This is a genomic window from Streptomyces sp. NPDC001599 (assembly GCF_042893535.1).
Classification (GTDB): Bacteria; Actinomycetota; Actinomycetes; order Streptomycetales; family Streptomycetaceae; genus Streptomyces.
In genome coordinates, this window is sequence record NZ_JBIAVA010000012.1 from 113,408 (window position 1) to 169,477 (window position 56,070).

Consider the following 56,070-nt stretch of genomic DNA (forward strand, 5'->3'; position numbering starts at 1 on the left):
CGTTCGTGCGGAAGAACGGGACGCCCAAGGAGAAGGACGCCGTCTCCCACGTCACCAAGGTGCAGGGCGCCGACGAGCAGAACGACATCCTCGACGCCGCCGACGTCTACACCGACTTCACCGGCGGCATCATGGGCGCCGGCACGGGCCCGGCCAAGCTCATCGCCTCCGCGTTCGCCGACTGGAAGGACAGCGAGAACGGTCTCGTCACGATCTACGATGCCGACGGCGAACTGCTCGGCAACGGCCAGTTCTGAGCGCCGGACCGCGCTCACCGTTCACTGAGAATCCCTGGGGGGATCCACCATGCGCCGTCGCGCGCGCCGCACCGCACTCACCGCTCTCCTCCTCGCCGCGGGCGCCACCGTCTGCCTGACCGGCTGCCAGTCCGGCCAGGACGGCGACAGCGCCTCCGACGGGACCGCCCGGTCCGCCGCGTCCGGCGGACCGGCGACCGCTTCGTCGTCCGCCACCGCACCCGGATCGACCGCGACGGGGGCAGAGGCCTCCGCATCGGCCTCGTCCTCGGCACCGGCCTCGGCACCGGAGGAGCCGTTCGCCGGGCTGACCGGCGCGGAGATATCCGAGCGGGCACTGAAGGCCACCACCGGGGCACGCTCACTGCGCATGACCGGCACCGTCCCCGACGACGAGAGCGGCGGCACCATAGAGATCGACCTCGCACTGAACCGGCGGGGCGACTGCGCCGGGACGATGGGCATGGACGGCCAGGGCGAGGCCGAGTTGATCAAAACCGGCGACACGCTCTACCTGAAGTACGACGAGCGGTTCCTGCGGGCCCAGAGCAAGGGCGAGCCGCAGGCCGACACCGACGCCCTCGTGTCGCTGCTGGCCGGACGGTGGACCAGCATGTCCGCGGGCGGCGCGGACGCGAAGGAGATGGCCGGGTTCTGCGACCTGGACAAGCTGCTGGAGGACGCCGGGGGCAGCGGTGACGACGCGCCGACGAAGGTGACCCGCGGCAGGGCCACCACCGTCGACGGCAAGCCCGCGTTCACCCTGTACGAGACGGACGGCTCCGAGCGCAACACGGTGTACGTCGCCACCGAGGGCAAGCCGTACCTGCTGCGCTTCGAGAGCGGGTCGAAGCAGGAGCCCGGCGCGCTGTCCTTCACCGGGTACGACGAGCCGGTGCCCGCCGCGTCCCCCTCCGGAGAGGTCCTCGATCTGGACGACCTGGGCGGGACGAGCGCCTGAGCCGCGGGGAGCCGCCCCTCACCCCCGGGCCGCGGCGACCCCGAAGCCGTCCATGTAGTCGCGGGCCCGGGCGATCAGCCCGTCGCGCACATGGAGTACCAGAAGGCCGGGGACGGTGAACCCGGTGCGCGCGGCGGGCACCGCCCCCACGACGACGTGCTCGGCGACGATCACCCCGGGACGGGCGGTCTCGTGGACCGCGACCTCCCTGACCTCCTCCACCCGGGCGGGGCTGGCGCCCCAGGCGGCCCGGTACCCGGACCGGACGGCCTCGCGCCCCTCGAAGTGCCCGGGGAAACCGGGCGCGGTGAACGGAAACTCGTGCACCGCGTCCACGGCGTACAGGTCGGCGAGGTCGTCCGCGGACTTGTCGAGCATGGCCCGGTAGTAGCGGGCCAGCACCTCGCGCGGGGTGCGAACAGCGGGGGCGTCCGAAGGCGGCATGATGACCACTCCACTCGCTCGACAGCTCGCTCAACGACTGTTGACCCAACCACCGTAGAGCCGCACACCGGCTCGGTCAACAGTTGTTGAGCGAACGGCGGTAGAGTGGACCGGTGCCCACGCCCCACCAGTCCCGCGCAGACCGCCGCCGAGCGACCGAGGCCCGCATCCTGGACGGCGCACGGGAGCTGTTCGCCGAGCGGGGTTTCGACCGCACCACGATCCGCGCCGTGGCGACCTCGGCGGGCGTCGACCCGGCCCTGGTCATGCAGTACTTCGGTTCGAAGCGCGAACTGTTCACCGCGGCCGTGCAGGCGGCGCCCGCACCGCCGCCGGCCGCCGGCCCGGACGCGCTCGTCGATCAGCTGCTGGCCACGCTCGGCCTCAAGCTCGGCGGCCTGCCCGAGGGCACGCTGGCGATGATGCGCTCCATGCTCACCGACCCGGCGGCGGCCGACCACGCCCGGGCCGCCCTCGGCCGGCAGATCGACGGCATCGGCGCCGCCCTGCCCGAGGACGCGGACCCGGAACTGCGCGCCGCGCTCGTCGTCAGCACCCTGCTGGGCGTCTCCGTCGGGCACCAGCTGCTCGGCCTGTCACCCCTCCGGGACGCCTCGGCCGACCGGATCGCGGCGCTGCTCCGCCCCGCCCTCGCGGCGCTGACGACACCGGCGGGGTAGGCGCGTCAGCCCCGTCAGGCCTGGCACTGCTTCGCCATCATCGCCCGGTCCGCCCCCGTCACCGCCAGCTCGTACTTGACCGCGACCTGGGCGAAGCGGACCGCGTACGCGCACCGGATCGCCTTGTCCGGCGGCAGCCAGGAGGCCGGCCCGGAGTCGCGCTTGGCGGAGTTGGCGCGGCCCTCGACGGGGAGCAGGTTGAGCGGGTCGTTGGCCAGCTGCTCGCGCTTGTTCTCCGGCCACCGCGAGGAACCCATCTGCCAGCTGTAGGACAGCGGCACGACGTGGTCGATCTGGACCTCGCTCGCGTCCTGCTTGCGCCAGTCGATGCGCGTCCCGGTGTACGGGTCGTCCAGCGTCATCGCGATGACCACGCAGTCCGAACCGGACTTGAAGCGCACCTCCTGGCCGTCGCGTTTGAGCAGGTCGTTGCGCGTGTCGCAGCCGTTGCGGGCGAGCGGGACGCCGTCGGCGGTGTCCATCCAGGCATAGCCGAACTCGTCCCGGTCGTACCCGGTCTTCGGGCCGCGCCCCTTGGTCCGCAGACCGTCGATCAGCTTGCGGGCGGCCGCCTGCGGGCTGTCGCCCGTGACCGGGGCGAGGCCCGGTTCGGTGCCGTCCGGGTTGTCCAGCGGGCTGACGGCGTGGCCCGCGGCGGGGGCCTCGGCGCCACTGCCCGAGGTCGGGGTGTCGTCGTCGGCCTCCAGGCCTTCACAGCCGGCCACCAGGGCCAGGGCGAGGGCCGCCCCCGCGGCCCAACCGGTACGGATCCTGCTGTGCCGCGTCATGCGCGCCCCTCCCCTTGCCGTTCGCAGCCACCACCGTAGCGAGGGAGAGGTCCGGGCCATAGGTGGCCTTAAGTGGGCGTTAGTGGGCACACGAGACATATCTGTCGTACCTTCGACAGTGAGTCACGCCTCGGAAGGAGCTCTGCATGGGCATCCTCGACAAGATGAAGAGCATGGCCGGCAAGGACAAGGACAGGTCACGGAAGATGTCCGACGCCGCCGAACGCCAGGTCAACCAGAGGACCGGCGGCAAGTACGAGAAGCAGGTCGACTCCGCGCAGCAGCAGGCCGAGGGCAAGCTCGGCTTCGGCCGCGAGCAGGGCGGCGGCCGGGAGCAGCAGTAGAAGCCGTTCCCCGTACCCGGACACGTCGAAGCCGTCCACGGAACTGTCCCCGTGGACGGCTTCCCGTGGACGGCTTCCCGTGGGCGGCTTCCCGTGGGCGGCTTCCCGTGGGCGGGCCCGGGCTTCGAGTGCTACGACCCGAGGATCGAGGTCAGGAACTCGCCCACCCAGCCGAGCAGCTCCCGTCCTACCAGCGGCTTGCCGCCCACCTTCGCGGTCTTCGGGCGCGGCACGAGCACCTGGTGCGTACCCGACTTGATGACGCTGCCGGGGTAGAGCCGCTTGAGCCTCAGCTCCTGGGACTCGCGCAACTCCACCGGTGCGAAGCGGATGTTGTTGCCCTGGAGCACCACCTCGCCGACGGCGCACGCCCGCGCGAGCATGCGCAGACCGGCGACCAGCAGCAGGTTCTCCACCGGCTCCGGCAGCTTGCCGTAGCGGTCGACGAGTTCCTCGCGTACGGCCTTGATGTCCTCCTCGCTGTTGGCGGAGGCGATGGACCGGTAGGCCTGGAGGCGCAGCCGCTCGCCGGGGGCGTAGTCGTGTGGGACGTGCGCGTCGACGGGCAGCTCGATCTTGACCTCGAGCGGCGGCTCCTCCTCCACACCGCCCTCCAGGGAGGCCCGGTAGTCGGCGACGGCCTCGCCGACCATCCGCACGTACAGGTCGAAGCCGACACCGGCGATGTGGCCCGACTGCTCGCCGCCGAGCAGATTGCCCGCGCCGCGGATCTCCAGGTCCTTCATCGCCACGTACATGCCCGCGCCCATCTCGGTGTGCTGGGCGATGGTGGCGAGCCGCTCGTGCGCGGTCTCCGTCAGCGGCTTCTCCGGCGGGTACAGGAAGTAGGCGTAACCGCGCTCGCGGCCGCGGCCGACGCGGCCGCGCAGCTGGTGGAGCTGGCTGAGGCCGAAGTTGTCGCCGCGCTCGACGATGAGGGTGTTGGCGTTGGAGATGTCGATGCCGGACTCGACGATGGTCGTGGAGACCAGCACGTCGAACTTCTTCTCCCAGAAGTCGACGACGACCTGCTCCAGGGCCTGCTCCGACATCTGGCCGTGGGCGGTGGCGATCCGCGCCTCGGGCACGATCTCGCGCAGCTTGGCCGCCGCGCGGTCGATGGACTCGACCCGGTTGTGGATGTAGAAGACCTGGCCCTCGCGGAGCAGCTCGCGGCGGATCGCGGCGCCGATCTGCTTGTGCTCGTAGGGGCCGACGAAGGTCAGCACCGGGTGCCGCTCCTCGGGCGGGGTGGTGATCGTGGACATCTCGCGGATGCCGGTGACCGCCATCTCCAGGGTGCGCGGGATGGGCGTCGCGGACATGGTGAGCACGTCGACGTTGGCGCGCAGCTTCTTCAGCTGCTCCTTGTGCTCGACGCCGAAGCGCTGCTCCTCGTCGACGATGACCAGGCCCAGGTCCTTGAACTTCGTCTCCGAGGAGAACAGACGATGGGTGCCGATGACGATGTCCACCGATCCCTCGCGCAGGCCCTCCAGGGTCGCCTTCGACTCGGTGTCGCTCTGGAAGCGCGACAGCGCCTTCACGTTCACCGGGAACTGGGCGTAGCGCTCGCCGAACGTCCCGAAGTGCTGCTGCACCAGCAGCGTGGTGGGGACGAGCACGGCGACCTGCTTGCCGTCCTGGACGGCCTTGAACGCGGCGCGGACCGCGATCTCCGTCTTGCCGTAGCCGACGTCGCCGCAGATCAGGCGGTCCATCGGGACCGTCTTCTCCATGTCGTCCTTGACCTCGGCGATGGTGGTGAGCTGGTCCGGGGTCTCCGCGTAGGGGAAGGCGTCCTCCAGCTCGCGCTGCCAGGGGGTGTCCGCGCCGAACGCGTGGCCGGGCGCGGCCATCCGCGCGCTGTACAGCTTGATCAGGTCGGCGGCGATCTCCTTGACCGCCTTCTTGGCGCGGGCCTTGGTCTTGGTCCAGTCGGCGCCGCCGAGGCGGTGCAGGGTGGGGGCCTCGCCGCCGACGTACTTGGTGATCTGCTCCAGCTGGTCGGTGGGGATGTAGAGCCGGTCGCCGGGCTGGCCGCGCTTGGCGGGGGCGTACTCCACGACCAGGTACTCGCGGGTGGCGCCCTGGACGGTGCGCTGCACCATCTCGATGTAGCGGCCGACGCCGTGCTGCTCGTGGACGATGTAGTCGCCGGTCTCCAGGGTGAGCGGGTCGATGGTCTTGCGGCGCCGGGCCGGCATCCGCGCGCCCTCGCGTCCGGCGGCCTTCTGGCCGGTCAGGTCGGTCTCGGTGAGCACGGCGAGCTTGAGGGCCGGGTCGACGAAACCGTGGTCGATCGAGCCGCAGGAGACGTGCACGACGGAGGGGCTGAGCGTGCCGAGGTCGTGGTCGAGGCGGGCGGCGATGCCCTCGCCGCCGAGGACCTCGACGGTGCGGGAGGCGGGGCCGTGGGCCTCGGTGACGTAGACCGCGCGCCAGCCGTCGGCGAGCCAGCCCTTGGTGTCGGCCAGCGCCTTGGCGGTGTCGCCGCGGTAGGTCTCGGGGGCGTGCATGCCGAGCTTGAGGGTGTCCGAGTCGCCCTCCGCGTCCAGGGCGGACGTCAGCGTCTCGTCCGCGGCGAAGGGCGAGACCGACCACCACATCATGTCCAGCTCGCGGGCCCGCTCCCGGACGTCCGCGATGGACCACAGCGAGGCCGCGTCCACGTCGATGGGCGCCTCGCCCCCGCCCGCGGTGGCCGCCCAGGACGCCTGGAGGAACTCCTGCGAGGTCGCCACCAGGTCGGCGGCCCGCGTACGCACCCGCTCGGGGTCGCAGACCAGGGACATCGAGCCCTTGGGCAGCACGTCGAGGAGCAGTTCCATGTCGTCGACGAGGACGGGCGCCAGGGACTCCATGCCCTCCACCGCGATGCCCTCGGCGATCTTCCCGAGCAGTTCGCCCAGCTCGGGGTGGTCCTCGGCGAGGACGCGGGCGCGCTCGCGCACGTCGTCGGTGAGCAGCAGCTCCCGGCAGGGCGGGGCCCACAGACCGTGCTCGGCGACCTCCAGGGAGCGCTGGTCGGCGACCTTGAAGTAACGGATCTCCTCGACGTCGTCGCCCCAGAACTCAACCCGGAGCGGGTGCTCCTCGGTCGGCGGGAAGACGTCCAGGATGCCGCCGCGCACGGCGAACTCGCCGCGCTTCTCCACCAGCTCGACGCGCGCGTACGCCGCTGCCGCGAGGGCCTGGACGATCTCTTCCAGGTCGGCGCTCTGGCCGGTGCGCAGCGCCACGGGCTCCAGGTCGCCCAGGCCCTTGACCTGCGGCTGGAGCACGGAGCGTACGGGTGCGACGACGACGGAGACCGGGCCGGTCTCCGGGTCGTCGGGGCGGGGGTGGGCCAGGCGCCGCAGGACGGCGAGACGGCGGCCGACGGTGTCGCTGCGGGGGCTGAGACGCTCGTGCGGGAGGGTCTCCCAGGAGGGGTACTCCACGATGCCCTCGGGGGGCAGCAGGGAGCGCAGGGCCGCCGCCAGGTCCTCCGCCTCGCGTCCCGTCGCCGTCACCGCCAGCACCGGGCGGCCCGTCTCGCGGGCCAGGGCGGCGATCGCGAAGGGGCGGGCCGCGGGTGGGCCGACCAGGTCGACGTGCATGCGGTTGCCGTCTGCGGCCGCCGAGATCGCTTCCGCGAGGGCGGTGTCCTTGACGACGGCGTCGAGCAGACCGTGCAGGCTCATTCGGGGTGCTTTCCGTGCGGGGGTGTACAACACGACGGGCCCGACGCGCGCTGCGGGCCGGGGTGTCTCCAGCGTACGTCGCTGCGCTCGGGTGTGTTGGGGGCTGTGGACGACGCCGGGTGCGTGGTGGGCGGCGCCGCGGTGGCCGTACCAGGGGGCTCCGCCCCCTGGACCCCCGGGCCTATGCCCACCCACCACCCGACTCGGTGGGCTGAAAGGCGAACGTCCGGGGTGACGGACCACTCGGGGGGCTGAAGACGGACGCACTGGTGAGGGGCGGCTCGGGGGGGGTGGGGAGGGTGAAAGGCGGACGCGCAGGGGGACGGACGGGCCCGGGGGCTGAAGGCGGACGCGCAGGGGGACGGACCGCTCGGGGGGCTGAAAGGCGGGCGCGCCGGTGAGGGGCGGATTGGGGGTGGGAGGTGGCAGGGCGGTTTCGGCGATGGCAAAAAGGGCCCGGTGCCTCCGCCCCTCTGGGACTTCGGCGCCGGGCCCCTCCTCCGCAACCCCCGTGTGCGGTGGCTGTCGGGACGGGTGCTACTCCGTCGCGATGGCGTTCAGGACGTTCATCCGGCCCGCCCGGAAGGCCGGAACCAGGGCGGCGAACAGGCCCACGAAGGCCGAGCCGATGAAGACCCCGATGATCGTCGGCCAGGGGATGTCCAGGACGTTCAGGCCCTCCAGGGCGAGCAGCTTCTGGGCCGTGGCGCCCCAGCCCATGCCCAGGCCGAGGCCGAGCAGTGCACCGAAGAGGGCGATGACCACGGACTCCATGCGGATCATGCGGCGCAGCTGGCGGCGGGAGAGGCCGATGGCCCGCATCAGGCCGATCTCCCTGGTCCGCTCGACCACCGACAGCGCCAGGGTGTTCACCACACCGAGGACGGCGACGATGATCGCCAGGGCGAGCAGGCCGTACACCATGTTCAGCAGCTGGCCGATCTGGTCCTTCAGCTCCTGCTTGTAGTCGGTCTGGTCGGCCACCTGGTACTGCGGGTAGGCGTCCAGCGACTTCTTCAGCGCGGCGTACGCCTGGTCGGCCTGGCCGTCCTTCGCCTTGGCGAACATGATCGTGTTCGGCGGGACGTTCTCGGCCGGCAGGTACTTCTCCATCGTCTCGATGCTGATGTACCGGGCGCCCTGGTCGATGGCCACGTCGTCGCTGGTGATCGCGGCGACCTTGAGCTTCGCGGTCTCGCCGCCCTTGAAGGCGACGGAGACGGTGTCGCCGACGTGCACGCCGTGCTTCGCGGCGTAGTCCGAGCCGACCGACATGGCGTCGGTGCCGTAGGCGGCGGAGAGCTTGCCCTCGGTCGTCGCGCGGCGCACGTCCTCGGCGTAGGTGGGGTCGGCGGCCGTGACGCCGTCGTCGTCCGTCTTGCCGTCGGGCGAGGTCAGCGTGGCGTCGAGCATCTTGTAGCGGGTGACGTGCTCCAGGCCGGGGGTGCCGGTCATGGCATTCTCGGCCTGCGGCACGATCCGCTGGTTGCCCTGGACGATGAAGTCCGCGCCGACCGTCTTGTCCAGCTCGCTGGTGGCCGAGGCGACCATGGAGGAGCCGACGACGGAGAGGCAGGCGACCAGCGCGAGGCCGATCATCAGGGCGGCGCCGGTGGCTCCGGTGCGGCGCGGGTTGCGCAGGGCGTTGCGCTCGGCCAGGCGGCCCACGGGACCGAAGGCCCGCAGCAGCACCGCGCTGATCACCCGCACCACGAACCCGGCCAGCAGCGGGCCGATGACGACGAAGCCGATGAGGGAGAGCACGATGCCCGCGCCGAGCATCATCGAACCGTCGCTCGCCTTGTCGGCGGAGGCGGCCGTGAGCAGGGCGGCGACGCCGGAGCCGGTGAGCACCAGGCCGATCAGGCCGCGTATCCAGCCCGCCTTGGCGTCGGCCGGGGTACCGGCGTCGCGCAGGGCGGCCATCGGGGAGATCTTCCCGGCCCGGCGGGCCGGCAGGTATGCGGCCAGGACGGTGACCACGACGCCGAGGATCAGGCCGGTCACGGGGGTCGCCGTCTTGATGGTGAGGTCGTCGGTGGACAGGTTCATGCCCGCCGCCGACATCAGCTTCATCAGGCCGATGGCGATGCCGACACCGGCCGCGACACCGAGGACCGAGCCGACGACGCCGAGGAGGAGCGCCTCGACCAGCACCGAGCGGTTGACCTGCCGGCGGGAGGAACCGATGGCCCGCATCAGGCCGATCTCGCGGGTGCGCTGGGCGACCAGCATGGAGAAGGTGTTGATGATCAGGAAGATGCCGACCAGGAACGCGATCCCGGCGAAGCCGAGCATGGCGTACTTGATGACGTCCATGAACTCGCCGACGTCCTCGCGTCCTTCGTCGGACGCCTCCTTGGCCGTCTGGACCTTGAAGGTGTCGCCTCCGAGGGCTCCGGAGACGTTCTTCTTCAGCTGCGCGTCGGTCACACCGGACGCCGCGGTGACGTTGAACTGGCTGAACCGGTCCGTGCCGCCGAGCAGTTCACGCTGGGCGGTGGGGGTGTCGAAGTAGACGACCGCGGCACCGGGGTTGGTGACGGTGAAGGAGGCGATGCCGACGATCCTGGCCTTGAAGTCGCCGGTCTGCGCGATGGTGCGCAGCTCGTCGCCGATCTTCAGGTCGTGCTTGTCGGCGGTGTCGGAGTCGACCATCGTCTCGGTCGGGCCGCGCGGCGCGTGGCCCGAGGTGATCTCCATGGACCGCAGGTCGTTCTTGGTCCAGTTCCCGGCGATGGTCGGGGCGCCGCTGGTGGCTCCCACGTTGTCGTTGTCGGAGTTGACGACGGTCACGTTCATCGAGGCGACCGCGCCCTCGACGGACTCCACGCCGTCGACCGAACGGAGCTTGTCCAGCGTGGCCGCCGGCAGCGACTCGGGCACCCCGTTCTGCGGGGTGTCCTCGGCCTCGGCGTCCTTCGGGGCGACCGTCACGTCGGAGGAGGTGACGGCGAAGAGCTTGTCGAAGGTGGTGTTCATCGTGTCGGTGAACACCAGGGTGCCGCACACGAACGCCACCGACAGCAGCACCGCCACCGCCGAGAGCGCCATGCGGCCCTTGTGCGCGAAGAAGTTGCGCATCGAGGTCTTCACGACGGTCATGACGTGCGCCCCCGGGCGTCGAAGTCCTTCATGCGGTCGAGCACGGCTTCCGCGGTGGGCTTGTGCATCTCGTCGACGATCCGGCCGTCGGCGAGATACAGCACCCGGTCCGCGTAGCTGGCGGCCACCGGGTCGTGGGTGACCATCACGATGGTCTGGCCCAGCTCGGTGACCGACCGGCGCAGGAAGCCGAGCACCTCGGCACCGGCGCGCGAGTCCAGGTTGCCGGTCGGCTCGTCACCGAAGATGATCTCGGGCTGGGCGGCCAGGGCCCGGGCCACCGCGACCCGCTGCTGCTGGCCGCCGGAGAGCTGGGTGGGCCGGTGCTTGAGCCGCCCCGCGAGCCCCACGGTCTCCACGACGCGGTCCAGCCACGCGCGGTCGTACTTGCGGCCGGCGATGTCCATGGGCAGCGTGATGTTCTCGATCGCGTTGAGCGTCGGGAGCAGGTTGAACGCCTGGAAGATGAAGCCGATCCGGTCCCGGCGCAGCTGCGTGAGCTTCTTGTCCTTCAGACCGGTGATCTCGGTCTCGTCGAGGTAGATCTGCCCGCCGGTGACGGTGTCCAGGCCGGCCAGGCAGTGCATCAGCGTGGACTTGCCGGACCCCGAGGGGCCCATGATCGCGGTGAACTGGCCGCGCGCGATGTCCACGTCCACATGGTCGAGGGCGACCACCCGGGTCTCGCCCGATCCATAGGCCTTCACGACCTGCCGCGCTCGCGCGGCAACGGCCGTACGCCCTCCAGTGCTCCCGTGCGTGGGAATACTTACGGCCGATGTCATGTCAAGTCTCCTATGTCGGTCATCGAGTGAGCCGGCGGTGCCCGGCGCGGCGGTCGTTCCGCCGCGCAGGTGCCTCGCTGCTGTCTCGAAGAGTCTGTCCGGAACCGGGGGCCGGCCGCGCTGGTGTTCAGCGCAGTCTTTTACTGAGGAAAACCCCACCCCCGCGGGTCCGGTTCACCGCCCCCCAGCGGCGTAAGGCCAGATTAAGGACGGCACCGGTCCCGTCTCGTCCTCCGTCGGTACGAACCCTCCCCGACCCGTAGTACGGAGGTACCCCTAGGGGCAGTCCACCCTTCGGTGGAGCGGGTCTCGGGGTCGCTCTCCACCCTGAGACGCACCGAGCGTCCACCCGGGCACATACCGACCGATCAGTTCGGCCAAAACGCAGCGTGCTCCCCAACTCACGAGTAACGTGCCTGGCTCCCGCCCCCCACCTCCTTCGGTCCACCGCTCGGACCCCAGCCGCGCAAGGAGAACCGGGATGTCCTACGACCCGTCCCCGTCATACCCGCACCGCCCACCACCACCCCCGCCCCCGTACGCCCCGAGGCGCCAAGCCCAACACGCCCAACGCGCCCAAGACGCCCGCTCAGCCCACCGCGCGCCCCGCCGCGACCCGTTGGGGCACCACAGCGACCTGCGGATCCTGCGCAGCGCCTACCGCCGGCAGCGGCGCACCGCCACGCTCGCCGCGCTCGGCTACTTCACGCTCTTCCTGCTCCTGTCCGCGTACGCGCCCGGGCTGATGACCGGCACCGCCGCCGGCGGACTGCCCACCGGGCTGCTGCTCGCCCTGGCCCAGCTCCCCGTCACCTGGCTGGCGATCGCGCTGTACGAGCACACCGCCCGGCGCCGCGTCGACCCGCTCGCGGACCGCATCCGCAAGGAGGCCGAACTGGACGCGCGGCGGGGGGCGGGGCGGTGACGGAGTTCAGCGGCAACGCCCAGACGATGTCCCTGGTCGGCTTCACCGCCGTCGCCACCGTCACGCTGCTGCTGTGCGTGATGACCGGCCCGGACCGGGACGACCTCGACGAGTTCTACACCGGGTACGGCTCCCTGTCCCCCATGCGCAACGGCCTCGCGATCGCCGGCGACTACATCTCGGCGGCGTCCGTGCTCGGCACGGGCGGCGTCGTCGCCCTCTTCGGCCACGACGGCGTCGTCCTGGCGCTGAGCACCGCGCTGTCACTGATGCTGCTGATGTTCCTGCTGGCCGAACCCCTGCGCAACGCGGGCCGGTTCACCATGGGCGACGCTCTCGCCCGCCGGATGCCGGGCCGCGCCGTCCGCATGACGGCCTGCGCCGTGACCCTCGCGGCGCTGCTGCCGCTGATGCTGGTGCAGCTCGCGGGCACCGGCCAACTGCTCGCCTTCGTCCTCGGCTTCTCGGGCGCAGCCCTTCAGACCGGCTGCATCATCGGCCTGGGCGCGCTGATGATCAGTTACGCGGCGATCGGCGGGATGAAGGGCACCGCCCTCATCCAGATCCTCAAGATCGTGATGCTGCTCGGCTCGGGCCTCGTGGTCGCCGCGCTGATCCTGCACCGCTTCGACTGGGACCCCGCCGCGCTGTTCGACGCGGCGGCGGACAACAGCGGCGTGGGGTCGGCGTTCCTGAACTCCGGCCTCCAGTTCGCGGGCGGCCCCCACCCGGACGCGGACATGATCTCCTCGCAGCTCACCGTCGTCCTCGGCGGCGCCTGCCTCCCCCACGTCACCATGCGCATGTACACCGCCTCCTCGGCCCGCCAGGTGCGCCGCTCGATGTCCTGGGCGGTGTCCGCCGTGGCGCTGTTCGTGCTGGTCGTCACGGTGATCGGCTTCGGTGCGACGGCGCTGGTGGGGCGGGCGGCCGTCGCCGGGGTCGACCCGCAGGGCAACACCGCCTACCTGCTGGGCTCGCAGGCGGCCTTCGGCGCACAGGTCTCCACCGCGGAAACGTTCCTGTTCACGACCGTCACCACGGCCGTCTTCCTCACCCTGCTCGCCTCCGTCGGCGGCATGATCCTGGCCTGCGCCAACTCCCTGGCCCACGACGTCTTCGCCGCCCGTGTGCAGGAGATGTCACCGCGCCGCGAGATGACCCTCGCCCGCGTCTCCGCCCTCGCCGTCGGCATCCCGGCCATCGCCCTGGCCACTCTCGTCCAGCACCGCAGCCTCCAGCCGCTGGTGACCCTGTCCTTCTGCCTGGGCGCCTCGGCCATCGCACCCGCCCTGGTCTACGGCCTCTTCTGGCGCCGCTACACACGCGCAGGACTGCTCTGCACCCTGATCGGGGGCTCGCTGGCCGTGCTGGTGCTGATGCCGGGCACCAACCTGGTCTCCGGCTCGCCGGTGTCCGCCTTCCCCGAGGCCGACTTCAACTGGTTCCCCTTCACCACGACGGGCCTGGTCTCCATCCCGCTGGGCTTCGCCTGCGGCTGGCTCGGCACGATGCTCTCCGGCCGGCGCAAGGCTCAGGAGCAGCGCCGGCACTACGAGGCGGTGGAGGGCTGGATCCTGGCGGGCGCGGTACGCAGGGGGGACTGACGGCACGGCAGGCGGCGGGACCGGCGGGCGGTGTGCGGGAGAGCCCGGCGCGCCGTAGGCGGGGGAGTCCGGCGCGCCGTACGCGGAGGCCTCACGGCACGGGCGTCACTCCACCTCCACCGCACGCCCCGTCAGCGCATGGAGACTGCTGCGCACGGAGGCCATGTGGGCCTGCAACTCGTCCCACCGCTCCCCGTGCTCGCGCAGCACCCGTTCCGTGTCGCGGGCGATGCGCTCACGTCGCGCCCGGGCCTCGGCGACCACCTCGGCCGCCCGGTCCCGGGCCTCCTCCTGTCGCCGTCCCGCCGCCGCCCGGGCGTCGACCAGCTCCTGCTCCGCCTCGCGCACTGCCTGCTCCGCGCGCGCCACCAGCTCCGCGTGGTGGGCGTCCAGAGCCCGCGCGCGCTCCTCCTCGGTCCGCTCCGCCGCGGCCCACCGCTCGGCCAGTTCCCTGCTCTGCTCGGCGGCCGTCCCACTGGTGCGCCTGCGCATCTCGCGCAGCGCGGACAACGCCTCCGCGCGCCCCTCCTTCACCTCGCGCCGCGCTCCGATCCGCGCCTCGTCCGCCTCCGCGCGCGCCGCGAGCAACAGGTGCCGGGCCCGTTCGTCGGCCTCGGCCCGTACGGCGTCGGCGTGCGCCCGGGCCGCCTCCCGCACGCCGTCCGCGTACGCCCGCGCCTCCGCCATCAGCCCCTGCGCGGCACCGCGCGCCCGCTCGCGCACCGCCGCGGCCTCCTCCTCGCCGAGCCGGAACAGCTCCCGCGCACGCTCCCCCAGCACCCCGTAGTCCTGCGAGGTGAGCTGCGCGACCACCTCCTCCAGGTCTCCCAGGTCCTCTTCCATCTCCCTGGCCAGCACGGTGAGCCGGGCGGCCCGCTCCCAGGCCGCGTCGCGCTCCTCGGAGAGGGCCGCGGCACACGCCTCGACCTGCTCCGGACGGTAACCGCGCTCACGCCCGCGTACGGTCACGAAACCGTGGGGAGACGCCGATGCACCGCTCATGCCCATCACCCCTCAATCACCCTGTGCGTCCCGCTGGTGGTGAACCTGCCGCATCACATGGACCTGACCGACTTTATGGACCAGACGTAAGCCCACATAATCCGACACACCGCACACAAACGGGCGGGGCCCGGTCGACTCACAGGTCGACCGGGCCCCGCCCGTCGGGTACGTCAGCGGCGCGGACGCCTCACAGCAGCCCGTCCCACATCTGCTCGAGCAGCACGGACCACCAGCTCTCCGGCGAACCGAGCGCCGCCGGGTCCAGCGCGGCCAACTGCGCCTGGAAGTCCACCGTCCAGCGGCCCGCCTGCTCCTGGTTCAGACCGAACCTGAGCCGCCACATCCGGCCCAGCAGCGCCAGGCAGCGCGCGAACTCCGGCAGCCCCGTGTTCACGAACTGCGGCGGCACGGGCGCACCGCCCGGACCGGCCTCCACCGGCACCGCCACGATGGCCGCCGTGCCGTACTGCACACAGATCGCCCGGCCGAAGTCGCTGCCCACGACGAGGTACGACCCCGCGTCCGAGGCCGGCTGCACACCGCGCTCGGCCGCCAGCTCCGCCAGCGTCGGCACCGGCCGCCCCGGCTGGGCCTGCGCCCAGAAGAACGGCCCCATGTCCATCGGCAGCCCCGCGGCCACCAGCGTGTGCGCCACGACCGGCGGCACACCCTGCCGGGACACCGCGGCCTGCTCGAACCGGAAGACCCCCGGGCCGAACGCGCCGGCCAGCTCCTGCCCGACGGCCTCCGGCGGAACCGGCGGCGCGGGCTGCACCTGCGGCAGCGGAGCGCGCACCGGCGCCGGACGCGCCGGCCCGTCGGCCACCTGGTGCAGCTCGCCCTGGTGCGCCAGCAGTTGCTGCATGCCCTGCTGCCGGCTCGCGTGGTCCAGGCCGTACGGCGCAATCGAGGTGATCCGCGCCTGCGGCCACTGCTCCCGGATCATCCGCGCGCAGTACGCGCCCGGCAGCTCGCACGACTCCAGCTCGGTGTGCAGCTCGAGGACCTGGTCCGGCGGCACGTTCATGGAGCGCAGCTCGTGGAACATCTGCCACTCCGGGTGCGGCGTACCCGGCGCGGAACGCCGGATCAGCTGCTGCTCGGAGCCGTCCTGGGCGCGGTAGCGCAGCACGGCCTGGTAGCCGGGCCCGACGGTCGGCTGACCGGTGGGCTGCGGCGGATAGCCGTACGCCGGCGGTTGACCCGGCACGGGCTGCCCGGGCGGCGGCGGTACGGCACCGGGCAGGGGCGGTACGGCACCGGGCGGGGGCGGTACGGCACCGGGCGGGGGCGGCGGCGCGCCGATGCCGCCGGGACCGCCCAGGGAAGGCGCGGCCAGCACGGTCTGCGCGTGGTGCACGGCACCACCCGCGCCCCCCGCGGAACCCTGCGCGCCGGGCGCACCGGGAGCGGCCGGGGGAGGCGGTGGCGCACCGGGACCCGAAGGCACGCCCGGCGCACCCGGAGCACCGGGCGCCCCTGGAGCGGCGGGGGCACCGGGAGGCCCGGGCGGGCCAGGGGGATTGGGCGGACCGGGGGGACCGGGAGGCTGAGGGGCACCGCCGCCCGTCCGGCCCGGGTCGGCCAGCATCGTGGCGGCGTGGTGCATCCCGCCCGGCGGCGTCCCACCCGGCGCGTTCGGCGCGCTCGGCGGAGGCGGGGTCCCCGGAGCGCTCGGCGGCGGCGTCGCACCCGGCGCGGGCGGTGTGCCCGGAACGCTGGGCGGAGGCGGCGTGCCCGGGCCGCCCGGGCCCTCGGGACCGAGCGACGACACCAGCTGCGTCGGCACATAACCGCCCGCCGGAGCACCCGGCGCGGGCGGCCCCGACGGCCCCGACGCGCTCCCCGGTCGCGCGCCCGGCACACCCGGGGCGCTCGGCGGAGGCGGCGTGGACGAGCCACCGCCACGGCGCGGCGGAGGCGTCGCCTTGCTGGTCGCGGCGTCGGCGATGTCCCCGGCGTCCGGCGCGAGCGGCCGGGGCGGCGTGGCGGGCGCCCCGGGACCGGCGGGCGGCTGGGCCGGGGGCGGAGTCGGGGCCGCGGGCGGAGTCGGGGCCGCGGGCGGCGGTGCACCCGCCCCGGCGGGTGCGCCCGGCGCGTCCGGGTCGCCGATCGCCGGCGAGAGCGCCGTCGGCGGAAGCCGGCTGCCGCCCGACATCAGCGCCGTCTTGGCCTCCGGCGTCGTCGAGGGCGGCGGCGTGTCGTCGTCGACACCGCTCAACGGCGGCGCGAACACGGTCTGCGGCAGCGGTACGGAACGGTCCTCACCGGCGTCCGCGTTGGTGTCCGTCCCGGCCCAGGGCGTCGCCCCGGCGGGCGCACCCGGCACACCGGGCGCATACGGCGCATTCGGGGCACCAGAGGCGCCCGCGCCGGAGCCACCGGCGGACGAACCGGAGCCCGCCGCCGGCCACCCCGCACCACTCCCGGACGAACCCTCCGCGGGCGACGGCCCCGACGCCGCGGGAGCCGAAGGCACCCCGGCCTGCGTCTGCGGAAGCGCACCACCGGAGCCACCCGCGCCTGCGGTGTCACCGACCTCGCCGTCGCCCCGGCGGCGATCCGGAATGCCGATCCGGTCCGCCGCCTCCTGCAACCACTCCGGCGGACTCAGCAAGAAGGACGTCTGATTCAGGTCCACCCGCGCCGCGGGCGCCGCGGCCGGCGCCTGCGCCTCCTCGGGACGGCCGTACTCCTCCTCGTACCGGCGGATCACCTCGCCCACCGGAAGCGACGGCCACAGCGTCGCCTCGCCGCTGTCCCGGGCGATCACCAGCCGCTGCGCGCCCCCGTCCGAACGGGGACCGTCCGCACGGTCCTCGGCCCACACCACGAACCCGAGGTCGAACTCACGCACCCGCACCTCCCGGTGCTGGTACGCCGGCAGCTCGCCGTTGACCCACTCCTCCGCGCGCTCCTGCGCCTGCGCGAACGTCACCATCGTCAGCTCACTCCCCCACCGAAGACGCCGAGGACGCCGAGGACGCCGCCGTCACGGGCACCGCACGCGCGAAACCGCCGTCCACCATCAGGTTCGCCACCGTCTCCAACTCCGGCGGGGAACCCGCCAGCCGCGACAGGAACGCGTCGAAGTCCTCACCACAGGGCAGCAGCAGCCGCTCCACACGATCCGCCGGCGGCCACGACGGGTCCACGTCCCGCACGTCGTCGTAGGCGCAGAACCACACCGAACCGATCCGCTCGCCCTTCACCTTCACCGCGAGCAGACCGCCCTGGACGAACGCGACGCCCAGGTAGTCCTTCGTCAGATGGTCCCGCAGACACTTGTTCACATAGACCAGGTCGTTGACCGCCGCCTCCTCACGCACCGTGAAGAACGGCTGGTCCACCAGCAGCCCCAGCTCCGCGTCGAGCGCCGTACCCACCGGCGCACAGCCGCCCGCCGCCTTCAGGAACGACCGGTATGCGCCCGGCAGCCGGTACCCGAGGTCCTCCTCGACGCCCTGCACCTGCTGCTCCGTGACGGCCACACCCGACTTCGGCAGACCGAAGTGCACGGGACGCGTCTCCTGCAACGGCCGCGTGCCGCGCTTGCCCTGGTCCACCACGGCCGTCGAGATCCCGCCGTGGTGCCGCAGCAGCGCCTTCACCTCGACCGGAACCAGCTCCATGCGCCGCGAACCGGCCACGTGGTGCCACGTCCAGCCGTGCGGCGTCGCCACCGCGGGCACCGTGTCCCACAGCTCGTGCCCCGAGGCCGACAGGGCCGCGTTCGCCGACACGTAGTCCGTGAGCCGCAACTCGTCGACCCCGAACCCCTCCGGCGGGTCCGCGATCTCCGCGACCGCACGGGCGTACGGCGAGAACTCGGGGTAACCACCCGCGTCCACCCGTACCCCTCTCGGGTGACGGGCCGCCCGCACCGGATCCGGGAAATGCACGACCTGCCCGGCATAGGCCGCGTTCGGCGGCGCGGCTGCTTGCCCGAGCCGACCTGTCGTCATGGCGGTTGCCCCCTGCGGCGTCTGTCTGCTGCCAGATCCGTCTGATCTGCCTGCACTGTCTGGATTCCCCGCGTGCGAGCGCGGTGCCGACAGCCTATGCGGTACGGCGAGAGGGGTCACCGGCACCGGACCCCGCACCCGACACGCGGGACCCCCACTTCCGTGACCAGCCGTCACCCTCCCGTGACACACCGCCCATACCCGGGCGTGTCACCCCGCCCCAGCTTCCGCAGCAGCCCCGGGATTTGGCACTCTGTGACCTTCGGGGGGATGCTCAGGAGGGGAAGACGATCATGAGTGCGACACAGACGGGACCCGACACCGGGCGGTCCGACGACCCCCGCGGCGGCGACCCACGCATCGGCTGGAGCAGCACCGACACCCTCCAGACCCCCACCCTCCGGCACCGCCGCGACGGCATACTCCCGACCGTCGCCGCCGCCCTCTCCGTACGCGGCACCACCCTCACCGGCACCGCGACCCGCGCCGACACACCGCCCGCACTGCACCACCTCGTGCAGGACTTCCTCGACACCCTCACCAGCGGCCAACGAGACCGTTACACCGGCCGCTGCGCCGAGACGATCCTCATCTCACGGCACCTGGCCACCGCCGACGCCGCCCGCAGCAAACGCGCCGCACGAAAACCCATGACCAACGGCGAAGCCCGCAAGGCCCTCAAACACGCCAAGCTCACCACCCGCCGCATCCGCGAGGACGGCGACCCCCTCCACGGCGCCTTCGCCGCACCGTGCCGCGCCTGCACCGCCCTCAGCGCACACTTCGGCGTCCGCGTCGTCGACCCCGCCACGGAGAAGGACTGACAGAGCAGACCGAGCCGAACCAGCCGACCGAAACGAACCAAGGGCCGATGCAAGCCGACCGCACCTCCACCACCCGCTTCCCCGTCCCCGTCGACGCCGCACTGCGCGACGCCGGCTGGCAGCCGGGACGCTGGGACATCAAGCAGGCCGAGATCTGGGCCGACACCCTGCGCGAACACACCTCACCCGCGGGACACCGCCACACCGTCTTCCCCGCCGCCGTGGAGGCCTGGGCCGAATTCGGCGGCCTGCACATCGCCCCCACCGGACCCGGCCGCCAGATCGCCCCCGCCACCCTGCACCTGGACCCCCTGCACGGCCTCCACATGGCCCGCACCCTCGGCGACCTCGGCCGCGCCCTCGACACCCAGACCTGCCCGCTCGGCACCGAGACCGACAGCCAGGCCCTCGTCGCCATCGACGCCGAAGGCCGCGTCTACGCCCTGGACCACACCGGCGACTGGTACCTCGGCCCCGACATCGACTCCGCCCTCGCCACCCTCGTCGCCGGCACCCAGCCCGCCCGCCTCACCACAACCGGCTGACGCAGCGGCGCGCACGGGACGGCTACGACGCCGGAATCACCGCCGACACCCGGAAACCCCCGGCGTCGGTCGGCCCCGACACGAACACGCCCCCCAGCGCGGCGACCCGCTCCTTCATCCCCACCAGCCCATTGCCCCCCGACGGCAACCGCGCCGACGACGCCGCCGAGGCCTCCGGCGGCGGCTCGTTCTCCACCTGCATCGCGATCTCCGACACCCGGTGCGCCAGCCGCACATGCGTCTTGGCACCCGCCGCATGCTTGTGCACGTTCGTCAGCGCCTCCTGCACCACCCGGAACGCCGTCGACTCCACCTCCGCCGCATACGAACGCTCCGCCCCCTCCACCGACAGATTCACGACCATCCCGGCCGCCTCCGACTGCCCGATCAACTCGTCCAGCTCCGACAGGCACGGCCCGTCCGACGACTCCCCGTCCTCCGCCGCCCGCGAAGCCGCAGCAGCCGCAGCCACCCCGACCGCCGCCAACGGCACCGACGCCCGCTCGGCCCGTGCACCGTCCCCGCCACTGCGCAGCACCCCGAGCATCTCCCGCAACTCCGTCAGCGCCTGGCGCCCCATGTCCCCCACCAGGGCCGCGTTCTTCACCGCCTTCTCCGGGTCCTTCCGGGCGACCGCCTGGAGCGCGGCGGCATGCACCACCATCAGACTCACCCGGTGCGCGACCACGTCGTGCATCTCCCGCGCGATCCGCGTCCGCTCCTCGCCGCGCGCCCACTCCGCGCGCTCCTCGGCCCGCTCGGCGAGCAACTGCAACTCGCGCTCCAGGCTGTCCGCCCGCTCCCGCAGACTCTCCATCAGCCGGCGCCGCTGCCCGACGTACAGACCGAGCAGCAACGGCGGCGCGGTCATCCCGAGCGACGTCGCGATCGACGCGAACGGAAGGAACCAGTCCCCCAGCTCCAGACCGTCCCGCGCCATGTCCTGCCCCAGCCGCACGAACGTGACGACCAGCGTGCCCAGGAACGTCATCCCGGCCAGGGCCCCGATGATCCGCCGCGGCAACTCCGAGGCCGCCAGCGTGTACAGGCCGACGACCCCCATCAGGAAGCCCATCTCGGCCGGCGTGACGGCGAGGGCCACCAGCACCACCGCGATCGGCCACTTCCGCCGCACCACCAGCACCGAACCGGCCAGCAGCCCGAAAACAACGCCCATCGCCGCCGGAATCCCGGCATCCCGCGCGAACGGAACCCCCTCCGCCGCGCACTCCAGCGCGGACACGGCACCGAGGCTCACATCGAGCACCGCACCGCGCCGCCTGTCCCACCACCAAGGCCCACCCCGGGCCGGTACGTGGTCTTCCCCCGTCGTGGTCATGCCTCCAGCCTACGGGCGCCGACCGCCCCTTTTCCGGTGACTTTCGACAAACGATACGACGCGATATCCCTCGAACTGGTGAACTCCACGCCGTTCACCTCCGGAGGCGAGGATTCCGGCCGGACGGTATGCCCATGGCACATTCACAGAACAAGTACGCGGACTTCGAAGGACTGCGGGAGCGGGCGGTCGCGCTGCGACGCGAGGGGCTCAGCCGACGACAGATCCGCGACCGACTGCACGTCGACAACAACGACATCCTCAACCGCCTCCTGGAGGGCGAGCCGCCGCCGGAGTGGACGAAGCGCCCGAACGCGAAGGACGACGTGAGGGAGCGAGCACGAGAGCTACGGCTCCAGGGATGGACGTACGACCAGATCCAGGTGGAGCTGGGGTGCAGCAAGAGCTCGATCTCGCTCTGGGTACGGGACCTACCGAAGCCGGAACGACGGGAGCCGTCCGAGCAGGCGAAGCTCGCGGCACGGAAGCGGTGGGAACACGAGCTCGCAATCCGCGATGAGGAGCGCAAGCAGACCAAGGACTCAGCCGCTCAGGAGATCGGCAACCTGGCCCCTCGCGAGCTATTCGTGGCCGGGGTCGCCCTTTACTGGGCAGAAGGCTCGAAGGACAAGCCGTACGACCGACGAGAGAACGTCCTCTTCGTCAACAGTGACCCTGGCGTGATCAAGGTCTACCTTGCTTGGCTGGATCTCTTGGGAGTGGAGCGAGAGCGACTGGCGTACCGAGTCATGATCCACATGACGGCAGACGTCGAGGCAGCGAAACGGTACTGGGCCGACGTCGTCGGCGTGGACGTCTCCAGGCTTCAGAAGACGACGATCAAGAAACACAACCCGAAAACCGTCCGCAAGAACGTCGGCGACGACTATCGCGGCTGCTTCGTCATCCGTGTCTCGCAGGGTGCCGATCTCTACCGACGTATCGAAGGCTGGTGGACTGGCATGGTGGCCGGGATCACGACGTCATCCACCTCAGGTATGGTCTGACGCAGCCATCCGCCATGGGGTAACTGGTAGCCCGCGGGCCTTTGAAGCCCTGTAGTGCTGGTTCGAATCCAGCTGGCGGAGCTGCTTGGTTCGGGCCCTGACTCCACAGTCAGGGCCCGCACTCATGTCCCCCACAAACGGCCCCGGTATCCTGCGGATGTCCCCACCTCCTCAACAGCCGAAGGGCATCCCGTGAGCGCCATTCGCCCGGCAGCCGTCGTCGTTCTCGCAGCGGGTGAGGGCACCCGTATGAAGTCGGCCACACCCAAGGTCCTGCACGAGCTGTGCGGCCGGTCCCTCGTGGGGCACGTGCTCGCCGCCGCCGGTGAGCTGGACCCCGAGAACCTGGTCGCCGTCGTGGGGCACGCCCGCGAGAAGGTCACCGCGCACCTCGCCGAGGTCGCCCCCGACGTACGCACCGCCGTCCAGGAGCAGCAGAACGGCACCGGGCACGCCGTGCGGATGGGGCTGGAGGCGCTGGGCGGTGCCGTGGACGGGACCGTGGTGGTGGTCTGCGGGGACACTCCGCTGCTGACCGGCGAGACGCTCCAGGCGCTCGCCGCCACGCACACCTCCGACGGGAACGCCGTCACGGTGCTGACCGCCGAGGTGCCGGACGCGACGGGGTACGGGCGGATCGTGCGGGACGGTGCCTCGGGTGCCGTCACGGCGATCGTGGAGCACAAGGACGCCTCGGAGTCGCAGCGGGCGATCCGGGAGATCAACTCCGGTGTCTTCGCCTTCGACGGGCAGTTGCTCGCGGACGCGCTGGGCAAGGTGCGGACGGACAACAGCCAGGGCGAGGAGTACCTCACGGACGTGCTCGGGATCCTGCGCGAGGCGGGGCACCGGGTCGGCGCGTCGGTGGCGGGTGACCACCGGGAGATCGCGGGGATCAACAACCGTGTGCAGTTGGCCGAGGCGCGCCGGATCCTGAACGACCGGCTGTTGACCGGGGCGATGCTGGCCGGCGTGACGGTGGTGGATCCGGCGACGACGTGGGTGGACGTGACGGTGACGTTCGAGCAGGACGTGGTCCTTCACCCGGGTACGCAGTTGCACGGTGCGACGCATCTGGCCGAGGGCTGCGAGGTGGGGCCGAACACGCGGCTCACGGACACGCGGGTGGAGGCGGGGGCGCGGGTGGACAACACGGTGGCCAACGGTGCCCATGTGGGGCCGCAGGCGTCCGTGGGTCCGTACGCGTATCTGCGGCCGGGAACCCGGCTCGGGCTGAAGTCGAAGATCGGTACGTTCGTGGAGGCGAAGAACTCGTCGATCGGTGAGGGGACGAAGGTCCCGCACCTCTCGTACATGGGTGACGCTACGGTCGGCGACTTCACGAACATCGGTGCCGCGAGTGTGTTCGTGAACTACGACGGTCAGGACAAGCACCACACGACGATCGGCTCGCACTGCCGTACGGGTTCGGACAACATGTTTGTGGCTCCTGTCACGGTCGGGGACGGTGCCTACACCGCCGCCGGCTCGGTGATCACGAAGGACGTGCCGCCCGGTTCGCTGGCCGTGGCCCGTGGCCAGCAGCGGAATATCGAGGGTTGGGTGGCCCGGAAGCGTCCGGGGAGCGCGGCGGCGAAGGCGGCCGAGGCGGTGTCCCGCGAGGCGGGCGGAGAAGACTGACCGGAAACCGGCGCGTCGAACACGGCGTACCGTGATAAGTGCACATCCGCACCCCACCAGCTGAGACGCCCCCGCGGCCAGTCGGGAGAGCGCCCATGAGCTCAGCTGCGAACCTCTGAGGAGAAAGTGCTGTGACCGGGATCAAGACGACCGGCGAGAAGAAGATGATGTTCTTCTCCGGCCGCGCACACCCCGAGCTTGCCGAGGAGGTCGCCGAGCAGTTGGGTGTCGGGGTCGTCCCGACGAAGGCCTTCGACTTCGCCAATGGTGAGATCTATGTGCGGTATCAGGAGTCGGCGCGCGGTGCGGACTGTTTCCTGATCCAGAGCCACACGGCTCCGATCAACAAGTGGGTCATGGAGCAGTTGATCATGATCGACGCGTTGAAGCGCGCGTCGGCCCGCTCCATCACCGTCATCGTGCCGTTCTACGGTTACGCGCGGCAGGACAAGAAGCACCGTGGACGTGAACCGATCTCGGCGCGTCTGATCGCGGATCTGATGAAGACCGCGGGTGCGGACCGGATCCTGGCGGTGGACCTGCACACGGACCAGATCCAGGGCTTCTTCGACGGTCCGGTGGACCACCTGTTCGCGCTGCCGCTGCTGGCGGACTACGTGGGCGCGAAGGTGGACCGTTCGAAGCTGACGGTGGTCTCGCCGGACGCGGGCCGGGTGCGGGTGGCGGACCGTTGGTGCGACCGGCTGGGCGCGCCGCTGGCGATCGTGCACAAGCGGCGTGACAAGGACGTGGCGAACCAGGTCACGGTGCACGAGGTCGTGGGTGACGTGAAGGGGCGCATCTGCGTTCTGGTCGACGACATGATCGACACGGGTGGCACGATCTGTGCGGCGGCGGACGCGCTGTTCGCGCATGGTGCGGAGGACGTCATCGTGACGGCGACGCACGGTGTGCTGTCGGGTCCGGCGGCGGACCGGCTGAAGAACTCGAAGGTGAGCGAGTTCGTGTTCACGAACACGCTGCCGTCGGCGAGCGAGCTGGAGCTGGACAAGATCACGGTGCTGTCGATCGCGCCGACGATCGCGCGTGCGGTGCGTGAGGTGTTCGAGGACGGTTCGGTGACGAGCCTGTTCGACGAGCAGTGAGCGTTGTGCAGTAACCGTTCTGCAGGCTCCGGTACCGCCTGTTGATCGTTTTGGGTACGGCCTTCCTCTCCGAGTAGACTGCTGAAGTTGCTCGGCGAGGGAGGCCGTATCCGTGTTCGCGGGTGTGGTGCTCCGTTATCGACGCGCTCTTCGTAGCAGGCCGTTCGTGGCCGGGTGACCACGTCCGTTCCTGATTTACACGAGGAGTGATCATGTCCGAGGTGAAGCTCACCGCCGAGACGCGTACCGAGTTCGGCAAGGGTGCCGCGCGTCGTATCCGCCGTGACAACAAGGTTCCCGGTGTTCTGTACGGCCACGGTTCGGACCCGCTGCACCTGACCCTTCCGGGTCACGAGCTGCTGCTGGCCCTGCGTACGTCGAACGTGCTCATCGCGCTGGACATCGACGGCAAGTCCAACGAGCTGGCGATCCCGAAGTCGGTCCAGCGTGACCCGATCAAGGGCTTCCTGGAGCACGTCGACCTGCAGCTGGTGAAGCGCGGCGAGACCGTGTCGGTGGAGATCCCGGTGCAGGCCGAGGGCGAGCTGGCCCCGGGCGGGTTCCTGCTGGAGTACGTCCTGGACGCGCTGCCGGTCGAGGCCGAGGCCACGCACATCCCGCAGCAGGTCACCGTGTCGGTGGCGGGTCTGGAGGCCGGTGCCTCGATCCACGCCAAGGACATCGCGCTGCCGTCCGGCGTGAAGCTGGACGTGGACGGCGACACCGTGGTGCTGCAGGTCCTGTCCGCGCAGGCGGAGGAGGCCCCGGCCGAGGGCGAGGGCGAGGGCGAGGCGGCCGCGGAGGCCTGATCCTCCCCGACGGTCATCGTGTGGTCGGCCGCTGTTCCCGTGCGGGGCAGCGGCCGACGCGTATGTGTGGTCGGGTACGGACGGTACGAGGGACACGAAGGAGACATGGACGTGACGACGGACGCGGGCGCTCCGTGGCTGGTGGCCGGCCTCGGCAATCCGGGCCCCGAGTACGCCTCGAACCGGCACAACGTCGGTTTCATGGTGGCGGACCTGCTGGCGGAGCGGATCGGGGCGCGGTTCAAGCGGCACGGCAAGGCGCAGGCGCAGGTGGTCGAGGGGCGGATCGGTCCGCCGGGGCCCGCCAACCGGCGGGTGATCCTGGCGAAGCCGATGTCGTTCATGAACGTGTCGGGCGGTCCGGTGACGGCGCTGCGGGACTTCTACAAGGTCCCGGTCGGCAACATCGTGGCGGTGCACGACGAGTTGGACATCGACTACGGCGTGCTGCGGCTGAAGCTGGGCGGCGGGGACAACGGTCACAACGGCCTGAAGTCGATCACGAAGTCGCTGGGGTCGGACTACCACCGGGTGCGGTTCGGGATCGGGCGGCCGCCGGGGCGGATGCCGGTGGCGGATTTCGTGCTGCGGGACTTCTCGTCGACGGAGCGCAAGGAGCTGGACTACTTCGTCGACCGGGCGGCCGACGCGGTGGAGGCCCTGGTGATCGAGGGGCTCGAGCGGGCGCAGAGCGCGTACAACTCCTGACTTGTCCGGTGATGGTGCGCGGGCGAGTTGACCGAGCGCACAGATATGGCCAATGATCCCGGCCATGCCTGCCTCAGCCGCCGCCGCTCGTCCCCGTCAGGCCTCCTCCGTCTCCTCCGTGCTGCTGCGGTTCGGCCGGGTCGCGTCGATGGGGACGGTCACGGCGTTGATCCTGATCGCGGGGGTGTGGGCGTCGTGGGGTACGGCGCAGCACGTGCTGCTGACCAAGGGACGGGAGCAGGGCACGGTCGAGGTGACGCGGTGCGGCGGGGGCTCGTGCAGTGGGCCGTACTCGCCGGTGTCGGCGGGGTCGCAGGCGCGGGAGCGGGTCGTCCTGGAGGACTCGGTCGCGGTGGCGAAGGGGCGGACGTACAGCGTGGTGTTGAAGCCCGGCAGTGGCGACGCGGTGCGGTCGGGGCCGGCGGGGGTGTTGTACGCGTGGGTGCCGTTGGGCGGTGCGCTGCTGTTGGCGTCGGTGGTGGTGGCGGGCGGCCTGCGGCGGACGCGGGCGGGATGGGTGATGGCCGGGGCGGGCGTGGCCCTGCTTACGGCGGCGTTCGTGGCGGTGTGAGGCGGGTGCGCGTACGGACGTGACGGTGCCCCCGTGCTCTGGGTGAGCGCGGGGGCACCGTCGTGTGTACGGGGTGCGGGTCAGCCGGTGTTGCGCAGGCCCGCTGCCACGCCGTTGACCGTGAGGAGGAGGGCTCGGGCGAGGAGCGGGTCGGGGTCGGCGCCCGCGGCGGCGGCCTCGCGCTGGCGGCCGAGGAGGGCGACCTGGAGGTAGGAGATGGGGTCGAGGTAGGCGTCGCGGATGGTGAAGGTCTGCTTGAGGACCGGGTCGGCGTCCAGCAGTTCGCTCTCGCCGGTGACGCGCAGGACCTCGGCGACGGTGAGTTCGTGCTCGGCCTTGATGGTGTCGAAGACGTGCTTGAGCTCGTCCGGGACGAGGGTGTCGACGTAGTGCTGGGCGATGCGCAGGTCGGTCTTGGCGAGGGTCATCTCGACGTTGGAGATGAAGTTGCGGAAGAAGTGCCACTGCTGGTGCATCTCGTCCAGGACGGTGTCCAGGCCCGCCTCGCGCAGCGCCTTGAGGCCGGAGCCGACGCCGTACCAGCCGGGGACGATCTGCCGGGACTGGGTCCAGCCGAACACCCACGGGATGGCGCGCAGTCCGTCGAGCGAGACGCCCGAGCCGGGGCGTCGGGAGGGCCGTGAGCCCAGGTGCAGGTCGGCGAGCTGGTCGACCGGCGTGGAGGCCAGGAAGTAGGTCGGCAGGTCGGGGTCCTCGACGAGGTGCCGGTAGGCGGTGTGGGCGGCGTCGGAGACGACGTCCATCGCGGCGTCCCAGCGGGCCAGGGCCTCGTCGGACTGGCGGGGTGCGGTGTGCAGGGCGGAGGCCTGGAGGGTGGCCGCGACGGTCAGCTCCAGGTTCTCCCGGGCGAGGGCCGGGATGAGGTACTTGTCGGAGATGACCTCGCCCTGCTCGGTGACCTTGATCTCGCCCTCCAGGGTGCCCCAGGGCTGGGCGAGGATCGCGTCGTGGGTGGGGCCGCCGCCGCGGCCGACGGTGCCGCCGCGGCCGTGGAAGAGGCGCAGCCGTACGCCGTAGCGGTGGGCGACGTCGCGCAGCCGGCGCTGGGCGCGGTGGATCTCCCACTGGCTGGTGGTGATGCCGCCGAACTTGGAGGAGTCGGAGTAGCCGAGCATGACCTCCTGGACGTCGCCGCGCAGGGCTACCAGACGCCGGTAGGAGGGGTCGGCGAGCAGGTCCTCCAGGATGGTGTCGGCGGCCTTCAGCTCGTCGGTGGTCTCCAGGAGCGGCACGATGCCGATCTTCGCCCAGCCCGCGTGCAGGTCGATCAGTCCGGCCTCGCGGGCCAGCACCGCCGCGGCGAAGACGTCGTCGGCGCCCTGGCACATGGAGATGATGTAGGACTCGATGACCTCGGGGCCGAAGACCTCCAGGGCACGCCGGACGGTCTGGAAGACGCCGAGGGTCTTCTCGCCGGGCGCGTCGACCGGGGCCGGGCTCGGGGCCAGGGGCCTGCGGGAGCGCAGCTCCTTGGCGAGGAGCTTGGCGCGGTACTCGCGGGGCATGTCGGCGTAGCGCCAGGACTCCTCGCCGAGCCGGTCGAAGAGCTGGCCGAGGGCGTGGTGGTGGGCGTCGGCGTGCTCGCGGACGTCCATGGTGGCGAGCTGGAGGCCGAAGGCGGCCAGGGTGCGGATGGTGCGGGCGAGGCGCCCGTCGGCGAAGAGGCCGCCGCGGTGTTCGCGCAGCGAGGTCTGGACGATGCGCAGGTCGTCGATGAGCTGGGCGGTGCCGAGGTAGTCGCGGCCGTCCTCGTGGGGGGTGCCCTTGGCGAGGCGCTGCTTGGTGTTCTCCAGCTTCTGCCGGATGCAGGTGGCCTTGAGCCGGTAGGGCTCCTCGGCGTTGAGGCGCTTGTAGCGGGGGCTGATCTCGGGGAGCCGCTCCAGGTCGGCCTGGAGCGAGGCGAGCAGTTCCTCCGTCGCACCGGCGTACCGGATGGAGTTGGAGAGGAAGCCGCGCAGCTCGTCGATCATCTCCAGGGCGTCGTTGATGCCGTGCTCGTGCTGGAGGATGAGGACGTCCCAGGTCACCTGGGGGGTGACGTTGGGGTTGCCGTCGCGGTCGCCGCCGATCCAGGTGCCGAAGGTGAGGGGGCGGGTGTCGTCGGGAAGCTTGACGCCCGCGCGCTCCAGCTCCGCCGTCAGGTCCTCCAGGACGTCGCCGACGGCGCCCGCGTGCAGCTCGTCCAGGTAGTAGATGGCGTTGCGGGCCTCGTCGGCGGGCTCCGGACGGACCACGCGCAGCTCGTCCGTCTGCCAGACCAGGTCGATGTTCTCGGCGAGACGGGTGTCCAGGCGGCGCCGGTCCGACTCGTTGACCGGGGTGTCCAGGAGGGCCGCGATACGGCGCAGCTTGTTCAGGACGGAGCGGCGGGCGGCCTCGGTGGGGTGGGCGGTGAAGACGGGGCGCACGTTGAGGTTGCGGACCGTCTCGCGCAGGTGCTCGGGGTCGGCGTCCTTCAGCCGGTCGGCCGTACGGGCGAGCAGTCCGCCCTCGGCGGCGCGCTTGGCGCCCAGCTCGCGGCCGCGGTGGACCTGCTCGGTGACGTTGGCGAGGTGGAAGTAGGTGGAGAAGGCGCGGACGAGCTTGGCGGCGGTCTCCAGTTCGGTGCCGCGCAGCAGTTCGGCGGCGGCCTCGCCGTCCTCGCGGGTGAGTCGGCGTACCTTCTCGACGAGTTCCAGCAGCTCGGGGCCCTCCTGCCGGACCAGGGTCTCCCCGAGGAGATCACCCAGTCGGCGGATGTCGGCGCGCAGTTCGCTGCTGGTCGTCGTGGTGGTCTGGTCGTCGGCACTGCTCACAGGTGCGGCTCCTTGCAGTGTTGAAGCTCGTCTGGGAGGGAACCCGGACGGCCGTCTCGCGCGGCGGGCGCCGCTTACCGGGCCGGACGTCCGGGAAGTAATCAGAGCGGACCGCGCTGTCCGACCGACTCCCAGGATAGGTGTCGGCCAGGACGCGCAGGCTCTGGGGCTCTTGCCGCGCGGCCACGCACTGCCATACTTACGTCGCCGTAGGTTACGGAACCGTAGGAAAACCGTGCATGGTTCCCAAGCCCGGCACCGGCCACACCACACGACCCCACCCTCGACCCCACAGGGGACGCGCATGACCACGAGTTCCGATGTGATCCCAGACGCTCCGCAGCCCGCCGGCGACGCCGCGGCGCCCTCCGCCACGCTGGGCGGTGAGCAGAAGCGGTCGATCGAGCAGATCACGCTGCTGCTGTTCATCACCCTGCCGTTCCTCGCGCTGGTGGCGGCGGTGCCACTGGCGTGGGGCTGGGGCGTGAGCTGGCTGGACCTGGGGCTGCTGGTCTTCTTCTACTTCCTGGGCTGCCACGGCATCACCATCGGCTTCCACCGGCACTTCACCCATGGTTCCTTCAAGGCGAAACGGCCGTTGAAGATCGCGCTGGCGATCGCGGGCTCGATGGCGGTCGAGGGGCCGCTGGTCCGCTGGGTGGCCGACCACCGCAAGCACCACAAGTTCTCCGACGACGAGGGCGACCCGCACTCGCCGTGGCGGTACGGCGAGACGGTGCCCGCCCTGATCAAGGGCCTGTGGTGGGCCCACATCGCCTGGATGTTCGACGAGGAGCAGACGCCGCAGGACAAGTACGCGCCGGACCTGATCAAGGACCCCGCGCTGCGGGCGGTCTCCCGTCAGTTCATCCTGTGGACCGTGGTGTCCCTGGCGCTGCCCGCGCTGATCGGCGGGCTGGTCACGATGTCCTGGTGGGGGGCGTTCACCGGGTTCTTCTGGGGTTCACTCGTGCGGGTGGCGCTGCTGCACCACGTGACCTGGTCGATCAACTCCATCTGCCACGCCGTGGGCAAGCGCCCCTTCAAGTCCCGCGACCGCTCGGGCAACGTGTGGTGGCTGGCGATCCTGTCCTGCGGCGAGTCCTGGCACAACCTGCACCACGCGGACCCGACCTCGGCGCGGCACGGCGTGATGCGCGGGCAGCTCGACTCGTCCGCGCGCCTGATCCGCTGGTTCGAGCAGCTCGGGTGGGCGTACGACGTGCGCTGGCCGTCACGCTCGCGTATCGATTCGCGCCGCAACACGGATCAAGACGGCGCCCGCCGCCGGAAGGAGACGGCGAAGGCGGCATGATTGACGCCGTGGCGACCGACTCCAGCAGCACCCCAAGCAACGAGAAGCCGCGGCGAGCGCGTCGCACCCGGATGACCGGTGCCGAGCGCCGCCAGCAGCTGCTGGAGATCGGCCGCACCCTCTTCGCGGCGAAGGGTTTCGAGGGCACCTCGGTGGAGGAGATCGCGGCGAAGGCCGGGGTGTCCAAGCCGGTGGTGTACGAGCACTTCGGCGGCAAGGAGGGCCTGTACGCGGTGGTCGTGGACCGCGAGATGCGGCGGCTGCTCGACATGGTGACCGGCTCCCTGACGGCCGGGCACCCGCGTGAGCTGTGCGAGCAGGCCGCCTTCGCGCTCCTGGACTACATCGAGGAGTACACGGACGGCTTCCGCATCCTGGTCCGCGACTCCCCCATCCCGCAGTCGACGGGCACCTTCGCCTCCCTCATCTCGGACATCGCCACCCAGGTGGAGGACATCCTGGGCCGCGAGTTCAAGAGCCGGGGCTTCGACGCCAAGCTGGCCCCGCTGTACGCGCAGGCGCTGGTCGGCATGGTGGCGCTGACCGGCCAGTGGTGGCTGGACGTGCGCCGCCCCAAGAAGGCGGAGGTGGCGGCGCACCTGGTGAACCTGGCATGGCACGGCCTGGACGGACTGGAGCCGAAGCCGCGGCTGATAGGGCACCGCAAGAGCTGAGAGCTGAGAGCTGAGAACTAGAGCCAAAGCTGAGGGCATGCAACCGCTGCGTGGAGTCACGGTCGTCGCGCTGGAGCAGGCGATCGCCGCGCCCTACGCCAGCCGTCAGCTCGCCGACCTCGGCGCCCGGGTGATCAAGGTGGAGCGCCCGGGGACGGGGGACTTCGCGCGGGCGTACGACACCCGGGTGCGGGGTCTGAGTTCGCACTTCGTGTGGGTCAACCGCAACAAGGAGTCCCTCACCCTGGACTTCAAGGATCCGCGCGGTCTGGAGCTGCTGCGCAGGCTGATCGCCGACGCGGACGTCTTCCTGCAGAACCTGGCGCCGGGCGCGGCCGCGCGGGCCGGACTGGGCGCGCGGGAGCTGCGTGCCGCGCATCCGGAGCTGATCGTGTGCGACATCTCCGGCTACGGCGCGCCGGGCCTCTACGCGGACCGCAAGGCGTACGACCTGCTGGTGCAGTCCGAGGCGGGGCTGCTGTCGCTCACGGGCACGCCGGACGACATGGCCAAGGTGGGCATCCCGGTGTCGGACATCGCCGCCGGGATGTACGCGTACAGCTCGGTCCTCGGCGCGCTCCTGGAGCGCGGCCGGACGGGACGGGGCACGCACCTGGACGTGTCGATGCTGGAGGCCACCGTGGAGTGGCTGGGCTTTCCCCTGTACTACGCCTTCGAGGGCGGCCGGCCGCCGCCGCGGGCGGGCGCCGCGCACGCGACGATCTATCCGTACGGCCCGTTCACGGCGGGCGACGGGCAGGTCGTGATGACGGCGGTGCAGAACGAGCGCGAGTGGCAGGGCTTCTGCGCGGGCTTCCTGGACCGTCCGGAGCTGGCCGGGCATCCGCACTACGCCACCAACGCGGACCGCGACGCGCACCGGGAGGAGCTGGGCGCGCTGATCGCGGCCCGGTTCGCGCAGCTGACCGCCGCCGAGGCGGTCGCGCTGCTCGACGCGGTGCCGGTCGCCAACGCGCGGGTGAACACGCTCGCCGAGGTGTGGGAGCACCCGCAGCTGGCCGCACGCGGACGTCTGCACGAGGTGCCCACACCGGCCGGCCCGGTCCCGGCACTGGCACCGCCTGGACCGACCGGGGACGCGCCCCGCATGGAGGCGGTCCCGGCGCTGGGCGAGCACACCCGCGCCGTACTCGGCGGCCTCGGGCTGTCGGAGGAGGACATCGACGCGCTCGCCGCGGACGGCGTGGTGTGAGCCGGGCCGGGGTCAGGGGCGGGCGGGTCCGTCCGGTTCCAGGAACTCCAGGCGGTTGCCGACGGGATCGGCGCAGTAGAAGCGCCGGTGGCCGGGGAGGTCGTCGTCCCAGGTGACGGGCGTGCCGTGGGCCTCCAGGCGGGCGGCGTACGCGTCGATCCCGGTGACCCGCAGCCCGGGGTGGGCCTTGCGGGCGGGCCGGAAGCCGGCCGTCTCGATGCCCAGGTGGAGGTGGACGGTGCCGGCCCGGAACCAGCAGCCGCCCTGTGCGGCGAGCACGGGCGGCTTGGGGACCTCGGTCATGCCGAGGACGCCGGTGTAGAAGGCGCGCAGCGCCTCCTCGGCGCCGGGCGGCACGGCGAGCTGCACGTGGTCGAGGCCGGTGATCATCGCCGCGCCTCCCCCGCGGACCCCTCGGCGCCCGCTGGCTTCCGCGCGACGGCGAAGACGCGGCGGAAGGGGAAGGGGGTGCCGTGCGCCTGGGCGGGGTAGGCGGCGCGCAGGACGGCCCGGTACTCGTCGACGAACGCGTCGCGGGCGGCCGGATCGTCGTCGAGGGCGTCCAGTACGGGCCGCAGCCCCGTCCCTCTGACCCAGTCGAGGACGGCGTCGTCGCCGGACAGCAGGTGGACGTACGTCGTCTCCCACACGTCGGCGGTGCAGCCCGCGGCGGTCAGATGGGCGAGGTAGCCCTCGGGGGTGAGGACGGCGTCGTCGTGGCGCAGGACGCCGTCGAGGCGCTCGCGCCAGCGCCGGGAGCCGGCGAGTTCGCGCATCAGGCGGTGGCTGGGGGCGTCGAAGTTGCCGGGCACCTGGAGGGCGAGGATGCCGCCGGGGGCGAGGCGGTCGATCCAGCCGGGGAAGAGGTCGGCGTGGCCGGGGACCCACTGGAGCGTGGCGTTGCTGACGAGGAGGTCGCAGGGCTCGTCGGGGGTCCAGGTGCGGGCGTCGGCGGGGACGAAGTCGAGGTGGCCGCCGCCGGGGGTGGGGCCGGCGTACTGGCGGGCGCGTTCGAGCATCCGAGGCGAGTTGTCGTAGCCGGTGATGCGGGCGGTGGGCCAGCGGTCGGCGAGCAGCACGGTGACGTTGCCCGGGCCGCAGCCGAGGTCGGCGATGCGGGGCGGGTCCGCGGGGAGGTCCGGGATCCGGGCGAGGAGGTCGGTGAAGGGGCGGGCGCGGTGGCCGGCGTGGCGCAGGTACTGGGCGGGGTCCCAGGTGGGGGCGGTGGCGGGCATGGAGCCTCCAGAGGGTGGCCGTGCGGGACGGGTACCCAGCGTCACCCCCGATGTATCTCGACGTCAAGACAGTTGACCTCAAGAGACTTCACGTCGACACAACCACTACACTGATCGTCATGGAGGACGAGGTCGATCGGCTGGTCGCAGCATGGCGCCGGGAGCGCCCGGACCTCGACGTGGAACCGCTCGAGGTGCTGAGCCGCGTCAGCAGGCTGGCCCGGCACCTGGACCGCGCCCGTCGGCTGGCCTTCTCCGAACACCAGCTGGAGCCGTGGGAGTTCGACGTGCTCACCGCGCTGCGCCGCGCGGGCACCCCGTACCAGCTCTCGCCGGGGCAGCTCCTCACCCAGACCCTGGTCACATCGGGCACGATGACCAACCGGATCGACCGGCTGGCGAAGAAGGGCCTGGTGGAGCGCCTGCCCGACCCCAGCGACCGGCGCGGCGTCCTGGTCCGGCTCACGGACGAGGGCCGGGACCGCGCCGACCAGTCGCTGGCGGGCCTGCTGGCCCAGGAGCGCGCGATCCTGGGCGAGCTCTCCCGCGCCCAGCGCACCGAGCTGGCGGCCCTGCTACGCCAGCTGACCGCCCCGTTCGACAACATCCCCGGCTGAGGGCCCGTCCAGGTCCGCCGGCCCCACCCCGGCCCTGCGGGCCAGCGCCACGGCGGCCAGGGTGGAGTGGACGCCCAGCTTGCCCAGCACGTTCTGCATGTGGGTGCGGACCGTGTGCGGGGACAGGTACAGCCGCTCCGCGACCGCCTTGCGGCCCAGCCCGGCGACCATGCAGCGCAGCACCTCGCGCTCGCGCGGGGTCAGCGACTCCACCAGCAGCTCGCTCTCGGTGCGGTGCTTGCGGGCGGCGGTCAGCTCGCGCAGGACGCCGGTGAGCAGGGCGGGCGGCAGATGCGTCTCGTCGCGCAGGACGCCCCGGATGACGCTGAGCAGCCGCGACAGGGAGCAGTCCTTGGCCACCCAGCCCGAGGCTCCCGCCCCCAGGGCGAGGGCCGCCCGCCGCGGGTCGTCCTTCTCGGCGAGGACCACGGTCCGTACACCCGGCTGGCCCGAACGCACCCCGGCGACCAGCGAGATCCCGTCCACCAGCCCGTCCTCGTTGCCGTCCCGCACGGGCACGGCGGGCCGGACGCCGGGCACGTGGCCGCCCAGGTCGGCATCGACGAGGAGCACGTCGAAGCGCCGCCCCTCGGACGCGGCCCGCTCCAGGCAGCGCAGTGCGGCCGGACCGCTGCCGGCCGCGGAGACGTCGACGTCGGGCTCGGCGGCCAGGGCGGCCGCGAGCGACTCGGCGAAGATGCGATGGTCGTCGACGACCAGGACTCGGACACGAACCACGAAACCCCCTCCCCCGAGCTCCGCGAGGAGCAGGGGATACCCATCGTCTGTCCGTCCTCGGACGACGGCACCGGCACCGGCACGGGCACGACGGTGAACGGCACCGGCCCCCACCGGTGCTGCTCATCAGAGTACGGGCGGGCGCCGGGAGGGGAAGGCTCTTTGCAGAACTGACTCCGCGGCACGTTTATGGTGAGCCGCATGTTTCGTCTTGTGACAGAAGTCGACAAGGAACGGCGCGATCTGCTGCGCACCCGCCTGCGGGAGACGAACACAGCGGCCTCCTCCGTCCTGCGTTCCCTGCGCGGAACCCCTCACGAACGCGAATTCCCGTTGCACGTCTGGGTGCTGGACGAGACCGGGGCTCTGGCGGGCGGCCTGGTCGGCCACACCTGGGCGACCTGGCTCCACGTGACCTACCTGTGGGTGGACGGCGGCCACCGCGGCGCGGGCCTCGGCTCCGCCCTCCTCGACGAGGCGGAACGCACCGCCCGCACCGAACGCGGCTGCGCCGCCGCCCGGGTGGAGACCTGGGACTTCCAGGCCCCGGGCTTCTACACGAAGCGCGGTTACGACGTCATGTGCGTGATCCCCGACTACCCGCCGGGGATCACGGAGTACACGCTGGTCAAGCGGCTCGGCTGACCGGCTCAGACCAGGCGCCGCGCCCCCGCCGAGGGCACCGCCTCGAACACCCGCGGGGACTTGAAGCCCGACGCGGCGAAGGCGTCCTCGACCGCCTTGGTGACGGCGTCCACGTCGGCGGCCTCGACCAGGACGATCGCCGAGCCGCCGAAGCCGCCGCCGGTCATCCGGGCGCCGAGGGCACCGGAGGCCAGGGCCGTGTCGACGACCAGGTCCAGCTCGGGGCAGGAGATGCGGAAGTCGTCGCGCAGCGAGGCGTGGCCCTCGACCAGGACGGCGCCGATGGCCCGGGTGTCGCCGGACTCCAGCAGCGAGACCACCCGCTCGACGCGCTGGTCCTCGGTCACCACGTGCCGGACCAGGCGGCGCACCTCCTCCTCGTCGCCCAGCCGCTCCAGCGCCGCGTCCAGCCCGGCGTAGGGCACGTCGCGCAGCGCGTCGACGCCCAGCAGCGCGGCACCCTTCTCGCAGCCGGCGCGGCGCTTGCCGTACTCGCCCTCGCTGTGGGAGTGCTTGACCCGGGTGTCGACGACCAGCAGGCGCATCCCCTCGGCGGCGAGGTCGAAGGGGATCTGCCGCTGGGAGAGGTCGCGGGTGTCGAGGAAGAGGGCGTGGCCCGCCTGGCAGCAGGCGGACGCCGTCTGGTCCATGATGCCGACGGGGGCGCCGACGTAGACGTTCTCCGCGCGCTGGCACAGCCGGGCCAGCTGCCAGCCGCGCAGGCCGAGGGCGTACAGGTCGTTCAACGCCAGGGCGAGGACGACCTCCAGGGCCGCCGAGGACGAGAGCCCCGCGCCCGAGGGGACCGTCGAGGCCAGGTGGACGTCGGCGCCGGTCAGCTCGTGTCCGGCCTCGCGCAGCGCCCAGAGGACGCCCGAGGGGTACGCGGTCCAGGACTTGTCCGAGCCGGGGGTCAGGTCGGCGACGCGCAGCTCCACCGGGTCGGCGTCGATGTCGGCCGAGTGCAGGCGCAGGACACCGTCCTCGCGCCGGGACACCGCGGCGACGGCCTGGTGCGGCAGGGCGAAGGGCATGACGAAGCCGTCGTTGTAGTCGGTGTGCTCCCCGATGAGGTTCACCCGGCCCGGCGCCGCCCACACCCCCTCCGGCTCCGCCCCGTACAGCTCCCGGAACCGCTCGCCGACGGTCCCCGCGACAGCCTCGCCCATGCCCTGACCCCTCGCCCTTCCGGTAACTGCGGTAAGTACTAGCCCGCGCGCCGCTGCGCGAACTCCCACGCGTCCGACACGATCCCCGCGAGGTCCGCGCGGGACGGGTTCCAGCCCAGTTTCTCGCGGGCGGTGTCGGCCGACGCGACCAGGACCGCCGGGTCGCCGCCTCGGCGCGGGGCCGTGACCTCGGGGATCGGATGGCCCGTCACCCGCCGCACGGTCTCGACGACCTCGCGTACGGAGAAGCCGTTTCCGTTGCCCAGGTTGCAGATGAGGTGCTCGCCCGGGGTGGCGGCCGCCACGGCCAGCAGATGGGCCTCGGCCAGGTCGGCGACGTGGATGTAGTCGCGCACGCAGGTGCCGTCCGGCGTCGGGTAGTCGTCGCCGTAGACGGAGATGGCCTCCCGCCTGCCCTGCGCCACTTGAAGGACCAGCGGAATCAGGTGCGACTCGGGATCGTGGCGCTCACCGTACTCCCCGTACGCGCCCGCGACGTTGAAGTACCGCAGCGAGACCGCGCCCAGCCCGTGGGCGGCCGCCTCACCGGTGATCATGTGGTCGACGGCCAGCTTCGAGGCACCGTACGGGTTCGTGGGCTTCGTCGGCGCGGACTCGACGATCGGCACCTGCTCGGGCTCGCCGTACGTGGCGGCGGTGGAGGAGAACACGAGCCGCCGCACGCCCGCGCCCCGCATGGCCTCCAGCAGCGCCATGGTGCCACCGACGTTGTTGTCCCAGTACTTCTCGGGCTTCACGACCGACTCGCCGACCTGCGAGAAGGCGGCGAAGTGCAGCACGCCGTCGAAGGAGCCGTCCAGCCACTTGGCCGCGTCCCGGATGTCGCCCTCGACGAACGAGGCACCCGCCGGTACACCCTCACGGAAACCGGTCGACAGATTGTCGAGCACGACGACCTCGTGCCCCGCCTCCAGCAAGTGCTGGGCGACGACGCTGCCGACGTATCCCGCACCACCTGTCACCAGGTACTTCCCGCTCATGAACTCGCTACCTCTCGCAGTCGCTCGGCCGCGAGCTCCGGGGGTACGTCGTTGATGAACACGTTCATGCCGGATTCGGAGCCCGCGAGGAACTTCAGCTTGCCGGACGTACGGCGGATAGTGAAAAGTTCCAGGTGGAGCGCGAAGTCGTCGCGCGTCACACCCTCGAACTCCTCCAGCTGCCCGAACGGCGCCTGGTGCCAGGCCGCGATGTAGGGAGTCGGGGGCTCGCCCTCGCCGAAGATCCGGTCGAAGCGCCTCAGCAGCTCCAGATAGATCTTGGGGAATTCTGTGCGAGCCGCCTCGTCGAGCCCGAGCAGATCGGGCACCCGCCGCTTCGGGTAGAGGTGCACCTCGTACGGCCAGTGCGCCGCGTACGGCACGAAGGCGGCCCAGTGTTCACCCTCCAGGACGACCCGCTCACCGGCCAGCTCCTCCTCCAGCACGGCGTCGAACAGGTTCTCCCCGCCCGTCGCGTCCTTGTGGGCGGCGAGTGAACGGAGCATCAGGGCGGTGCGGGGGGTGGTGAACGGGTAGGCGTAGATCTGCCCGTGCGGGTGACCCAGCGTCACCCCGATCTCGGCGCCCCGGTTCTCGAAGCAGAACACCTGTTCAACGGAGGGCAGATGGGACAGCTCGGAGGTGCGGTCCGTCCAGGCGTCGAGCACCAGCCGGGCCTGCTCCTCGCTCAGGTCGGCGAAGGAGGCGTCGTGGTCGGAGGTGAAGCAGACGACCTCGCAGCGCCCGGAGTCACCGGCCAGCGACGGGAAACGATTCTCGAAGACCACCACGTCGTAGGCCGAGTCCGGGATCTCGCTCAGCCGCTCCCCGTCCGACGGGCACAACGGGCACTGGTCGGCCGGCGGATGGTAGGTGCGCCCCTGTCGGTGCGAGGCGACGGCGACGGAGTCGCCGAGCAGCGGGTCGCGACGCACCTCGGACGTGGTGACGGTCCGCTCCAGCGGACGGCGGTCCACGGCGTCGCGCACGGTGTCGTCACGCAGGTCGTAGTAGACCAGCTCGCGGCCGTCGGCCAGCCGGGTCGAGGTCTTCTTCACTGCCGCACTCCTCTGCACCCACCCATGACAGTCGCCAGGACACTCACCAATCATCCAACACAATCAAACATAACACATCACAACCCACCACCCCCACGCCACATCACAATCAAACAAAGTTCATCACCAAAAGTGTTCAATTACTGAACGCGGAGGCGTAGGTTCCGCTCCGGATCAGTTCGCGAACGAAGCGAGTGCTTAATGCAAACCCCCACAAGCTCCACATACCTAGCCGCAGAGCTTCGACTCCCCACCAACTGGCTCGACTACACGATCCTCGGGATCTACTTCGTGGTCGTCCTGGGCATCGGCTTCGCCGCCCGCCGCTCGGTCAAGACCAGCCTGGACTTCTTCCTGTCCGGCCGCTCCCTGCCCGCCTGGGTCACCGGACTCGCCTTCGTCGCCGCCAACCTGGGTGCCACCGAGATCCTCGGCATGGCCGCCAACAGCGCCCAGTACGGCGTCTACACGACCCACTGGTACTGGATCGGCGCCATCCCGGCGATGGTCTTCCTCGGCCTGGTGATGATGCCGTTCTACTACGGCTCGAAGGTCCGCTCGGTCCCGGAGTTCCTCCTCCTGCGCTTCGACAAGGCCTCCCACCTCCTCAGCTCGGCCCTGTTCGCCGTCGCCGCCATCCTGATCGCCGGCGTGAACCTCTACGCCCTCGCGATCGTCGTCGAGGCACTGCTCGGCTGGCCGGAGTGGGTGGCCATCGTCGTGGCCGGCTTCTTCGTCCTGGCGTACATCACCCTCGGCGGCCTCTCCTCGGCCATCTACAACGAGGTCCTCCAGTTCTTCGTGATCCTGGCCGGCCTCATCCCGATCACCATCCTGGGCCTGAAGAAGGTCGGCGGCTGGGACGGCCTGTCCGACTCCCTCTCCAAGTCCCACGGCTCCGACTTCATGACGGCGTGGGGCGGCACGGGCATCGGCAGCGAGAACCCGCTGGGCGCCAACTGGCTGACCATCGTCCTGGGCCTCGGCTTCGTCCTCTCCTTCGGCTACTGGACGACGAACTTCGCCGAGGTGCAGCGCGCCCTGTCCGCGAAGAACCTCTCGGCGGCCCAGCGCACGCCCCTGATCGCGGCCTTCCCGAAGATCTTCATCGTCTTCGTCGTCATGATCCCGGGCCTGGTCGCCGCGGTCCTCGTCCCGAAGATCGGCACCCCCGGCTCGGACCTCCAGTACAACGACGCGATCCCGTACCTGATGCAGCAACTGCTGCCCAACGGCGTCCTCGGCATCGCGGTGACGGGCCTGCTGGCCGCCTTCATGGCCGGCATGGCGGCCAACATCTCCTCCTTCAACACCGTCTTCACCACCGACATCTGGCAGAAGTACGTGGTGAAGGACCGCGAGGACGGCTACTACGTCCGCTTCGGCCGCCTGATCACGGTGATCGGCGTCCTGGCCTCCATCGGCACGGCGTTCCTGGCCTCGTCCTTCTCCAACATCATGAGCTACCTCCAGACGCTCTTCTCCTTCTTCAACGTGCCGATGTTCGTGGTCTTCATCATCGGCATGTTCTGGAAGCGGGCGTCGATGAAGTCCGGCTTCTGGGGCCTGATCGCGGGCACGACCGCCGCGATGGTGAACTACTTCGTCATCTACAAGCAGGGCATCATCGACATCCCCTCCGACCAGGGCGCCAACTTCGTCTCCGCGATCGCGGGCTTCGTCGCCGGTGCGGTGGTCATGATCGCGGTGTCCCTGTTCACCGCGCCGAAGCCCACCGCCGACCTCCAGGGCCTGGTCTACGGCACCACGTCCCCCGGCATGGCGGAGGCGCCCGCAAAGGGCGACGACGCGTGGTACCGCAAGCCGGCGCTGCTCGGCTGGGGGGCGGTCGTCCTGGCCGCCGCCTGCTACATCCCGTTCTCGTTCTGATCGCGGGAGGATTGAGAGAACATGTCTGATTCCTACTCCGACAAGAACGTCCAGGACGAGGTCTCCGAGCTGGAGACCAAGTCCGTCACCGCCGCGCGGCTGTTCGACATCCGGCGGATCATCGGCGGGCTGTTCGTGATCTACGGCGTCATCGTGACGATCGCGGGCATCGTGGCGTCCGACGAGGACATCGACAAGGCGCAGGGGGTGAACATCAATCTGTGGACCGGGGTGGGGATGCTGGTCCTGGGCGTGTTCTTCCTGGCCTGGCTGAAGCTGCGGCCCACGGCGCCGCCGACGCCGCCGCGGGAGGAGTGACGGTGTCTTCGTGACACCGCCCAGTGCACCGGCGCGTGACCGGCACCCGGGGCGGGCGCGGGTGGGGAGCGCAGCCCGGCGTTGCGGGGTGCCGCTGCGCCCACCCGTGCCGCCCCAGCGGCACGACTGCCCGCAGCTGCGGAGCGGCGTGGCGACTGCCCGCAGCTGCGGAGCGGCGTGGCGACTGCCCGCAGCTGCGGAGCGGCGTGGCGACTGCCTGCAGCTGCGGCGGGGGGGGGGCCGCGTACGGTGCGGGGCGCGACGCGGAGCGTGGGCGGGGAAAGCCGCGTACGGCGGTGAGGGGACGTGTCGGGGGGTGTCCGCCCGCAGCGGTTGGCGCGTCAACGCCCCGAGCCTCTTCAAGGAACCGATTTCGCGCCGTTCCGAGGACGGACACCCCCCGGCGCGGCCCCGACCCACCCACCGGACAAACGGCGCTACGTGCACCCCCGCCGAAGCCGCAGCGGCGCCGCAGGCATCCCGCTCAACCGCCGGAGGCACCCGCCCGGTCCAGCAGCCCCGTCCGCGCCGCCAGCGCCGCGGCCTCCAGCCGCGACCCCACCCCCAGCTTCATCAGGACCCGCTGGACATGCGTGCGCGCCGTCGACGGAGCGATCCCCATCCCCGCCGCGATCAGCCGCGTGTCCTCGCCGTCCGCGACCCGCACCAGCACCTCCACCTCCCGCGGCGTGAGCATCTGCAACAGCCGCTGCCCCTCGTCGTCGGGCTGGGCCGCAGGGTTCAGCAGCTCACCGAACGCCCCCTGCAACAAGGCCGGCGCCACCGCGGCCTCCCCCGCCCGCGCCTTCATGATCGCCCGCTCGACACCCTCTATGCGCTCGTCGTGCCGGACGTACCCCGACGCCCCCGACGCGAACGCCGCCGCGATGCCGCGAGGGCTCGGCACCGGACCCAGCACCAGCACCGCCACCTGCGGACGCTCCCGCTTGATCCGTACCACCGGATCGAAGTTCCCCGGCTCGGCCGGTGTCGCCGTCCCCAGCAGGCACACCTCCGGCGCCCGGCTGATCACCAGCTCCGCCGCCCCCGCGGCCGGCGCCGCCGCGGCCAGCACCCGGTGCCCCCGCAGCTTCAGCGCCGAGGCCAGCGCCTCGGCGAGCAATCGGTGATCGTCGACCACCATCAGCCGTACTCCCATGGAGCAACCCCCCAGTCACCCATTCACCCGTCCCCGGCATACCCCCCGGCATGTCCCCCGGAAGCTACACGCTAGCCAGCCCGCGCGCTGCCCCTACCGGTGAGAACCGCCCCGGAGTGCCGAAATCCCCCGCGCAACGCGGCCGGCCCCGCCCCTGAGCCAGGGACGGGGCCGGAACTCCGGGCCAACACGGTCACCCGCTGGTGCCGAACCCGATCGCCAGGTACTCCTTCTCGTCCGCGCTCGTCGGCTCACTGGCGAACACCTGCGACATGTACAGACGCCCCTGCGAGTAGAGCAGCTCGGAGTAGTCCGGCGACATGCTGGACTCCACGTCCCGCACCGCCTCCGTCGCCGGGTTCTCCAGCAGCGTGGTCTGCTTGAAGGTCGCTCCGTCGATGCTCACGACCTGGCCGCCCTTGTCGTACGGCGGGCGCTTGTAGGCGATCACGTTGCCGCCGTCCATGCGCAGCGGAGTGATCGTGTAGTCCTCGCCCGAGTCCGCGCGCTGACCGGTCTGCTTCCCGGTGGTCAGGTCGAAGGCGACGACCTCGTTGGCCCGGCTGTACGACTCGCCGCCGCCCTCGTGCTCCTCGGTCGCGATGTACAGCTTGCCGTTGCCGGCCGCGACCCCGTTGCAGCTCTCGGTCTTGGTGATGCTGTCGCAGCGGGCCGCGAACTGGTCGCCGGGCGCCGCGATGCGGGTGAGCAGCTTGCCGGTCTTGTTGTCGATGGAGAAGAAGTCCGAGATGCCGCTGCCGTCCCCGGCGGAGTCACCGACGTCGGCGGCCACGACCAGCGGGTTCGTCGACACGACGCCCGCGTACTCGATGCCCTTGGCCATCTTGTACTCGGTGATCACCTTCCCGCTCTTCGGGTCGATGGTCTGGATGTTCAGCTGGCGGGCGTCGTACGAGCCGCACTTGCGCACCGCTACCAGCTTCTCGCCGCCGCCGTAGCCCGCGTCGTAGCAGGTGTCGGTCGTCTTCGGGGACCAGAGGATGTCGCCCTTGGCGATGTCGAAGGCGACGCCGCCGTCGGTGCTGCCCGCGGCGACGGTGTCACCGCTGATCGTGACGTTGTCGAAGGAGATCGGCCCCTCCCCGGCGGACTTCGTCCACACCTTCTTCCCGGCGTCCAGGTCGAGGACCGCGACCTGGGTGCAGCCGTGCGAGGGCTCGGCCTTGGTCGGCATGGCGGGCTGGTGGACGATCACCGTCTTGTTGTCGTCGGTGACGTGCCGGGTGACGGCGCACACGGGGCCGTCCAGCTTGATCGTCCACTTCTTGCTGCCCTTGGCGGGGTCGTACCCGTTGACCTCGGCGATACCGCTCTTGGCGTACACCTTGTCGGTGAGCCACGAGCCGGAGACGACGACGCTGTCGTCCTCCTTGCTCACCGCGGGCATCGGGACCTGGAAGAGCACCTTGGCCGCCGGGTCGGAGGGCGCCTTCTCCTTGGCGCCGGAGGCCTTGCCGCCGTCGCCGCCCTTCTGGTCCGTACCGCCGTCGCCGCCCGTGCCGCCGCTGGAGCCGGCGGTGTCGTCCTTGCCCCCGTCGTCGGAGGAACCGGCGTACCAGACCCCGCCGCCGATGATCAGGGCGATCGCGACGACGGCGGACACGATGATCGCGACCTGCGCGTTGATCTTCCGGCCACCGCCCGCGGCCTGCGGCTGCATGGGCATGGTGGGCGGCTGCGGATAGCCGTAACCGGGCTGGCCCGGCTGACCGGGCTGCCCATAGCCCGGCGCCGGCTGCCCGTACGCCCCGGGCTGCCCCGGGTACCCGTACCCGGGCTGGGGCTGGGGCTGGGGCTGCGGCGGAGCCTGCGGCGGCGGAGCCTGCGGCGGCGACTGGGGCGGCGTCTGCGGATACCCGTACCCCGGCTGCTGCGGCGGGGTCGGCGGCTGCGGCGGCTGGTTCTGCGGCGGGCCGAACCCGCCCCCCTGCGGGGGCTGGTTGGGCGGCGGGGGAGGCGGCTGGGTCATGACGTGAGTACCTCGGAGAGCGGAGACGACGGAGACGGACGAAGGAGAAGGCAAAAAGAAGAGGTCACTTGCCGTAAGCGAGCATCAACTTCTCCTTCGACTCGTCGTTCCCGGTCAGGCGGGTGCTGGAGATGAAGAACCGCCCGTCGACCCAGTCGATGTCCTTGGAGTAGAAGCTGTTCTCGATGTCCGCGACGCCCTGCGGGTTCTGCAGCAGCTTGGCGGGCTGGTGGCTGCTGCCGCCGGTCGGGATGGACACGACCTGGCCGCCCGCGTCGTAGGACGGCTGGACGTACGCGATGAGCTGGTCGCCCTCGATCTTCAGCGGCATCATCGACTCGTCCGCGGGGGACTTGGTGCGCCACTTCTCCTTGCCGGTGGCGAGGTCGATCGCGACGATCTCGTTGGCGCCGCTGGTCGCCTCGGTCGGCAGGTAGAGCGTGCCCGCGGCGACGGCCACGCCCGTGCAGCCCTGGAGGTCGCGTTCGAGGATGGCCCAGCCGCACTCGGGGGCGAAGTCCTCGTCGACACCGACCTGTTCCTGGACCTTGCCGCCGGCGGTGAAGCTGGAGATGTTCCAGACCTTCTTGTCCTCGTTGGTGGCGTAGACGACCAGCGGGTCGACGGAGTAGGCGCGGGCGATCCGCCAGCCCTTCTCGTACTTGTAGGTCCACAGGACCTTGCCGGTCTTCGGGTCGAGGCCCTGGAGTTCGTCGTGCGCGTTGTTGCCGCCCGCGCCGCAGGAGGCGACCTGGACGAGCTTGTTCGCGCTGCCCGCGAATCCGGCGGGGAAGCAGGCGTCGCCGTACTTCTTCTTCTCGTACAGCTTCTTGCCGCTCCTGACGTCGTAGGCGGTGCCGGACTGGGAGCGGCCGACCATCATGGTGTTGCCGCTGAGCGAGAGTTCGAGGGAGAGCGTGGAGTCGAACAGGTCGCCGTCGGCGACCTCCTCGGACCAGCCCTTCTGGCCGGTGGCGAGGTCGATCTCCTGGAGCTTGTTGCACTTGGCGCGGTCGCTGGAGCCGCTCATGTAGGCGACGACGATCTTGTCGTCGGCCGTCTTCTCCGGGGTGACCGCGCAGATCTTCTCCGGGAACGCGATCGGCTCCCAGGCGGGCTTGCCGTCGCCGACGTTGTAGGCGACGAGCTGCTTGTACGCCGCCTTCACCGCCGCCTTGCCGGTGATCCACATGCCGTTGGCGTCGGCACCGGAACCGGGGGCGTCGGGCGCCTCCTTGTACCAGAGCACCTTGGACTCGCCGGCCTGGCGGCCCTCGTTGAGGTCCTCGGGGTCCTCGCCGCCGTCGCCGCTGCCGTCACCGGGGTCGACCGGGGCGCCGCCCTTGGAACCGGAGGGCTTGGGGTCGTCGGTCTTGGCGACGACGGGCTTCTTGCCCTTCTCGTCGTCACCGCCGCTCGCGGTGACCGCCCACACGCTGCCGCCGATGACGAGCAGGGCCGCGACGGCGGCTCCGACGGCGAGGGCGGGCTTGCCCTTGAAGGGGTTGCGGGACCCGGGGCCACCGGGCGGCGGCATACCGGGGGCGCCGGGCGCGCCGGGGTACTGCTGCTGCGGGTAGCCGTAGCCGGGCTGCTGGCCGTAGGGCCCCGGCTGCTGCGGCTGGGCGTACGGACCGGAGTTGTACGGTCCGGGCTGCTGGCCGTACGGCCCCGGCTGGGCGGGCTGACCGGGCTGCTGCGGATACCCGTAGCCCGGCTGCTGCGGCGGCGGGCCGGACGGCGGCCCCTGCGGGGGCGGCGGCGGGGTCGGTGCCCCGAAGCCTCCCGGCGGTGGGTCCTGCGGTGCTCCGAAGCCACCCGGCTGCGGCGGCTGATTCGGCGGCTGGCTCATCAGCGCGTTCCCCCTTATTACTCACTGATTTTTAGCCACGCCCCGGGTCACGCGCTGGCCCCGGAGTCGTCTACGGCGATCGTTCCACAAGCCTCGGACCGCCCTGGGACAGTCCTCGGACGGTCTTTCTATCACTCGTGCCCAACCGCCCACCGGGCCGCGTCCGCCCCTGTTCCCAAGGGAGGACCGGCCCGTGATGCCTCTGTTACGCGCCTTCACGCGCCCTTTACACCACCCGCGCGCTCAGCGCACGCGGCCGCTCAGGCGTCCTCGGCCAGTTCCAGCCAGCGCAGCTCCAGCTCGTCGCGCTGCCCCGTCAGCTCGCGCAGCTCGGCATCCAGCTCGGCCACCTTCGCGAAGTCCGTGGCGTTCTCGGCGATTTGGGCATGCAGCTTGGTCTCCTTCTCGGAGACCTTGTCCAGCTGCCGCTCGATCTTCTGGAGCTCCTTCTTGGCGGCGCGCACGTCGGCGGCGCTCTTCTCGGGCACGGCGGCGGCGGGCTTGGCCGCCACGGCCGGGGCGCTCGACGCGGCGGCCTCCTCCATGCGCCGGCGCCGCTCCAGGTACTCGTCGATGCCGCGCGGCAGCATGCGCAGCGCGCCGTCGCCGAGCAGGGCGAAGACCCGGTCGGTGGTCCGCTCGACGAAGAACCGGTCGTGGGAGATGACGATCATCGAACCGGGCCAGCCGTCGAGGACGTCCTCCAGCTGGGTCAGGGTCTCGATGTCGAGGTCGTTGGTCGGCTCGTCGAGGAAGAGGACGTTGGGCTCGTCCATGAGGAGCCGCAGCAGCTGGAGCCGCCGCCGCTCACCGCCGGACAGGTCGCCGACCGGCGTCCACTGCTTCTCCTTGCCGAAGCCGAAGGTCTCGCACAGCTGCCCCGCGGTCATCTCGCGGCCCTTGCCGAGGTCGACGCGCTCGCGGACGCGCTGCACGGCCTCCAGCACCCGCCAGTTGGGATCCAGCTCGGCGACCTCCTGCGACAGGTACGCCAGCTTGACGGTCCTGCCGACCCGCACCTGCCCGCCCGCCGGCTGCCGCTCGCCCTCGCTGCGGGCGGCCTCGGCCATGGCCCGCAGCAGGGAGGTCTTGCCGGCGCCGTTGACGCCGACCAGGCCGATGCGGTCGCCGGGGCCGAGCTGCCAGGTGACGTGCTTGAGCAGCACCTTGGGACCGGCCTGGACGGTGACGTCCTCCAGGTCGAACACGGTCTTGCCGAGCCGGGAGGAGGCGAACTTCATCAGCTCGCTGCTGTCCCGGGGCGGCGGCACGTCGGCGATCAGCTCGTTGGCGGCCTCGACGCGGAAGCGGGGCTTGGAGGTGCGGGCGGGCGCGCCGCGCCGCAGCCAGGCCAGCTCCTTGCGGACCAGGTTCTGCCGCTTGGTCTCCTCGGTGGCGGCGATGCGCTCGCGTTCGGCGCGGGCGAAGACGTAGTCGGAGTAGCCGCCCTCGTACTCGTAGACGTCGCCCTTCTGCACGTCCCACATGCGGGTGCAGACCTGGTCGAGGAACCACCGGTCGTGGGTGACGCAGACGAGCGCGGAGCGCCGCTCGCGCAGATGCCCCGCGAGCCAGGCGATGCCCTCGACGTCTAGGTGGTTGGTGGGCTCGTCGAGGACGACCAGGTCCTGTTCCTCGATGAGCAGCTTGGCCAGCGCGATCCGGCGCCGCTCACCACCGGAGAGCGGACCGATCACGGTGTCGAGCCCCTGCGGGAACCCCGGCATGTCGAGCCCGCCGAACAGCCCGGTCAGCACGTCCCGGACCTTGGCGTTGCCCGCCCATTCGTGGTCGGCCATGTCGCCGATGACCTCGTGCCGGACGGTCGCGGCGGGGTCGAGGGAGTCGTGCTGGGTGAGCACGCCGAGCCGCAGCCCGCCGGAGTGGGTGACCCGGCCGGTGTCGGGCTCCTCCAGCCTGGCCAGCATCCGGATCATGGTCGTCTTGCCGTCGCCGTTGCGCCCGACGACCCCGATGCGGTCCCCCTCGGAGACGCCGAGGGACACGCCGTCGAGGAGTGCACGGGTGCCGTACACCTTGCTGACGTTCTCGACATTGACCAGATTGACGGCCATTTTTCTCCTGCCTGGTGGATCGCTCGACCCTCCAGGGTAGTCCGGCCGCCGTGCGCCTCAGTCCAGGACCGTGGCCCCCGCCGCCGCCCCCACCGCCGTACGCACGTCCCGGCAGGTCCCCGAGGCCCGCAGCACCCCCGCGATGTCGGAGGCGGACCTGGCGTCGGCCGCGAGGAAGGCCGTCGTCGGCCCCGAGCCCGAGACCAGGGCCGCCAGTGCTCCGGCCGCCCGCCCCGCCGCGAGGGTGTCGGACAGCTCGGGGAAGAGGGAGAGCGCGGCGGGCTGGAGGTCGTTGGAGACGGCGACGGCGAGCGCGGCGGCGTCGCCCTTGGCCAGGGCGTCGAGCACCGCCTGGTCGGCGACCGGCTCGGGAATGTCCACGCCCTCCCCCAACCGGTCGAACTCGCGGAAGACGGCCGGCGTGGACAGTCCCCGCGCGGCCAGCGCGAACACCCAGTGGAAGTCGCCCCCCACCTCCAGCCCGGCCAGCCGTTCCCCCCGCCCGGTGCCCAGCGCCGCCCCGCCGACCAGGCTGAACGGCACGTCGCTGCCCAGCCCGGCGCAGATCTCGAGCAGCTCCTCACGGGAGGCGCCGGTGCCCCACAGGGCGTCGCAGGCGAGCAGCGCGCCCGCACCGTCGGCGCTGCCGCCCGCCATGCCGCCGGCGACGGGGATGTCCTTGGCGATGTGGAGGTGGACGTCGGGCGCGCGGCCGTACCGTTCGGCGAGGGCGAGTGCCGCGCGGGCGGCGAGGTTGGTGCGGTCCAGGGGGACCTGGTCGGCGTCGGGCCCCTCGCAGGTGACGCGGAGCCCGTCGGCGGCCGGGGTGGCGGTGATCTCGTCGTACAGGGAGACGGCGAGGAAGACGTTGGCCAGGTCGTGAAATCCGTCGGGGCGGGCGGCGCCGACCGCGAGCTGGACATTGACCTTGGCGGGAACGCGGACCGTCACGCTCACTTGCTCGTCACTCCCTACACCTTGTGCTCGGCGATACGCGCGAACTCTTCCACGGTCAGCGCCTCTCCGCGCGCCTGCGGCGACACGCCCGCGCCGACGAGCGCGGCCTCGGCGGCGGCGGCCGATCCGGCCCACCCGGCGAGCGCGGCCCGAAGGGTCTTGCGGCGCTGGGCGAACGCGGCGTCGACGACGGCGAAGACCTCGGCCTTGGACGCGGTGGTCTTCAGCGGTTCGCTGCGCCGGACGAGTGACACGAGCCCGCTGTCGACGTTGGGCGCGGGCCAGAAGACGTTGCGGCCGATGGACCCGGCCCGCTTGACCTCCGCGTACCAGTTCGCCTTCACGGACGGCACGCCGTACACCTTCGAGCCGGGTCCGGCGGCCAGCCGGTCGGCGACCTCGGCCTGCACCATGACGAGGGTCCGCTCGATGCTCGGGAAGGTGTCGAGCATGTGGAGGAGGACGGGTACGGCGACGTTGTAGGGGAGGTTCGCGACCAGGGCGGTCGGCGCGGGGCCGGGCAGCTCTCGCACGTGCATCGCGTCGGAGTGCACGAGCGCGAACCGGTCGGCGCGCTCCGGCATGCGGGCGGCGACGGTGGCGGGCAGGGCACCGGCGAGCACGTCGTCGATCTCGACGGCGGTGACCCGGTCGGCGGCCTCCAGCAGGGCCAGGGTGAGCGAGCCGAGACCCGGTCCCACCTCGACCACCACGTCGTCGGGGCGTACCTCGGCGGTGCGGACGATACGGCGGACCGTGTTGGCGTCGATGACGAAGTTCTGGCCGCGCTGCTTGGTGGGGCGTACGCCGAGGGCCGCCGCGAGTTCGCGGACGTCGGCGGGACCCAGGAGGGCGTCGGGGGTGGGGCTGCTCACCCCGCAAGGGTAGCCGGGGCCGCGCGGGCCCCACGCCGCAGCGCAGCGCCCCGGACGGGCCGGTGCCCGCACCCGGGACGGGCACCCTCACCCGCGCACCGGGCGTCACGGAAAGCCTCAGCCCCGCAGACCGGCGCCGCAGACGGGCCCGCGCACCGGCGCACGCAAGTACCGCGGAGAGCCCCAGCCCACGCCCGGGCGCCGCAGGCAGCAGCCTCAGTCCCGGAGCCGGGCGCCGCAGTGCGGCCAGGCGTCGGCGCCGCTGCGCACGTACAGCTTCTGCGCCCGGTACGTCTGCTCCGCGGCCGACGCGTCCTCGGGGCGGCCCGCGCCGCCGAGGCCGTGCCAGGTGGCGGCGTCGAACTGGTACAGCCCCCCGTACGTCCCGGACGGGTCGACGGCGTCCGGGCGGCCGCCGGACTCGCAGGCGGCCAGGCCCTGCCAGTTCAGCTGGTCGGCGCCGTGGACGGAGGTCGGCCGGGGCCGGGTGCCGACCCGCACGATGCGCGGGCTGGGCTCGCGGACCACCTCGGTGCGCAGGCGGCGCGGCTTCTGCCGGACGCCGTTGACGGTGCGCAGGGCGTACGTGGTGCGGCGCAGCCCGGGCCGGCCCGCCTCCTGGACGACCTCGGTGCCCCGGAAGAGGGAGGCGTCCCCGGCCCGTCGCTCGTCGAAGGGGATCGGGTCCTCGCGGACCTCCTGGGACCCGGTGATCCGCAGCACCGTGACGGTCTGGCCGTCGCGCGGGAAGCCGGTCGCGGGGACGGAGGTGGTGTCCTCGCCGCGCAGGGTGATGCCGGCCTCCTCGACGACCTCCCGCACGGTCGCGGCGTTGGTGCGGACGGTGCGGGTCCGGCCGTCCGCCATGACGGTCACCACCCGCTCGGTGCGCACCTCCAGGGCGAGGCCCTCGCGGCCGATGCGCCGGGAGGGCCCGGTGGACAGGTACGCGCCCTGCGTGCGCACCCCGAGCTGCCGCAGTGCCCCCGCCACCGTCCCCGCGGTCGTCCACACCTGGCGCCGGTGGCCGTCCAGGGTGAGCAGCACGGGCCGTCCGTGGCGGACGGTGACGTCCTCGCCGCTGGTCAGCGGGGTGCCGGGGGCGGGTGCGATCACGTCGTGGGCGCCCACCCGGACGTCTTCCTCGGCGAGCAGTTCCGTCACGTCGTCGGCGAAGGTGTGCAGCGTGCGCGGGCTGCCGTCGACGGTCAGCTCGACCGCCTTGTCCTTGGCGACGAACGCGGTGGTGCCGCCCGCGAGGAAGGCCACCACCAGCGCCCGCGGCAGCAGCCGGCGCAGGGAGGCGTCCGCGCGCCCCGCGCACCGCGCCCGGCGCCGGCGCTCGGCCCGCCCGTCGCTCTGCCGGGGCAGCGTGGGCGCGGCCGGCTCGTGGACGGGGGGCGCGGGCGGCGCGGGCGGGTGGGGGTCGCCGCCGTAGCCGTAGGGCAGGGTCGGCGCGCTGTGCACGTCGTACGGTGCGAGGTACTCGTACGCCTCGTACACCTCTGCCGGCTCGAACTGCGTTCTGCTCACACCCACACGCTCCAGGGTCCCGATCGGGCCCCCAGAACCTAGCGGAGGGCCGGTCACTCTCCCAAGCGACGCGACTACCCAGCGTGTCAGTATCCGAAGGCGCGGGCCGTGTTGGCGGCGAGGGCGGTCGCCAGGGTGTCCTCGTCGACGCCCCGCACGTCCGCCATGGCACGCACCGTGACCGGCACCAGGTAGGGCGCGTTGGGCCGCCCCCGGTAGGGCGCCGGCGTCAGGAACGGCGCGTCGGTCTCCACCAGGACCAGCTCCGGCGGGGCCACGGCGAGGGCGTCGCGCAGGTTCTGGGCGTTCTTGAAGGTGACGTTGCCCGCGAAGGACATGTAGTAGCCGGCGCGGGCGCAGATCCCGGCCATCTCGGCGTCGCCGGAGTAGCAGTGGAAGACGGTGCGCTCGGGTGCGCCCTCCTCCTTCAGGACGCGCAGGACGTCGGTGTGGGCGTCGCGGTCGTGGATGACGAGGGTCTTGCCGTGCCGCTTGGCGATCTCGATGTGGGCGCGGAAGGAGCGCTCCTGGGCTTCCTTGCCCTCCGGGCCGGTGCGGAAGTAGTCAAGACCCGTCTCGCCGACACCCTTGACCTGCGGGAGTGCCGCGAGCCGGTCGATCTCCGCGAGGGCGTCGTCGAGGGCCGCGTCCCCGCCGGGCTGCCGTGCGCCCTGCCTCGACCAGCCGTCGGGGTCCCCCTGCACGATGCGCGGCGCCTCGTTGGGGTGCAGGGCGACGGTGGCGTGGACGGCGTCGTGCGCCGCGGCGGTCTCGGCGGCCCAGCGGGACCCCGCGAGGTCGCAGCCGACCTGGACGACGGTCCTGACACCGACCGACGCGGCCTTGGCGAGTGCCTCCTCGACGGTGCCGGACTGCATGTCGAGGTGGGTGTGCGAGTCGGCGACCGGGACCCGGAGGGGCTCGGGGAGCGGGGGCGCGCCGTTCTTGTCGGACCGGCCGGGGGCGTTCGAAGGCATGCCCCGATCCTACGGAAGCGCCCGCCCGCCCCCGGTACGGTCAGCTCGCCCTGCGGTGGAGGTGGAGGGCGTGCAGCAGGTCGGCCAGGTGCCAGTGCCGGCGTTCGCCGGACAGTCCGGGAGCCCCCGGTCCCGGCACCTCGGGCACCAGCGGCACCTCGAGGGGGCCGGCGGGCGGCACCCGGTGGACGGTGTGGGTGGCGCCGCGCACCGAGGCCACCCGGCCCGGGCGCAGGATCCGTACGACGTGGCTGTCGCAGGTGGCGCAGGTCGGCCGGGTCAGCGGGGAGGGCACGATCCGGCCGTCCGCGACGTAGAGCACGAACTCGTGGCCGTCGGTGTCCGTGTGGTGCTCGATCTCGAACGACTGCTCCCAGCCGTGCCCGCAGCGCATGCAGGCGAAGGAGTACGACTCGTGGACGACGGCGGTGGCACCGGCACGCATTCCGGTCCGCACGGCGCTCTCACTCATGCTCATCCCGGCTCCTTGGTTCGTTCTGCTCCTTCCTCCAGTGGACTCCTCCACCAGCGGGAAAGCACCAGGCGCTGCCGAGTGTTTTAGCCGATTTGAGCTGTCCTTGGCAGGAGCGCCCGCAAGGTCAGGGACGGGTCAAGGGCGGCCCTGCGGATCCCCTCAGGTTCCCTCGTTCTTCCCCGTGTTCTTCTCCGCGTTCTTCGCCGCCACCACCGCGTCGAACACCTCCCGCTTGGGCACCCCCACCTGGGCGGCCACCGCGGCGATCGCCTCCTTGCGCCGCTCCCCCGCCTCCTCGCGCACCCGCACCCGGCGCACCAGCTCCTCGGCGCCGACCTCCTCGGGCCCCTTGTCCGGGGCCCCCTCGACGACGACGGTGATCTCGCCCCGCACCCCTTCGGCGGCCCACGCGGCCAGCTCACCCAGCCCGCCGCGCCTGACCTCCTCGTACGTCTTGGTCAGCTCCCGGCAGACGGCGGCCCGCCGGTCGGTGCCGAAGACCTCGGCCATGGCGGCGAGGGTGTCGTCGAGGCGGTGCGGGGCCTCGAAGTAGACGAGGGTCCGGCGCTCCTCGGCGACCTCGCGCAGCCGGGTCAGCCGCTCGCCGGCCTTGCGGGGCAGGAAGCCCTCGAAGCAGAACCGGTCGACGGGCAGCCCGGACAGGGCGAGCGCGGTGAGCACCGCGGACGGTCCGGGGACGGCGGTGACGCGGACGCCCCGCTCGACGGCGGCGGCGACCAGCCGGTACCCGGGGTCGGACACCGACGGCATCCCGGCGTCGGTGACCAGCAGCACCCGCGCTCCCCCGGCCAGCTCCTCCACCAGCTCGGGCGTACGGGCGGACTCGTTGCCCTCGAAGTACGACACGACACGCCCCGCGGGCGCGACGCCGAGCGCCTGGGTGAGCCTGCGCAGCCGCCGGGTGTCCTCGGCGGCGACGACGTCCGCGCCGGCCAGTTCCGCGGCGAGCCGGGGCGGGGCGTCCTGGACGTCGCCGATGGGGGTGCCCGCGAGTACAAGGGTTCCAGTCACGTCCCCATCCTCCCAGCCCTCCCGGAAGGGGACCGTATCCGCACCCGGGAGGCACATGCGCGGGACGTGCACAGCGCGGTTCCCTACGATGGCGCGGTGACCAGTACCGCGTCCTCCACGGACACCCTGCACGACCAGGCCCCGCACGACGAGCGGCCCACCTGGCAGCAGCGGCTGCGCCGCTTCGGCTATTCGGCGGGGCCCGCGGCCGGCGACGTCCGCGACCGGTTGGTGCCGCCGTACACGAGCCCGAGCCCGCGCCTGTGGGCGTTCCTGGGCCTGTCGAAGCCGCTCGCCGACCGGATGATCCGCTGGTCGGCGTGGGGCGGGCCGCTGCTGGTGGCGCTGCTCGCGGGGGTGCTGAGGTTCTGGAACCTGGGCAGCCCGAAGGCGGTGATATTCGACGAGACGTACTACGCGAAGGACGCGTGGGCGCTGATCCACCGCGGCTTCGAGGTCAACTGGGACAAGAACGCCAACGACCTCATCCTGAACTCGGGCGGCGACGTCCCGATCCCGGCCGACGCGGCGTACGTCGTCCACCCGCCGGTCGGCAAGTACGTCATCGGCCTCGGCGAACTGCTGTTCGGGTTCGACCCGTTCGGCTGGCGCTTCATGACGGCCCTGCTCGGCACCCTCTCGGTCCTGCTGCTGTGCCGCATCGGCCGCCGCCTGTTCCGCTCGACCTTCCTGGGGTGCCTGGCGGGCGCCCTGATGGCGCTGGACGGCCTGCACTTCGTGATGAGCCGCACCGCGCTGCTGGACAGCGTGCTGATGTTCTTCGTGCTGGCCGCCTTCGGCTGCCTGGTCGTGGACCGCGACCGAGCCCGCGCCCGGCTCGCCGCCGCGCTCCCGGTGGACGAGGACGGCCGTGTCCGCCCCGACGCGCACATCGCGGAGACCCTCCGCCTCGGGTGGCGGCCCTGGCGCCTGGCGGCCGGCCTGATGCTGGGCCTGGCGGCGGCCACCAAGTGGAACGGCCTCTACATCATGGCGGCCTTCTGCGTGATGGCCGTGCTGTGGGACGTCGGCTCCCGCCGCGTCGCCGGCGCCCACCGCCCCTACCGCGCCGTACTCCGCCACGACCTGGGCTGGGCCTTCCTCTCCACCGTCCCCGTGGCGCTGGCCACGTACCTCCTGTCCTGGCTCGGCTGGATCCTCTCCCCCTCCGACGGCACCGGCGGCTACTACCGCGACTGGGCGGCGAAGGACGGCGCGAACAGCTCCTGGTCGTGGCTCTTCCCCGACTGGTGGCGCAGCCTGTGGCACTACGAGACCCAGGTGCTGGAGTTCCACACCCACCTGACCTCGCCGCACACCTACCAGTCGAACCCCTGGAGCTGGATCGTCCTGG

Annotated in this window: 48 protein-coding genes and 1 tRNA gene (2 of these 49 only partly in view); 23 read left to right on the forward strand and 26 right to left on the reverse strand. The window is 71.9% G+C overall.

Going from position 1 to position 56,070, the window contains the following annotated elements; translation table 11 throughout:
• A protein-coding gene (locus ACFYZ3_RS27795; protein WP_388523049.1) for a hypothetical protein crosses the window boundary here: on the forward strand, positions 1-257 show its 3' portion. It extends 256 nt beyond the left edge of the window; 257 of the gene's 513 nt are visible here — the last part of the coding sequence; the start codon falls outside the window, past its left edge; it ends in the stop codon at positions 255-257.
• Between the two features lie 49 nt (positions 258-306).
• On the forward strand, positions 307-1,218 hold the full coding sequence (locus ACFYZ3_RS27800; protein WP_388523051.1) for a hypothetical protein: 912 nt from the start codon (positions 307-309) through the stop codon (positions 1,216-1,218).
• A gap of 18 nt (positions 1,219-1,236) precedes the next feature.
• Here the strand turns inward: ACFYZ3_RS27800 and ACFYZ3_RS27805 are convergent, their stop codons facing one another.
• Positions 1,237-1,662, reverse strand: a complete 426-nt coding sequence (locus ACFYZ3_RS27805; RefSeq protein WP_388523054.1) for a nuclear transport factor 2 family protein — start codon at positions 1,660-1,662, stop codon at positions 1,237-1,239.
• Positions 1,663-1,775: 113 nt separating this feature from the next.
• Here ACFYZ3_RS27805 and ACFYZ3_RS27810 point away from each other — a divergent pair, with 113 nt between their 5' ends.
• A complete protein-coding gene (locus ACFYZ3_RS27810; protein WP_388523057.1) occupies positions 1,776-2,342 on the forward strand; it encodes a TetR family transcriptional regulator in 567 nt (188 codons plus the stop codon).
• A 14-nt stretch (positions 2,343-2,356) separates the two neighbouring features.
• Here ACFYZ3_RS27810 and ACFYZ3_RS27815 read toward each other — a convergent pair whose 3' ends face one another.
• Positions 2,357-3,130 (reverse strand): HNH endonuclease family protein, encoded by a 774-nt coding sequence (locus tag ACFYZ3_RS27815; protein ID WP_388523060.1) that lies wholly within the window; start codon positions 3,128-3,130, stop codon positions 2,357-2,359.
• 146 nt (positions 3,131-3,276) lie between these two features.
• Between ACFYZ3_RS27815 and ACFYZ3_RS27820 the strand changes: the two genes are divergently transcribed.
• Positions 3,277-3,474 carry an antitoxin gene (locus ACFYZ3_RS27820; protein WP_361008403.1) on the forward strand — a complete coding sequence of 66 codons (198 nt, stop codon included), beginning with the start codon at positions 3,277-3,279 and terminating at the stop codon, positions 3,472-3,474.
• A gap of 131 nt (positions 3,475-3,605) precedes the next feature.
• On the opposite strand, the gene mfd is transcribed toward ACFYZ3_RS27820, so the two are convergent.
• The 3 genes from mfd to ACFYZ3_RS27835 all read right to left on the reverse strand — a co-directional run bounded on the left by mfd (position 3,606) and on the right by ACFYZ3_RS27835 (position 11,050).
• Complete coding sequence (gene mfd, locus ACFYZ3_RS27825; protein WP_388523063.1) at positions 3,606-7,160, reverse strand: transcription-repair coupling factor; 3,555 nt, start codon at positions 7,158-7,160, stop codon at positions 3,606-3,608.
• A 537-nt stretch (positions 7,161-7,697) separates the two neighbouring features.
• Positions 7,698-10,265, reverse strand: a complete 2,568-nt coding sequence (locus tag ACFYZ3_RS27830) for an ABC transporter permease (protein ID WP_388523066.1) — start codon at positions 10,263-10,265, stop codon at positions 7,698-7,700.
• Complete coding sequence (locus ACFYZ3_RS27835; RefSeq protein WP_003975700.1) at positions 10,262-11,050, reverse strand: ABC transporter ATP-binding protein; 789 nt, start codon at positions 11,048-11,050, stop codon at positions 10,262-10,264. The genes ACFYZ3_RS27830 and ACFYZ3_RS27835 overlap by 4 nt, the downstream gene beginning before the upstream one ends.
• A 481-nt stretch (positions 11,051-11,531) precedes the next feature.
• Between ACFYZ3_RS27835 and ACFYZ3_RS27840 the strand changes: the two genes are divergently transcribed.
• Positions 11,532-11,975 (forward strand): DUF485 domain-containing protein, encoded by a 444-nt coding sequence (locus ACFYZ3_RS27840; protein WP_388523069.1) that lies wholly within the window; start codon positions 11,532-11,534, stop codon positions 11,973-11,975.
• A gap of 26 nt (positions 11,976-12,001) precedes the next feature.
• On the forward strand, positions 12,002-13,582 hold the full coding sequence (locus ACFYZ3_RS27845) for a cation acetate symporter (protein ID WP_388523292.1): 1,581 nt from the start codon (positions 12,002-12,004) through the stop codon (positions 13,580-13,582).
• Between the two features lie 105 nt (positions 13,583-13,687).
• On the opposite strand, the gene ACFYZ3_RS27850 is transcribed toward ACFYZ3_RS27845, so the two are convergent.
• The 3 genes from ACFYZ3_RS27850 to ACFYZ3_RS27860 form a co-directional block, all read right to left on the reverse strand.
• Positions 13,688-14,584 (reverse strand): cellulose-binding protein, encoded by an 897-nt coding sequence (locus tag ACFYZ3_RS27850; RefSeq protein WP_388523072.1) that lies wholly within the window; start codon positions 14,582-14,584, stop codon positions 13,688-13,690.
• Positions 14,585-14,774: 190 nt separating this feature from the next.
• Positions 14,775-17,528, reverse strand: a complete 2,754-nt coding sequence (locus ACFYZ3_RS27855; protein WP_388523075.1) for an SUKH-4 family immunity protein — start codon at positions 17,526-17,528, stop codon at positions 14,775-14,777.
• A gap of 7 nt (positions 17,529-17,535) precedes the next feature.
• Positions 17,536-18,552, reverse strand: a complete 1,017-nt coding sequence (locus ACFYZ3_RS27860) for an SMI1/KNR4 family protein (protein ID WP_361008389.1) — start codon at positions 18,550-18,552, stop codon at positions 17,536-17,538.
• Between the two features lie 293 nt (positions 18,553-18,845).
• On the opposite strand from ACFYZ3_RS27860, the gene ACFYZ3_RS27865 reads away from it, so the two are divergent.
• Complete coding sequence (locus ACFYZ3_RS27865; protein ID WP_003975696.1) at positions 18,846-19,376, forward strand: YwqJ-related putative deaminase; 531 nt, start codon at positions 18,846-18,848, stop codon at positions 19,374-19,376.
• Positions 19,377-19,423: 47 nt separating this feature from the next.
• Positions 19,424-19,921 (forward strand): SUKH-3 domain-containing protein, encoded by a 498-nt coding sequence (locus ACFYZ3_RS27870; protein ID WP_388523079.1) that lies wholly within the window; start codon positions 19,424-19,426, stop codon positions 19,919-19,921.
• 22 nt (positions 19,922-19,943) lie between these two features.
• Here ACFYZ3_RS27870 and ACFYZ3_RS27875 read toward each other — a convergent pair whose 3' ends face one another.
• The gene (locus tag ACFYZ3_RS27875; protein WP_388523082.1) at positions 19,944-21,260 is read right to left on the reverse strand and encodes a sensor histidine kinase; all 1,317 of its coding nucleotides are present in this window, start codon (positions 21,258-21,260) and stop codon (positions 19,944-19,946) included.
• A gap of 134 nt (positions 21,261-21,394) precedes the next feature.
• Here ACFYZ3_RS27875 and ACFYZ3_RS27880 point away from each other — a divergent pair, with 134 nt between their 5' ends.
• The 7 genes from ACFYZ3_RS27880 to ACFYZ3_RS27910 all read left to right on the forward strand — a co-directional run bounded on the left by ACFYZ3_RS27880 (position 21,395) and on the right by ACFYZ3_RS27910 (position 27,102).
• A complete protein-coding gene (locus tag ACFYZ3_RS27880; protein ID WP_388523085.1) occupies positions 21,395-22,267 on the forward strand; it encodes a hypothetical protein in 873 nt (290 codons plus the stop codon).
• An 8-nt stretch (positions 22,268-22,275) separates the two neighbouring features.
• A tRNA-Gln gene (locus ACFYZ3_RS27885) sits at positions 22,276-22,348 on the forward strand.
• Between the two features lie 111 nt (positions 22,349-22,459).
• On the forward strand, positions 22,460-23,908 hold the full coding sequence (gene glmU / locus ACFYZ3_RS27890) for a bifunctional UDP-N-acetylglucosamine diphosphorylase/glucosamine-1-phosphate N-acetyltransferase GlmU (protein WP_388523088.1): 1,449 nt from the start codon (positions 22,460-22,462) through the stop codon (positions 23,906-23,908).
• Between the two features lie 131 nt (positions 23,909-24,039).
• Positions 24,040-25,014, forward strand: a complete 975-nt coding sequence (locus ACFYZ3_RS27895; RefSeq protein WP_059301201.1) for a ribose-phosphate diphosphokinase — start codon at positions 24,040-24,042, stop codon at positions 25,012-25,014.
• A gap of 212 nt (positions 25,015-25,226) precedes the next feature.
• A complete protein-coding gene (locus tag ACFYZ3_RS27900; RefSeq protein ID WP_361008379.1) occupies positions 25,227-25,823 on the forward strand; it encodes a 50S ribosomal protein L25/general stress protein Ctc in 597 nt (198 codons plus the stop codon).
• Between the two features lie 105 nt (positions 25,824-25,928).
• The gene (gene pth / locus ACFYZ3_RS27905) at positions 25,929-26,531 is read left to right on the forward strand and encodes an aminoacyl-tRNA hydrolase (protein ID WP_388523091.1); all 603 of its coding nucleotides are present in this window, start codon (positions 25,929-25,931) and stop codon (positions 26,529-26,531) included.
• 52 nt (positions 26,532-26,583) lie between these two features.
• Positions 26,584-27,102, forward strand: a complete 519-nt coding sequence (locus tag ACFYZ3_RS27910; protein WP_388523094.1) for a hypothetical protein — start codon at positions 26,584-26,586, stop codon at positions 27,100-27,102.
• 80 nt (positions 27,103-27,182) lie between these two features.
• On the opposite strand, the gene ppc is transcribed toward ACFYZ3_RS27910, so the two are convergent.
• Positions 27,183-29,918, reverse strand: coding sequence for a phosphoenolpyruvate carboxylase (gene ppc / locus ACFYZ3_RS27915; protein WP_388523096.1), 2,736 nt, complete (start codon positions 29,916-29,918; stop codon positions 27,183-27,185).
• A 304-nt stretch (positions 29,919-30,222) separates the two neighbouring features.
• Here ppc and ACFYZ3_RS27920 point away from each other — a divergent pair, with 304 nt between their 5' ends.
• From ACFYZ3_RS27920 to ACFYZ3_RS27930, 3 genes are read left to right on the forward strand one after another with little or no spacing between them, the layout of a single operon-like run.
• Positions 30,223-31,233 (forward strand): fatty acid desaturase, encoded by a 1,011-nt coding sequence (locus ACFYZ3_RS27920; protein ID WP_361008372.1) that lies wholly within the window; start codon positions 30,223-30,225, stop codon positions 31,231-31,233.
• Positions 31,230-31,907: a TetR/AcrR family transcriptional regulator gene (locus tag ACFYZ3_RS27925; protein WP_061444296.1), complete on the forward strand. Its 678-nt coding sequence runs from the start codon at positions 31,230-31,232 to the stop codon at positions 31,905-31,907. Before ACFYZ3_RS27920 ends, ACFYZ3_RS27925 begins: the two co-directional genes overlap by 4 nt.
• 37 nt (positions 31,908-31,944) lie before the next feature.
• Positions 31,945-33,120 carry a CaiB/BaiF CoA transferase family protein gene (locus tag ACFYZ3_RS27930; RefSeq protein WP_388523099.1) on the forward strand — a complete coding sequence of 392 codons (1,176 nt, stop codon included), beginning with the start codon at positions 31,945-31,947 and terminating at the stop codon, positions 33,118-33,120.
• A gap of 12 nt (positions 33,121-33,132) precedes the next feature.
• Here ACFYZ3_RS27930 and ACFYZ3_RS27935 read toward each other — a convergent pair whose 3' ends face one another.
• Complete coding sequence (locus ACFYZ3_RS27935) at positions 33,133-33,510, reverse strand: VOC family protein (protein WP_388523102.1); 378 nt, start codon at positions 33,508-33,510, stop codon at positions 33,133-33,135.
• On the reverse strand, positions 33,507-34,355 hold the full coding sequence (locus tag ACFYZ3_RS27940; protein ID WP_388523104.1) for a trans-aconitate 2-methyltransferase: 849 nt from the start codon (positions 34,353-34,355) through the stop codon (positions 33,507-33,509). The genes ACFYZ3_RS27935 and ACFYZ3_RS27940 overlap by 4 nt, the downstream gene beginning before the upstream one ends.
• A 119-nt stretch (positions 34,356-34,474) precedes the next feature.
• Here ACFYZ3_RS27940 and tamR point away from each other — a divergent pair, with 119 nt between their 5' ends.
• Positions 34,475-34,972, forward strand: a complete 498-nt coding sequence (gene tamR, locus ACFYZ3_RS27945) for a MarR family transcriptional regulator TamR (RefSeq protein ID WP_356859267.1) — start codon at positions 34,475-34,477, stop codon at positions 34,970-34,972.
• Here tamR and ACFYZ3_RS27950 read toward each other — a convergent pair.
• On the reverse strand, positions 34,931-35,710 hold the full coding sequence (locus ACFYZ3_RS27950; RefSeq protein ID WP_361008364.1) for a response regulator transcription factor: 780 nt from the start codon (positions 35,708-35,710) through the stop codon (positions 34,931-34,933). The genes tamR and ACFYZ3_RS27950 overlap by 42 nt on opposite strands.
• A gap of 189 nt (positions 35,711-35,899) precedes the next feature.
• Between ACFYZ3_RS27950 and ACFYZ3_RS27955 the strand changes: the two genes are divergently transcribed.
• A complete protein-coding gene (locus ACFYZ3_RS27955) occupies positions 35,900-36,355 on the forward strand; it encodes a GNAT family N-acetyltransferase (RefSeq protein WP_361008362.1) in 456 nt (151 codons plus the stop codon).
• 5 nt (positions 36,356-36,360) lie between these two features.
• On the opposite strand, the gene galK is transcribed toward ACFYZ3_RS27955, so the two are convergent.
• Genes galK through galT form a run of 3 tightly spaced genes read right to left on the reverse strand, consistent with a single transcriptional unit; the run spans position 36,361 to position 39,583 of the window.
• Positions 36,361-37,524: a galactokinase gene (gene galK / locus ACFYZ3_RS27960; protein WP_388523109.1), complete on the reverse strand. Its 1,164-nt coding sequence runs from the start codon at positions 37,522-37,524 to the stop codon at positions 36,361-36,363.
• Between the two features lie 38 nt (positions 37,525-37,562).
• Positions 37,563-38,525 carry a UDP-glucose 4-epimerase GalE gene (gene galE / locus ACFYZ3_RS27965; RefSeq protein WP_388523111.1) on the reverse strand — a complete coding sequence of 321 codons (963 nt, stop codon included), beginning with the start codon at positions 38,523-38,525 and terminating at the stop codon, positions 37,563-37,565.
• Positions 38,522-39,583, reverse strand: coding sequence for a galactose-1-phosphate uridylyltransferase (gene galT / locus ACFYZ3_RS27970; RefSeq protein ID WP_388523114.1), 1,062 nt, complete (start codon positions 39,581-39,583; stop codon positions 38,522-38,524). The genes galE and galT overlap by 4 nt, the downstream gene beginning before the upstream one ends.
• A 201-nt stretch (positions 39,584-39,784) precedes the next feature.
• Here galT and ACFYZ3_RS27975 point away from each other — a divergent pair, with 201 nt between their 5' ends.
• Entirely contained in the window at positions 39,785-41,473 is a 1,689-nt protein-coding gene (locus ACFYZ3_RS27975) for a sodium:solute symporter family protein (protein ID WP_388523117.1), read from the forward strand.
• A gap of 21 nt (positions 41,474-41,494) precedes the next feature.
• Complete coding sequence (locus tag ACFYZ3_RS27980) at positions 41,495-41,791, forward strand: hypothetical protein (protein WP_388523120.1); 297 nt, start codon at positions 41,495-41,497, stop codon at positions 41,789-41,791.
• 484 nt (positions 41,792-42,275) lie between these two features.
• Here ACFYZ3_RS27980 and ACFYZ3_RS27985 read toward each other — a convergent pair whose 3' ends face one another.
• From ACFYZ3_RS27985 to rsmI, 10 genes are all read right to left on the reverse strand, one after another.
• Complete coding sequence (locus ACFYZ3_RS27985) at positions 42,276-42,950, reverse strand: LuxR C-terminal-related transcriptional regulator (protein ID WP_385357321.1); 675 nt, start codon at positions 42,948-42,950, stop codon at positions 42,276-42,278.
• 193 nt (positions 42,951-43,143) lie between these two features.
• Positions 43,144-44,940, reverse strand: coding sequence for a PQQ-binding-like beta-propeller repeat protein (locus ACFYZ3_RS27990; protein WP_388523123.1), 1,797 nt, complete (start codon positions 44,938-44,940; stop codon positions 43,144-43,146).
• 64 nt (positions 44,941-45,004) lie between these two features.
• Positions 45,005-46,792, reverse strand: a complete 1,788-nt coding sequence (locus tag ACFYZ3_RS27995; protein ID WP_388523126.1) for a PQQ-binding-like beta-propeller repeat protein — start codon at positions 46,790-46,792, stop codon at positions 45,005-45,007.
• 260 nt (positions 46,793-47,052) lie between these two features.
• Entirely contained in the window at positions 47,053-48,867 is a 1,815-nt protein-coding gene (locus ACFYZ3_RS28000; RefSeq protein ID WP_388523128.1) for an ABC-F family ATP-binding cassette domain-containing protein, read from the reverse strand.
• Positions 48,868-48,924: 57 nt separating this feature from the next.
• Positions 48,925-49,824 (reverse strand): 4-(cytidine 5'-diphospho)-2-C-methyl-D-erythritol kinase, encoded by a 900-nt coding sequence (locus ACFYZ3_RS28005; RefSeq protein WP_388523131.1) that lies wholly within the window; start codon positions 49,822-49,824, stop codon positions 48,925-48,927.
• A gap of 14 nt (positions 49,825-49,838) precedes the next feature.
• Entirely contained in the window at positions 49,839-50,699 is an 861-nt protein-coding gene (gene rsmA, locus ACFYZ3_RS28010) for a 16S rRNA (adenine(1518)-N(6)/adenine(1519)-N(6))-dimethyltransferase RsmA (protein WP_388523134.1), read from the reverse strand.
• 216 nt (positions 50,700-50,915) lie between these two features.
• On the reverse strand, positions 50,916-52,232 hold the full coding sequence (locus ACFYZ3_RS28015; protein ID WP_388523137.1) for a ubiquitin-like domain-containing protein: 1,317 nt from the start codon (positions 52,230-52,232) through the stop codon (positions 50,916-50,918).
• 86 nt (positions 52,233-52,318) lie between these two features.
• The gene (locus ACFYZ3_RS28020; protein WP_388523140.1) at positions 52,319-53,209 is read right to left on the reverse strand and encodes a TatD family hydrolase; all 891 of its coding nucleotides are present in this window, start codon (positions 53,207-53,209) and stop codon (positions 52,319-52,321) included.
• A gap of 40 nt (positions 53,210-53,249) precedes the next feature.
• The gene (locus ACFYZ3_RS28025; protein WP_388523143.1) at positions 53,250-53,687 is read right to left on the reverse strand and encodes a hypothetical protein; all 438 of its coding nucleotides are present in this window, start codon (positions 53,685-53,687) and stop codon (positions 53,250-53,252) included.
• 156 nt (positions 53,688-53,843) lie between these two features.
• On the reverse strand, positions 53,844-54,716 hold the full coding sequence (rsmI, locus tag ACFYZ3_RS28030; RefSeq protein ID WP_388523145.1) for a 16S rRNA (cytidine(1402)-2'-O)-methyltransferase: 873 nt from the start codon (positions 54,714-54,716) through the stop codon (positions 53,844-53,846).
• Positions 54,717-54,812: 96 nt separating this feature from the next.
• Here rsmI and ACFYZ3_RS28035 point away from each other — a divergent pair, with 96 nt between their 5' ends.
• Positions 54,813-56,070, forward strand: partial view of a dolichyl-phosphate-mannose--protein mannosyltransferase gene (locus tag ACFYZ3_RS28035; protein WP_388523148.1) — the 5' portion only. 488 nt of this gene lie beyond the right edge of the window; the window shows 1,258 of its 1,746 coding nt (coding positions 1-1,258); the start codon lies at positions 54,813-54,815; its stop codon lies beyond the right edge, outside the window.

Coding starts and splice junctions, on each gene's coding strand:
- ACFYZ3_RS27800 (WP_388523051.1), top strand. CDS start 307: ATGCGCCGTCGCGCGCGCCGCACCGCACTCACCGCTCTCCTCCTCGCC.
- ACFYZ3_RS27805 (WP_388523054.1), bottom strand. CDS start 1,662: ATGCCGCCTTCGGACGCCCCCGCTGTTCGCACCCCGCGCGAGGTGCTG.
- ACFYZ3_RS27815 (WP_388523060.1), bottom strand. CDS start 3,130: ATGACGCGGCACAGCAGGATCCGTACCGGTTGGGCCGCGGGGGCGGCC.
- ACFYZ3_RS27820 (WP_361008403.1), top strand. CDS start 3,277: ATGGGCATCCTCGACAAGATGAAGAGCATGGCCGGCAAGGACAAGGAC.
- mfd (WP_388523063.1), bottom strand. CDS start 7,160: ATGAGCCTGCACGGTCTGCTCGACGCCGTCGTCAAGGACACCGCCCTC.
- ACFYZ3_RS27830 (WP_388523066.1), bottom strand. CDS start 10,265: ATGACCGTCGTGAAGACCTCGATGCGCAACTTCTTCGCGCACAAGGGC.
- ACFYZ3_RS27835 (WP_003975700.1), bottom strand. CDS start 11,050: ATGACATCGGCCGTAAGTATTCCCACGCACGGGAGCACTGGAGGGCGT.
- ACFYZ3_RS27840 (WP_388523069.1), top strand. CDS start 11,532: ATGTCCTACGACCCGTCCCCGTCATACCCGCACCGCCCACCACCACCC.
- ACFYZ3_RS27845 (WP_388523292.1), top strand. CDS start 12,002: ATGTCCCTGGTCGGCTTCACCGCCGTCGCCACCGTCACGCTGCTGCTG.
- ACFYZ3_RS27850 (WP_388523072.1), bottom strand. CDS start 14,584: ATGAGCGGTGCATCGGCGTCTCCCCACGGTTTCGTGACCGTACGCGGG.
- ACFYZ3_RS27855 (WP_388523075.1), bottom strand. CDS start 17,528: ATGGTGACGTTCGCGCAGGCGCAGGAGCGCGCGGAGGAGTGGGTCAAC.
- ACFYZ3_RS27860 (WP_361008389.1), bottom strand. CDS start 18,552: ATGACGACAGGTCGGCTCGGGCAAGCAGCCGCGCCGCCGAACGCGGCC.
- ACFYZ3_RS27865 (WP_003975696.1), top strand. CDS start 18,846: ATGAGTGCGACACAGACGGGACCCGACACCGGGCGGTCCGACGACCCC.
- ACFYZ3_RS27870 (WP_388523079.1), top strand. CDS start 19,424: ATGCAAGCCGACCGCACCTCCACCACCCGCTTCCCCGTCCCCGTCGAC.
- ACFYZ3_RS27875 (WP_388523082.1), bottom strand. CDS start 21,260: ATGACCACGACGGGGGAAGACCACGTACCGGCCCGGGGTGGGCCTTGG.
- ACFYZ3_RS27880 (WP_388523085.1), top strand. CDS start 21,395: ATGGCACATTCACAGAACAAGTACGCGGACTTCGAAGGACTGCGGGAG.
- ACFYZ3_RS27900 (WP_361008379.1), top strand. CDS start 25,227: ATGTCCGAGGTGAAGCTCACCGCCGAGACGCGTACCGAGTTCGGCAAG.
- pth (WP_388523091.1), top strand. CDS start 25,929: ATGGACGTGACGACGGACGCGGGCGCTCCGTGGCTGGTGGCCGGCCTC.
- ACFYZ3_RS27910 (WP_388523094.1), top strand. CDS start 26,584: ATGATCCCGGCCATGCCTGCCTCAGCCGCCGCCGCTCGTCCCCGTCAG.
- ACFYZ3_RS27920 (WP_361008372.1), top strand. CDS start 30,223: ATGACCACGAGTTCCGATGTGATCCCAGACGCTCCGCAGCCCGCCGGC.
- ACFYZ3_RS27925 (WP_061444296.1), top strand. CDS start 31,230: ATGATTGACGCCGTGGCGACCGACTCCAGCAGCACCCCAAGCAACGAG.
- ACFYZ3_RS27930 (WP_388523099.1), top strand. CDS start 31,945: ATGCAACCGCTGCGTGGAGTCACGGTCGTCGCGCTGGAGCAGGCGATC.
- ACFYZ3_RS27935 (WP_388523102.1), bottom strand. CDS start 33,510: ATGATCACCGGCCTCGACCACGTGCAGCTCGCCGTGCCGCCCGGCGCC.
- ACFYZ3_RS27940 (WP_388523104.1), bottom strand. CDS start 34,355: ATGCCCGCCACCGCCCCCACCTGGGACCCCGCCCAGTACCTGCGCCAC.
- tamR (WP_356859267.1), top strand. CDS start 34,475: ATGGAGGACGAGGTCGATCGGCTGGTCGCAGCATGGCGCCGGGAGCGC.
- ACFYZ3_RS27955 (WP_361008362.1), top strand. CDS start 35,900: ATGGTGAGCCGCATGTTTCGTCTTGTGACAGAAGTCGACAAGGAACGG.
- galK (WP_388523109.1), bottom strand. CDS start 37,524: ATGGGCGAGGCTGTCGCGGGGACCGTCGGCGAGCGGTTCCGGGAGCTG.
- galE (WP_388523111.1), bottom strand. CDS start 38,525: ATGAGCGGGAAGTACCTGGTGACAGGTGGTGCGGGATACGTCGGCAGC.
- ACFYZ3_RS27975 (WP_388523117.1), top strand. CDS start 39,785: ATGCAAACCCCCACAAGCTCCACATACCTAGCCGCAGAGCTTCGACTC.
- ACFYZ3_RS27980 (WP_388523120.1), top strand. CDS start 41,495: ATGTCTGATTCCTACTCCGACAAGAACGTCCAGGACGAGGTCTCCGAG.
- ACFYZ3_RS27985 (WP_385357321.1), bottom strand. CDS start 42,950: ATGGGAGTACGGCTGATGGTGGTCGACGATCACCGATTGCTCGCCGAG.
- ACFYZ3_RS27990 (WP_388523123.1), bottom strand. CDS start 44,940: ATGACCCAGCCGCCTCCCCCGCCGCCCAACCAGCCCCCGCAGGGGGGC.
- ACFYZ3_RS27995 (WP_388523126.1), bottom strand. CDS start 46,792: ATGAGCCAGCCGCCGAATCAGCCGCCGCAGCCGGGTGGCTTCGGAGCA.
- ACFYZ3_RS28000 (WP_388523128.1), bottom strand. CDS start 48,867: ATGGCCGTCAATCTGGTCAATGTCGAGAACGTCAGCAAGGTGTACGGC.
- ACFYZ3_RS28020 (WP_388523140.1), bottom strand. CDS start 53,209: ATGCCTTCGAACGCCCCCGGCCGGTCCGACAAGAACGGCGCGCCCCCG.
- ACFYZ3_RS28025 (WP_388523143.1), bottom strand. CDS start 53,687: ATGAGCATGAGTGAGAGCGCCGTGCGGACCGGAATGCGTGCCGGTGCC.